This window comes from Nitratidesulfovibrio sp. 1201_IL3209, assembly GCF_036763125.1.
In the GTDB taxonomy this organism is placed as follows: Bacteria; Desulfobacterota; Desulfovibrionia; order Desulfovibrionales; family Desulfovibrionaceae; genus Cupidesulfovibrio.
This window is the reverse complement of the sequence record NZ_JBAIYT010000010.1, coordinates 1-57,454: the sequence shown is the minus strand read 5'-3', so window position 1 is coordinate 57,454 and position 57,454 is coordinate 1. Positions and strand designations below refer to the sequence as shown.

The window sequence follows — 57,454 nt, the reverse complement described above, 5'->3', positions numbered from 1 at the left end:
GCGCGGGAGCGGAAAGGGGGACAACGGGAACCGTTCCGCCGGGCAGGCCGGGGCGGTACGCACCTTGTGCATGCGTATACCACCTTCGGCGGACGGGGAGCAATGGTTGACGACGCGCGGTCGCATACGATTGCGTGGCGGATGGTGCGGCAGGGGCGTGGCCGGGTTGGGCGGAACATGCGCCCCGCAACGCAACGTGCCCCCGGTGAAGGGGGCGCGCACGCAGGGGCTGGTCCGCCATCACGGCGGCGGACGGCACGGCCGCTAGACGTTTCGCGGGCCGCGCCGTCCGAAAGCTGGCTATCTGCCCGCGCTCATGCCGGGCATGGCGTCGGAGGTCATGCCGGGCGCGCGGGACTGTCCGGTGGCGGGTCCCGACGTCGGGCCCGGCATCTGGCCGGACATCATGTGTCCGCCGCCGTGCTGCGTCATGTGCTGGCCGTTCTGCATCATCTGGCCCATGGCGCCGGTCATGCCCGCGTGGCGGCCCTGCATGGCGGTGTAGCCGGGGCAGGACTGCATGCCCATGGCGGTGGTGGAAACGTTCTGCGCGGCCAGTGCGGCACCGGCGGTGATGGCCACCAGGGCCAGGGCTGCGGGAAGGATGCGGGTGATCTTCATGATGAACTCCTGTGGGTGATTTCCGTTGCCGGATGATGCCTTCCCTAAGGCAATGGCCGTGCCATTCCTGCAATGCCCCAGAATGAAAGGGCTTGTTCTGTGGACGTGTGCGCGCGGGGCGGCACGGGCGCATGATTATTGGACAGATCGCCCGTGTCCGCCTGTCCAACCTTGGGGCAGGTGTATGGATTCTGGACAGGTTCTGTGGAAGGGCGGTGGTCCGGTCCGGGCACAGGCTGCCGGGCATGGCGGCGTACATGTGGCGGGTACGCAACGCAACGCGCCCCCGGTGAAGGGGGCGCGCACGCCGCGAGGCGGAACCGTGGGACCGGCGAGGAGGAGGTGCAGGTCCCACGGGGGAATCCTTGTGTCTGCCGTGGAAGCGGGGCGGCCCCGATGCGGAAATGCGGGGGGCCATCTTGCGTGGCGCTAGCTGTGGCGGACCGGCGCCTTGCCGTCATTGCCCGGCATCATGTGGCCCGCGCCGCCGGGCTTGGCGTCCATGTTGCCCATGGAGCCGTGGCCGTCCTTCATCATCTGGCAGCAGCCGCAGCCCTGCATGGGGGTGGGCTGGGCGTCGCCGGGGGCCTTGTCCGCCGGGGCGGAGGTAGCCGGGGCGGAGGCAGCCGGGGGCGTGGCGTGGGCATCGTGGCCGCCGGTGCTGCCCGCCGCCATGGCCGAGCCGATGGTGATGGCGAAAATGGCCAGGGTGGCCGGGAGAATGCGGGTGATCTTCATGAACTGCTCCTGCGTGTGGTTTCCGTTTCCGGGTGTGTGCAGGACATAAGGCAAAGGGCGTGCCACGGCGCGCGGGGGCGGGCGCGCGGTGCGAACATGGCGTGGCCAAAGGATTTGCCGGAAACCGGGCGTCCCGTGCCGCACCCGGAGCGTGTATGATTATTGGACAGTTCGATGTGCAGGATGTGCAAAGCGGAGCGAAACTGTCCGATTTTTGGACAGTGGGCCGGTAGCGCTGGTCTTCCGTTTCTCCGGCCCGGCCTCCCCGGTTTCCGCCCCACCGGTTCCGCCCATGCAGGATCCAGCCCGAACCGAGCGCTGCGGGGCGGTTGGACTTCCGGTCCCGAATGCAGTATGAAAACCGATTCGAATGGTACGGCGACGCGCGCCGGGTCATTGACCACCCCCCGGCCACCCCATGGCCGGTCCGCGCGCGGCATCATCGGCGTCCGTACCCATCCCATGCCGCACATTTTTCAGGAGGCGCGCCGCCGCACGGCGGCACCCACGTTATGCCCAGACAGGAACACATCCGCAATTTCAGCATCATCGCGCACATCGACCACGGCAAATCCACCCTGGCCGACCGCATCCTCGAGGTCACCGGGCTGGTCAGCGAGCGCGAAAAGCGCGACCAGTACCTGGACCGCATGGAGCTTGAGCGCGAGCGCGGCATCACCATCAAGGCCCAGTCGGTGCGCATTCCGTACACGGCCAGGGATGGCCGCAAGTACGTGCTGAACCTCATCGACACGCCCGGCCACGTGGACTTCAACTACGAGGTCTCGCGGTCCCTTGCCGCGTGCGAAGGGGCCCTGCTGGTGGTGGACGCCTCGCAGGGCGTGGAGGCCCAGACCCTGGCCAACGTGTACCTGGCGCTGGACCACAACCTCGAGGTCATCCCCGTCCTGAACAAGATCGACCTGCCCAGCGCCGACGCCGACCGCGTGAAGCACGAGATCGAGGAAAGCATCGGCCTCGACTGTTCCGACGCCGTGGCCGTCAGCGCCAAGACCGGCCTGAACGTGGACAAGGTGCTGGAAGCCATCGTCGGACGCCTGCCCGCGCCCGAAGGCAACCCCAACGCCCCGCTGAAAGCCCTGATCTTCGATTCGTGGTACGATTCGTACCAGGGCGTGGTGGTGCTGTTCCGCATCGTGGACGGCGTGCTGCGCAAGGGCGACCGCATCAAGCTGTTCGCCACAGAGCGCAGCTACGAGGTGATCCGCCTTGGCGTGTTCTCGCCCGAAATCATGGACATGACCGAACTGGCCGCGGGTGAGGTGGGCTTTCTCTGCGCCAACATCAAGGAACTGGGCGACGCCAAGGTGGGCGACACCATCACCCATGTGGACCGCCCGGCCGAAGAGCCCGTGGAAGGCTTCAAGGAAGTGCAGCCCATGGTCTTCTGCGGGCTGTACCCCACCGATTCCGCCGACTACGAACAGTTGAAGTACGCGCTGGAAAAGCTGCAACTCAACGACGCCGCCTTCTCGTACGAGCCGGAAACCTCGCAGGCCCTTGGCTTCGGTTTCCGCTGCGGGTTCCTGGGTCTGCTGCACATGGAGATCATCCAGGAACGGCTGGAGCGCGAATTCCAGGTGGAACTCATCGCCACCGCCCCCTCGGTGATCTACAAGATCGACACCGTGGACGGAAAGAACAGCGACATCGACAACCCCTCCAAGCTGCCCGACCCCACCAAGATCGCCGCGCTGTACGAACCCTACGTGCGCATGGACATCCACGTGCCCAACGACTACGTGGGCAACGTGCTGAAACTGTGCGAGGAAAAGCGCGGCATCCAGAAGAACATGGGGTACATCGCGGCCAACCGCGTGGTGATCACCTACGAGCTTCCCTTCGCGGAAATCGTGTTCGACTTCTTCGACCGGCTGAAGTCGGGCACCAAGGGCTACGCATCGATGGACTACGAGTTCATCGACTACCGGCAGTCGTCCCTGGTGAAGCTGGACATCCTGATCAACGGCGACCCCGTGGACGCGCTGGCCGTCATCGTGCACCGCGACAAGGCCTACCACTACGGCCGCGCGCTGGCGTTGAAGCTGAAGCGCACCATCCCGCGCCAGATGTTCGAGGTGGCCATCCAGGCGGCCATCGGGCAGAAGATCATCGCCCGCGAATCCATTTCCGCGCTGCGCAAGAACGTGACCGCCAAGTGCTACGGCGGCGACATCACCCGCAAGCGCAAGTTGTTGGAAAAGCAGAAGGAAGGCAAGAAGCGCATGAAGCGCATGGGCAACGTGGAGTTGCCGCAGGAGGCGTTTCTGGCCGCCCTTCAGGTCGGCGACGAGTAGCGGTGCGCAGGGTCGGCAATGACGGCGTCAAACGTCGTTGCCGCTCGGGTCACGTACCGAAGACGTACGCTCCCCTCGCGGGCGCCAACGTTTTCCTTGTCCTTGCCGACCCTGCGTACCGCTACGAGCGCGTGCGCGTAAGTGAAGAAGCGAGTGAAGCCCGTGCCGCCCCTGCCGCGAAATTGCGGTGGTGCGGGCCGGGGTGATTTGAAAAGAGAATGACGTGAACAATGCCGGGCCGCAGGTGCAGGACGCACCGCAGCCCGGCGGTTTCAGCGCGCCGTCCCCCGCACCCCCCACCGTGGCGGGCGGCGGCGCAGGGCATGCCCCTGCCGCACCCGCACCAGCGGGGGCGCGCACCGGCCCCGCCTTGGGCGACAGCCCCTGGCGGGTTTTCGATGAACCGCAAATCCCCGTCCCCGCGCGGCCGCGCGACAGGACGCGGAGGCACCCGCATGCAACAGAAAAGCCTGCTGCTGGAATACGTGGAGGCGCTTGTCGTCGCCTTTGCGCTGGCCATGCTCATTCGCACCTTCGTGGTGCAGGCGTACAAGATTCCCTCCGGTTCCATGCTCGAAACCCTGCAGATCGGCGACCACCTGCTGGTCAACAAGTTCAGCTACGGCGTGAAGCTGCCCTTCACCCACAAGGTGGTGCTGCCCGTGGGCGACCCGCAGCGCGGCGACATCATCGTGTTCGAGTACCCCGGCGACCCGTCCATCGACTACATCAAGCGCATTGTGGGCGTGCCCGGCGACGTGATCGAGGTGCGCAACAAGCAGTTGTACCGCAACGGCGAAGCCGTGCAGGAAGCGTACATCCGCCATTCGCAGCCCGGCATCGTCATGCCCGTGCGCGACAGCTTCGGCCCGGTCACCGTGCCCGAGGGCCACTATTTCGCCATGGGCGACAACCGCGACGACTCGCAGGACTCCCGCTTCTGGGGCTTCGTCCCGCGCGGGGCCATCCGGGGCAAGGCGTGGGTCATCTACTGGTCCTGGGAAGGACTCGGCAACGTGCGCTGGGATCGTATAGGCAACGTCATCGACTAGCGGGCGGGCCGCGTAGCCCGCTGGCGAGGGATTGAAATCCCGCAGCCGACGGCGCAGGCCCCGCATTCTCGACACATCCGTCCCGTCCCGCGCGTCGTTGCGGGACGGGACGTTTTGCTTTAGTGGTTGTGCGGTATCACGGGAGGCATGTCGTGCCCTTGCGGTGTGCCCCGGCAGTGCGTCGCCCGTGCGCGTCCGCCGGAATCCGTTTGCGCCTGTTCGTGCCAATTCGCATCAGTTCGCATCAGGCCGCATGCGGCCCGCGCCTTGTTCGCACCCGTTCTCGCCCGTTCGCGCCTGTCGTCACCTGTTCGCCTCGACCGCTTTCGCTCCTCACTCTTTCGCGCAGGGGGCTTGATGATCGTTCGCGTGGCCTGCGCCGCCCTGCACGGGGTGGACGCCTTCCGGGTGGACCTTGAGGTGGACCTTGCCCGCCAGGGCATGCCCGCCTTCGTCATGGTGGGCCTGGCCGAAGGCGCCCTGCGCGAATCGCGCGAACGCGTCTTTGCCGCCATGCGGGCCTGCAACCTGCGCCTGCCGCCCGCGCGCATCACCGTCAACCTCGCCCCGGCCGACCGCCGCAAGAGCGGCAGCGGCTTCGACCTTCCCCTCGCCATCGGCCTGCTGGCCGCCGCCGAAATCCTGCCCCAGGGCTGCACGGACGGATGGTTTCTGCTCGGTGAACTGTCCCTGACCGGCGAGCTGAAGCCCGTGCCGGGCGTGCTGCCCGTGGCCGTGCGCGCCCGCGCCGAAGGGGCGCGCGGCATGCTGGTGGCGGCGGACAACGCCGCCGAGGCCGCCGTGGTGGAAGGGCTGCCGGTGTATCCGGTGCGGTCGTTGGGCGAGGCGGCGGCCTTCCTGGCCGGGCAGGCGGACATCGCCCCGGTGCCCTCGGGCGGGCGCGCCGCGTGGGAGCGCGGCCAGGAATGGCCCGTGGACTTCGCGGAGGTGAAGGGCCAGGAGCACGCCAAGCGGGCCATCGAGATCGCGGCGGCGGGCGCGCACAACCTGCTGTTCATCGGGCCGCCCGGCAGCGGCAAGACCATGCTGGCCCAGCGCATTCCCACGGTGCTGCCCCCGCTTTCCTTCGACGAGGCGCTGGAGGTGACCACCATCTACAGCGTGGCGGGCCTGCTGGACGGGCAGGGGCTGATCACCCGCCGCCCCTTCCGCGCGCCGCATCACACCGTGTCCGACTATGGCCTGGTGGGCGGCGGGGGCAATCCGCGCCCCGGCGAGATTTCGCTGGCCCATCGCGGGGTGCTGTTCCTGGACGAACTGCCCGAATTCCGCAAGACCGCGCTGGAAGTGATGCGCCAGCCGCTGGAGGACGGCGTGGTGACCATCGCCCGCGCCGCCGTCTCGCTGACCTATCCGGCGGACAGCATGCTGGTGGCGGCCATGAACCCCTGTCCTTGCGGCTACAGGACCGACGACAGGCACACCTGCACCTGCCTCGGCCCGGCGGTGCAGCGTTACCGGGCACGCCTTTCCGGCCCTCTGCTGGACCGCATAGACCTGCACGTGGAGGTGCCCGCCGTGCCCTATGAGGACTTGCGCGGCGGCCTCACCGGGAGTACGTCGGCCGAGATGCGCGGCCGCATCGCGGCGGCCCGCGAGGTGCAGGCGGCACGGTACGCGGGCACCCCGTACCGCACCAACGCGGACCTGACCGGTCGGCTGCTGGAGGCGCACTGTGCCCTGGGGCCGGACGAGCACGCCTTTCTGGAGGGCGCGGTGCGCGCCCTGGCCCTGTCGGCGCGGGCGTACACGCGCATTCTGCGCATCGCGCGGACCATCGCGGATCTGGAATGGGCGGGACAGGTGGAGCGGGCGGAACAGGTGGAACGGGCGGAGCGGGCGCTGGCCGCCGCTGGCCCCATCCGGGTCGCCCACCTGGCGGAGGCCATCAACTGCCGCGCGCTGGACCGCGAACGATTGTAGGCCATGAAGTGCCGCGCGACGGCGCGGCGGGACGGACACACACATACCACGGAACCGGTCCGTATCCTGGGGGGATACATGGACGAGAAACGGTATTGCGTGCATGCCGCGCTGGGAACGCGCGGCCAACAGTTGCGCCTGGTGCGGATACGGCCCGAGCATTGCCAGTGCGCCGGGCAGGACACGGTGGAGCAGCCGGGGGATGGCGCCGCCCCGGCGGTCGGCCTCCCTGCGGAAATTTCCCCGCCTGACGACCCGCGCCTGCTGCCGCTGCCCGGCGCGCGCCCGGTGGTGCTGGCCGAAGGGCTGACCGCCCGGCAAGCCGACAGGCTGGCCGCCCTGCTGTCCGGCCTGGTGGACGCGGATGCGTCGCAGCCTGGCGACGCGGCCGTGAACGCCCCAGGGAACGGCAGCGACGACGGCCACGCGCAGTGCATCGTGCCCGCGCAGGACGGGGCCGGTGGCATCGCCGTACCCGAAGGCGCGCAGTGCAAGGCGCAGGCCGGACTGGGCCTGCTGCGCGAAGCGTTGCTTGCGGTCATGGCCTGCAACCCCGGGGGGCTCACCGGCCCGGAACTGCTCCTGGCGCTGGGCCTGCCTGGGGTGACGGGGGTGCCGGGGATAGAGGACAAGCACCCGCACGGTGCGGACCTGCTGGTGCGCGGGTTGCTGGAACTGCTGCGCGGAGAGGGCGCGGTGCGCCACGGCGAGGGACGCTGAACCGCGCGAGACCACGACGCACGGGACAGGAATGCCGACGGGCCTTGCCGGTGTTCTGGAAAGGCCCGTTTCGCTTTCGCGCGCGTGGTGGAGCGTGCCCGGCTACTTCTTCCCGTTCTCCAGCCCCAGTTCGGACAGGGCGGCGGCCAGGTCCGCGCGCAGCAGCGGCTTGGCCAGCATCGCGCTGACCCCGGCCGCCATGGCCGCGTCGCGTCCCAGCCCTTCGCTGAACCCGGAACACAGCACCACCGGCAGGTCGGGCCGCAGGGCGCGCACCTGGCGCGTCAGTTCGGTGCCGGTCATGCCGGGCATGGTCTGGTCGGTGACCACCAGCCGCCAGCTTGCCGGGTCCGCCCGGAACCGCTCCAGCGCGTCGAGGGGATTCGAGGTCATCACGGCCCGGTAGCCCAGCTTTTCCAGCATGGCGCCCATGATGGCCGCCAGGGGGGCCTCGTCGTCCACCACCAGCGCCGCGCCGCTGCCGCTGTGGGCGGAACCGGGCCCCGGCGCGGGCTCTTCGCCCGCCTGCGGGGCCAGCGGCAGCAACACCTCGAACTCCGTGCCCACCCCCACGGTGGACTGCACCGAAACGCAGCCGCCGTGCGCGGTGACGATGCCGTGCACCAGCGCAAGGCCCATGCCCGTGCCCTCGTCCGGTTTCTTGGTGGTGAAGAACGGGTCGAAGATGTTCTCCAGGATGTCCGCCGGAATGCCGTGCCCCGTGTCGCGCACGCGCAGCCGGGCGTAGCCGCCGGGCGCGGGCAGCGAGCGGGCGGCGGCCTCGTCCTCGTCCAGTTCCACCGCGTCCAGCGCCAGTTGCAGCACCCCGCCCTGTTCCTTCATGGCGTGGGCCGCGTTGCCACACAGGTTCATGATCACCTGCTGCAACTGGCTGAGGTTGGCCAGGACCGGGCCGGTGTCGGACAGGTCCAGTCGGATGTCCACGTTGGCGGGCAGGGTGGCGCGCAGCAGGCGCACCGTCTCCTTGATGGGCGCCAGCAGGGGCAGCGGCAGGCGGGACGGCTCCTCCTGCCGGCTGAAGGTCAGGATCTGGCGGATCAGGTCGCGGGCGCGGCGGCCCGCGGCCAGCACTTCGGACAGGCGGCGGTGCTGGGCGTCGCCGTCTTCGGCCTGGTCCAGGCTCATTTCCGTGTAGCCCATCATCACGCCAAGGATGTTGTTGAAATCGTGGGCGATGCCCCCGGCCAGGGTGCCGATGGCCTCCATCTTCTGGGCCTGGCGCAGCCGGGCTTCCAACTGCTTGCGGCTGCTGATGTCGTGGGCCACCAGCACCGTGCCCGGCGCGGCCCCATCGCGGCCGGTCTCGCCGTAGGGCTGGCCGTCGTACTGGCTGTCGGCGAGGTAGGGCGACAGGGTGACCAGAAAGTGCCCGCCAAGGCTGGGCAGGTACAGTTCCTGGGTGCGGCTCTCGCCCCAGGGCATGGCCCGGACGGCCGCGGACACGTCGTCGGGCATGACGGCCGCGCACACGTCGTCGGACATGACGGCCGCGCCCAACACCTCGTTGCAGTGGCGGCCCACCACGTCCCTGGGGTGCAGGCCCAGCAGCCGGCCCAGCGCCATGTTGCTGCGCCGCACCCGCTGGCCCGCGTCCATGATCATGATCACGTCGGGCACGCTGTCGAAGGTCTTCTCCCACTCCTGCTTGGCGCGGATGATCATGTTCTCCACGGCCTTGCGGCGGTCGATGTCCTCCACCGTGCCTTCGATGCCGGAAATTTCGCCGGTGGCGCCGCGCTGCACGCGGGCGTTCACCGAAATCCAGAAGGTGGACCCGTCGGCCCGGCGGGCCGTGGTCTCGAAGTCGCGCACCTCGCCTTCGTCGCGCAGGGTGTTCAGCATGCGGTCCAGGGTGGCCCGGTCCAGAAAGCCGCCCGGCAGCCAGCCGTCGGGCAGGGCGCCATCGGGCAGAGCGTCGTCGGGGGCGACACCGGCGGCGCCGCCGGACCGGATGGCCGCGAACAGCGCATCGGGGGAGGGGTAGCCGAACATGTCGGCAAAGGCGGGGTTGGCGCTCGTCAGCTCGCCCCAGGGGCGGCAGCGGAAGATGCCCAGCACCGTGCCTTCCACCATGCCGCGCCACTGGCGGGCGTCGCGGTTGATCTCGCGCCAGTGCACCGAAAGGGTGCGCCGCCGTTCCGCCTCGCGCACCAGACGCATGAAGGCGGAGCCCAGGTGCCAGTCGTCGGCGCAGAGCACCTCGTCGGCTCCCTCGCGCACGGCTTCCACGGCCGTTTCCTCGTCGGGGGCGGGGGTCACCAGCACGAAGGGCACGTCCTCGCGCACCCCGCGCACCAGCATCAGCACTTCCTGCCAGGTCATGCCGGGGGCCTCGGATTCGGCCACCACCATGTCCCACGGCTCTTCGGTGATCAGGCGCGAAAGATCGGGCGGGGTCTCGGCCAGCATGTACGAGGGCTCCAGCCCGCAGGCCGCGAGGCGCGCCACCAGCCCACGCGCGAACTCCTCGAACTCCGAGACGATGAGCAGGCTGAGCCGCGCCGTGCCGCGCGCGGCACTATCCTGACCGGACGCGGGGCCGGGCGTGGTGCCCGGTGTGGGGCCGGGTGCATGGGAGGACGCGGGTGGCGGGGATGCGGACATGGCTTCCCTGGGGGTAGCGGGCCAGTGGGTGGCGGAGTGGATGCCAAGGGCGGCTTGCGCAAGGTGCGCGAGGGCGGCGGACCGCCGGGCCGGACCCCGGTGCGCGGGCGCCGGGCCGGTATCGTCCGCGCTGCCCGTGCGGTCTGACGGACAGTCCGGGGTCGCCGTGCGCCCCATGATAGCAGAACGGGCCACGCCCGCAAACCGGGGTGGCCCGCCATGCGCCGGGGTGAACGCTTCCGGCGCGGGAGGCGCGGCGGGCCGTGCCCCCGTCTCCGGCAGGCCGGGCAGCCCGGAACCGGACCCCCCCGACCAGCCGGAGACGGCGACGACGTCGTGCGCCTCGGGCGCGCAGTGCAGCGAAAGCCCCAGATGGCGGATCATTTGCAGATGGCCCAGGGTTCGTTGACCATGCGCTCGCGCCCGGTGACGGTCAGTTGGGCCGGCAGCAGCGAGCCCACCAGCGGCGTCAGCGGCGCGTAGCTGTAGTCCACCTGCACCTCCACGGTCTGGCAGGGGTCGCCGCCGTTGTCTTCCTTGGCGGCGGCCGAGGTGCCGTTGGGGTAGCTGCGCACCAGGATGGTCACGCCCGTGCCGGTGGAGCCGGACAGCGCCTGGGTCAGGGGCCGGGCCGCGTCCTTGATCAGGGTCACCCGGTTGCTCGTGTCGTAGCCTTCGCCGGTGACGGCGAAGCGCACCCCCACCTGCGCGGCCTTTTCCACGGTGGAACGGGCGAAGAGGTTGTAGCCGAATTCCGCGAGGCCGAAGAGCATGGTCAGCAGCACGGGCAGAACGAACGCCACCTCCAGCGAACTGACCCCGGCTTCACCGCGCCACAGACGGAACGGCAGCATGCGGCATGCGCGCATCATGGTATCCTCCCCGCCGCGCTAGCGCAGCAGCCGCCAACCCAGTTGCCGACCGATCTTCTTGAAGATGTCTTCAAGATCGTAGGCCGAGGGCGCGTTGTAGTAGTGGTCGGTGGTGCCCGCCTTGCTGGAGGCGATGGTCTTCATCAGGCTGATGTCCGTGGAGTCGGAATCTCCGTAGCGGATGGCGAAGATCTCGATGCCCTTGTCCTTGGCGATCTGCGCCTCGCTCAGCATGGCCGCGTTCAGCTTGCCGCCGTTCTCGCAGTGGGTGGTCATGTCGAACATGCCGTAGTAGGCGTTGGTCCAGTAGGCGTTGGGCGTGTAGCTGAGCGCGTAGTTGCCGCCGCAGGTGCCGTCTTCCGTATCGCCGTCGGTGAGCACGATCATCACCTTGCGCATGTCCTTGTTGGACGAGCCCTGGGTGAACGGGGCCTCGGGGGTGAGCACGTGGCGTCCCCACTTGATGCCTTCCGAGATGACGGTGCCCGAGGCGTCGCCCAGGGCGTCCTGCCTGGCGATGGCGTTGACGATGGTGGCGCGGTCGCTGGTCAGGGCCTGCACGCGCGGAATGCTGCCGCAGGTGTTCTGCGGCACGTTGAGCGACGAATTCTTGGGCGAGCGGTACTTGGACTGCTTGTACTCCTCCAGTATCCACGTGGGCGCCAGGGTGCCGTCGGCGTTGCGGCAGCCGTCGGCCAGGCCGTCCACGCCCGCGGGCAGGTGCACCTTGCCCCGGAACGGCACCAGCCCCACCTTGACCGAGGTTTCCATGCCTTCGGGCATGATCAGTTCGGCAAGCTGGGTGGCGGCCGCGTTGGCCTGCTGGATGGCCGTGCCCTTCATGGAACCGGTGTTGTCGATGACGAAGACCACTTCCAGGTTGTTGTACCCGGCGGTGGCCTGGGCGCGCACCGTGGTGGAGCCGATGCCCAGGGCGCCCATGAAGATGGTGGCCACGTTGGCCTCGGCCTTCACGGTGACGCTGCGTTCCTCGGTGCCGGGGGTGACGCCCTTCAGTTGGGCCTCGGGGTAGTTGGCGGCCATGTATTCGTTCACGGCCCCCCTCACCAGCCCCTTGTCCAGTTGCGGGTCGTAGGGAAGTTGCAGGCTGCCCGCCAGGGCCGCCGCGTCCACGGCGCCCTGCAAGCGGTTGTGCGCGAGGTAGAGCATGCCCGAATCGATGCCGAGGCCCGCAAGGCCCAGCACCACGGGCAGCAGCACGGCCATCAGCATGGCCATGGAACCCCGCGTGCCACGCCACAGGCCGCGCACGCGGGCGCGAAAACCGGCAGGCCGGGCCGCGTTACGGCGTGGGCATGCTGGTGCTTGCGGAAAACGTGTAGAGCGCGTCATGGGGGTCTCCGTTGTAGGGATTGCTCGTGAATACCGACTTGTAGGCATACTGCACGGTCACCGTGACCATCTGCTTGCCCGCGTCCTTGACGGCGGTGGCCGTCAGGGCGTTGGGATCCAGCGTGGTGGCCAGCGAGCGGACGAAGGTCTGCACGCCCGCCACGTCGTCGTTCATGACCACGTGGCGCGCGCCCGTGCGGCTGGCTTCGGTCAGGGCGGAGTAGGCGCGGATGGTGTTGCCTCCCTCCACCAGCACGTAGAGCAGCGCGGCGATGACCGGCAGCATCAGGGCCACTTCCAGCGCGGCAAGGCCGCGCTGGGCAAGCGCCCGCGACGGCGGAAGGCGGCGCAGTCCCCTGCGCGTTCCGCCGGGCGGTGCCGGTGGCGAGATGGTGCGTGTTTCGGACATGGTGTTCACTCCTTGATGATGGGCCGCCCCCCGGCGAATTCCATCAGCGGTGCCCCCAACGGACAATGGACGGGCGCGGCGCGTGGCGCGCCCGAAATTTCTCGCGGCGTCTACTTCCCGTCGCGCAGTTCGCCCTCGCGCACGGCGGCCGGGGTGGCGCGGGCCTTCAGCGGCGTGGACGAAGGCGGCAGCGTCACCGGGGTGGCGACTCCGGGCGCGCCCTGCACGGCTCCCGCTCCGGTGGTCCCGGTGGCCCCGCTGAACCCGGTCGTGGGGTCCATTCCGGGACCGGCCATGGGCAGCGGCGCGGCGGTGGCCGAGGCCGGTCCCTGGCCCTGGGCGATGCGCGCGGCCAGGCGCGCGCGCTTCAGGTTTTCGGCGGCGCGGGCGTAGTAGCGCGGCTCCACTTCCAGGGCGCGTTGCAGGTGGTACAGGGCCAGGGCGTGCTCGCCCTGCTGCGAAAGGTACACGCCCAGGTTGTTGTGCGCGGCGGCCTCGCCCCCGGCGTTGCGGAAGGCCTCGAACGCCTCGTCGTAACGGCCCAGGCGGCACAGCGACAGGCCCATGTTGTTCCACACCCGGTTGCCGGGCGCGCCGTAGGTGATGGCCGCGCGGAAATGGTCCACGGCGGCGGCGTCGTTGCCCAGCATGGCCTGCGCGATGCCCGCGTTGTTGTGCAGTTCGCCCGAGCGGGGCAGCTGTTCCAGCGCGCGCAGGTACAGGGCCAGCGCCTTGTCCGGGTGCCCCTGGTAGTTGTGGATGGCCCCCAGGTGGCTGGCCGCGCCCGCAAGGCGCGGCTCCAGCGCCAGCGCCCGCTCGAAGCGGCTTCCGGCCTCGGCGAGGTTGCCCTCGGCAAAGCTGAGCATGCCCGCCGTCTCCCAGGCCCGCGCGTTGTCCGGGGCCAAGGCGAGGGCGGCGTCGATGTCGGGCCGCGCCTCGGCGGCGGCTCCGCGCGCCACCAGCAGCGCGCCGCGCTGGTAGCGGGCCTCGGCCAGCTTGGGATCCAGTTGGCAGGCCCGGCTGAACTGTTCGAAGGCCAGTTCCGGCCGGTTCTGGGCAAGGTAGGCCATGCCGCGTTGCAGGTGTTCCTGGGCGTTCATGGCGTCGCCCTGCGGGGTGGGCTTCTCCCCTTCGCCGTCGTGCAGCAGGTCCTTGCCGCTGTGGTAGCGTTCCATCAGCGAAAGGTTGGAGCCACGGGTGGTCTGCTGCGCGCCGCAGCCGGCAAGCAGCAGGGCGCAGAGCGCCAGCAGGGCGAGGGCGGAACGGGCGGCGGTGCGGGCGGTCATGGCGTTTTCCTTCGGTGTCCGCAGCCGGGCGGCGTCACTGCTTGCCCCGGCTGGGGATTTCGTTCGCTGGCAAGGAGAGCGGGCCAGCCATGAGGGAGCATACTTTTTCGTATTCGACCGATATGGCTGGCGACGCTCGACGCCGCCAGCGGGCGAAAGCCTCGCCGGGGCTACTGGCCCATCTGCTCGAAAACACGCATCAACGTGATAAACGCGGGCCCCATGATGGTCACGAACAGGGCCGGAAGAATGCAGAACACCAGCGGGAACAGCAGCTTCACCGGCATCTTGGCGGCGATTTCCTCGGCCCGCTGGAAGCGCGTGGTGCGCATGGTGTCGGAATAGACGCGCAGCGTGCTGGAAATGCTGGTGCCGAAGGCGTCGGCCTGCACGATGAGCGTGACCAGGCTGTTCATGTCTTCCAGGGCCACGCGCGCGGCCAGGTTCTTCAAGGCCTCGGCGCGCGACTTGCCCGCGCGCAGTTCCAGGATCACCAGGTTCAATTCCTCGGCCAGCACCGGGTTGGTGCCCATCATCTCGCGGGCCACGCGGGCGAAGGCCTGGTCCAGGCCCATGCCCGCCTCCACGCAGACCACCAGCAGGTCCAGCGCGTCGGGCAGCGAGTTGGTGATGTCCAGCCTGCGGGCCTTGATGCGCTGCGAAAGCCACACGTTGGGCGCGTACAGGCCCACCACCGCCGGGCAGATGAACAGCAGCGCCACCATGCCCAGGGGGATGTCGCCGCCCGACAGCAGGCGGATCACCAGCCCCAGCAGCAGGCCGCAGAGGGTCAGCCCGGCCTTGACGCCCCAGAACACCAGCGGCGCGCGGCGATTGCGGTAGCCCGCGCGCACCAGCGCCATGCCCGCCTCGTTCAGTTCGTCGTCGTCGTCCTTGACCACCTTGCGGCCCACCCGCTCGGCCACCGCGTTCAGGGCGCCCTTCAGGGAGGCCAGGGGCGAATCGGGCAGGGCCGGGGCGGCCACGGCGCGCGCGCCAGCCGCATGCCGGGCGAGGCGGCCGTGCATGCGCCGCACCCGCTGGCGGCTGCCGAACACGTCGCGCAGGGCCTGGGCGGCCAGCAGCACCGCGCCGGAGGCCAGCACCGCGGCCAGCAGGGGGAGCATGGTGTCGTCGAACGGCATGGCGTTTCCCGTAGGGGCTGTTTCCAGCTTAGGTTTTTCGTTCGTTGGCAAGGAAAACGAGCTTGCCATGAGGGAGTATACTCTTATCGTATTTGACCGAAATGGCAGGCGAAGTTTGACGCCGCCAACGGGCGAAAGGACAAGTTGGAAACAGCCCCTAGACTCGGATGGTGGTCAGGCGCTTGAGCGCAATGCCGCCGATGGCCATCTGGAACAGCGACGCGGTGAGCAGCATGTTGCCCTCGGGCGTGGCGTACAGCGCGCTCATGAATTCGGGGTTCAGCAGGTTGATGATGAACCCGATGCCGAAGGGCAGCACGAACAGGATCCACGCGGTCAGGCGGCCTTCGGCCGAAAGCACGCGCACCCGGCCCGCCAGCTTGAACCGCTCGCGAATCAGCCGGGCGATGTTGGTGACGATTTCCGCCAGGTTGCCGCCGGTTTCGCGCTGGATGTTCACCGACACCACGAAGAACTTCAGGTCCGGGCAGTCCACGCGGCGGGTCAGGTTGTGCAGGGCCGCGTCCGCCGGGATGCCGAAGTTGATCTCGTCCAGGGTCTTCTGGAATTCCGGGCCGATGGGGTCTTCGAATTCGTCGGCCACCATGCGCATGCCCTGGTTGAAGGCGTGCCCCGCCTTCAGCGCGCGGGCGATGAGGTCCAGCGCGTCGGGCAACTGGCGCTGGAAGCGGCCCATGCGGGCGTTGCGCTTGCGCTGCACCCACAGGAAGGGCGTGTAGCCAAGGGCCAGCGGCGGCGCCACCAGCAGGAACAGGTTGTCCACCAGCAGGTGCATGACTAGGAAGCACGAGGCCGCGCCCAGCACGGAAGCCAGCAGCAGCACGCCCAGGGTGGCCCGCACCTGCGCCTGTTCCAGCGCGAGGTCCATCTTCTTCGTCCACGACTGGGCGGCCAGCGCTCGGTGCAGCCAGTCCACGTCGGACAGGGCGCGGCGGCGTTCCAGGTCCACCCGGTCCTGCTCGTTTTTCGCCCGCAGCAGGTTTTCCATGCGCCGTCCCACGCGCTGCGCCGTGGCGCGGCGGCGGCCGTAGGCCAGGTCCAGCACGCCCATGACGAACACGAACATGGCGATGACCGAGAGTACGGCGATGACGAGCATCATGGCGAAATCCCTTTCCGTTCAGGCTGCCGCGCCTACTGCGACAGGCTGGGGTCGAACAGCGCGCCGCCGAGTTCGATGCCCATGGCGGCCAGGCGCGGGGCGAAGCGCGGCCGGATGCCGCCGGAGCGGAACCGCCCCTGCACCTTGCCGTCCCCGTCCACGCCGGTCTGTTCGAAGGTGAAGATGTCCTGCATGGTGATGGCCTCGCCCTCCATGCCGGTGAGTTCCGAAAGGCTGGTCATCTTGCGCGAGCCGTCGGCCAGGCGCGAGACCTGGATGATCACGTCCACGGCGGACGAGATGTACCGCTTCAGCGACAGGGTGCCGATGTTCAGCCCGGCCATGGCCACCATGGTTTCCAGGCGCATCAGGCAGTCGCGCGGGGAGTTGGCGTGGATGGTGGTCAGCGAGCCGTCGTGGCCGGTGTTCATGGCCTGGAGCATGTCCAGTACTTCGCCGCTGCGCACTTCGCCCACGATGATGCGGTCGGGCCGCATGCGCAGGCAGTTCTTGACCAGGTCGCGCGCGGTGACCTCGCCGTGGCCCTCGATGTTGGCGGGCCGGGTTTCCAGCCGCACCACGTGGTCCTGCTTGAGTTGCAGTTCCGCCGCGTCCTCGATGGTCACGATGCGTTCGTCGTGCGGCACGAAGCGCGACAGGCAGTTGAGCATGGTGGTCTTGCCCGAGCCGGTGCCGCCGGAAACGATGATGTTCAGCCGCGCCTTGACGATGCCGCGCAGCACTTCGCCCATTTCCGGGGTCAGCGCGCCGAAGCGGATCAGGTCTTCCAGTTCCAGCGGGTCCTTGGAAAAGCGGCGGATGGACAGGCTGGGGCCGTCCAGGGCCAGCGGCGGGATGATGGCGTTGACGCGCGAACCGTCGGCCAGGCGGGCGTCCACCATGGGCGAGGCCTCGTCCACGCGGCGGCCGATGCGGGCCACGATGCGGTCGATGATCTTGCGCAGGTGGTCGTCGTCCAGGAAGCGGGTGTTGACCTTCAGCAGCTTGCCGCGCCGCTCCACGTAGACCATGCGGTGGTTGTTGACGAGGATGTCGTTGACCGTGGGGTCGCGCAGCAGGGGTTCCAGCGGGCCGAGGCCCATGACCTCGTCGCGGATGTCCTCGACGATCCGGCGCTGTTCCTGGGCGTTGAGGGGGGCCTGGCGGAACTCCTCGCGCAGCAGCTTTTCCACCAGCCGGGCGATTTCGGCGGCCAGGCGGTCGGGCGGCAGCGATTCGGCGGCGGCCAGGTCCATCATGTCCAGCAGGCGGTCCTGCAACCGGGCGCGGATTTCGTAGTAGTGGTCGCCGTGCAGGGTCAGGGTGGTCACGTCGCAGACCTGCTCGGCGTGGGCGGGCCGGGCGGAGGGCCGGGCCATGGGCCGGGCCTTGCCGGGCTGGGCGGCCTGAACGGACTGGGTTTCGGCCGCCTGCTGGGCGCCCTGTGCTTCGGAGGCGTCGGCGCGGGGTTCCCCCCGGGGCGCGGGGGCCGCTGCGGGTTCGGACACCGGCGCGGCTTCGGGGCGCGGGGCGCGGAACAGGGTGGCGGCGTTGACCGGCACGCGCGGGATGGGAGCCTCGCCGGTTTCGTCCAGCCCGTCTGTCCCGCTCAGGGGGGCGGACAGATCGGACCCTGCGGAACTATCCGTCAGATTTGGCAGGCCGGGCGCGGCAGCGGCCCCGTTGGGGAAAAGATGGCTGCGGGCGTTGAGGCCCGAGGCGCCCAGGCGCGGCGCCTGCGGTTCGCGCGCGGGGGCGGCGTCGCGGTCCAGGCCATCCAGTTCGCGCTGGAGGCGGCCGTAGGCGTCGGCGTCCGCGTGAGTGCCCTCCGCATGGGTGGCGTCCGCATGGGCGGCGGCCGGCGCCACGGGGTCCAGCGTCAGGGCGGGGACGGGGGCGGGCTGCCGCCGCGTGGTGCGCATCAGTCGTTCGGCCAGTCTCATGGCTACCCCCTTGCGCCTTGCAGCAGGGCGCCGTGCGGCAGCAGGCCGTCGCGTTCGCGGCCCGGCTCCCGTCCCGATTCACGCCGATTGGGCTCGTGCGTGTCGTGGCCCTTGCGGTGCAGCAGCCGGGCGAACAGGCCGCCCGCCTTCATGCCGGGGGCGGCGCCGCCATTACCGGAGGCGGGAGCGGCGGGGGCCAGGCGTTCAGCCAGTTTTGCCAGCGAACGGGCCGCCACCGAGCGGGGCGCGGCCTCGCACAGGGGCACGCCCTGGTTGATGGCGGCCACGGCCGCGCCGTAGTCGTCGCCCACGGTGGCGAACACCTTGCGTTCCAGCAGCCGTTCGGCCTCGGTCAGGTCCACCCCGGCCTGGGCCGACATGCGGTTGACCACCAGTTGGATGCGCGCGGCCACGGACGGCGCGACGGCGGCCACGTCGTCCAGCAGGCGGCGGGCGCCCGCCAGGGCGGGCAGGGCCAGGTCGGTGACCAGCAGGATGGTTTCCGCCTCCTGCATGGAGACCAGGGCCAGTTCGTCGGCGTAGGGGCCGCCGTCCACCACGGTGACGGCGTACAGGGCGCGGGCCAGGTCCAGCACGGCCTTCACGGCGCGCGGGCTGATGGCGTCCAGATCGTCGCCCGCGTCGGGCGAGGCGAATACCTCCAAGCCGCTGGCGTGCCGTTCGGCCAGGCTGCGCAGGAAGGTGGCGTCCAGCCTGCCCAGGTTGCGCGCGCCGTCGGCCCAGGTGCGGGAATATTCCATGTCCAGGAACAGGGGCACGTCGCCCTGGGGCAGGCGCATGTCCATGAGCGCCGCCAGCGGCAGCGCGGCGGGCGCGAAGGCTGCCGGGCCGCCGCTGGCCAGGGCCATGCCGCCCATGTCCTGCATGTCGCGCGCGGCGGCGCCGTTGCGTCCGCCCAGTCCGTTCAGTCCGTGAAGTCCCTTGCCGGATTTCGCCGCGTCGTCGCCGGGCATCTTGCCGGACAGGGAACGCGCGGCCAGCACGGCCAGGTTCACGGCCACGGTGGTGGCGCCCACGCCGCCCTTGGCGCCCATGACGTGGATGATCCGGCCACCCGCCGCCGGGGCGGCCGCAGGGCTTGCGGCGCGGGCGGTGCGGCGGCGGCGCGTGTAGCCTTCCAGTGCGGCCAGCACTTCGTCCGAGCGGAACGGCTGGGACAGGAATTCGCTGACCCCGGCGCGCATGGCGCGGATGATCAGGTCGGGATCCTTCTGGCGCGAGGCCACGAACACCTCGCCCACGCGCGGGTCGGACACCAGCGAGGCGATGGATTCGAAATCGTCCTCCATGTCTTCTCCCAGTTCCAGGATGACCAGGCCGAGGTCGTCGGCTTCACCGGGGGAGACAAGGCGGAAACCATCCTGCCGGGCGAGGACGCGGGTGAGTTCCTCGCGCGTGGCGAGGCGCTTGGTGACGAGGCAGACGGGATGGGCGATGTTCATGGCGGCCTCTTGCTACTTGCCGATCTTGAAGCGGACGGTGTTGCTTCCGTCGGCCTTCTTCTCGCCGTCGCGCATATTCTTCATGGCGCGTTCGGTCACGCGGCCGTCCAGGCCGACCACGGGGTCGTCGCCCGCCGGGCCGGGGTTCAGGGTCTGGGCGTCGCGCTGGGCGCGAAAGGCCTCGCCCTGGGTGAAGGTCCATTCGGACATGGGCGATTCCCTGGACGGCCCGGCGCAGCCCGCCAGGGACGTCACGATCGTCAGGGCCAGCAGCGGGGCCAGCAGCGGGGCCAGCGGCATGATCCGGTTGCGGATGATCATTGCCTGCCTCCTTGGGCGTGGCCGGGCAGCACGTGCCCGAATTCGCCCTCCATGCCGGACGGGGCGTTGCCCGAGCCGGTGGCCGGGGCGTAGGCGGCGGGGGCGGTGATGGCCGGGGCCTCGCCCTCCATCTTGCCCTGCAGGAAGAATTCGAATTCCGTGGGCTCGCGGAAGCCGTCGGTGGGCAGCTTGGCCGTGGCGCCGTCCAGCGGCTTGGCCAGGCGCGGGGTGACGATGATGACCAGTTCGGTCTCGCTCTTCTGCCAGTTGCTGGAACGGAACAGGGTTCCCAGAAGAGGCACGTCGCCCAGCACCGGGTATTTCTTGATGTTCTCGCGCACTTCGTCGCGCAACAGGCCCGCCACGGCAAAGCTCTGGCCGTCGGCCAGTTCCACGGTGGTGGCGGCGCGCCGGGTGGAGATGGCCGGAATGGTGAACCCGTTGATTTCGATGACGTTGGAGTAGTCCAGTTCCGACACTTCCGGGTTCACCCGCATGCTGATCAGTTTGTCCGAGACCACCGTGGGGGTGAAGGCCAGGGTCACGCCGTACTTCTTGTACTCGATGGCCACGGTGCCCAGGCCCTGCGGCACGGGGATGGGGATCTCGCCCCCGGCCAGGAAGTCGGCGTTCTCGCCGCTGCGGCAGATCAGCGTGGGTTCGGCCAGCACCTTGACCAGGCCGTTCTGCTTCAGCACGTCCAGGAAGCCCATCAGGTTCACCTGGCCCGAGGTGATGCGGAACATGCCGTTCACGTTGCTGCTGGGCACGGCCGCGCTGGGGCCCACGTCCACCACGCCCTTCTGGTTGTCCAGGGTGAACAACTGGTTGAGCATGGTGAAGGCGAAATCGTTGTTCCAGGCGTAGGTCAGGTCGATGCCCAGGCGTTGCAGCACCGACTTGCGCATCTCGGCCACCTTCACTTCCAGCATCACCTGGTGCACGCCGCCCACCTGCATGAGGTTGGTCACCTTGTCCGGGGCGTACATCTTGGCCATGTCCAGGGCGGTGGCCATGCCCGCGCTGCTGCGCACGGTGCCCGCCAGGGTGATGGACTCGCCCACGGCCATGACCATGATGTCCTTTTCGTCGGGCAGGACGCGGTGCAGCATTTCCTTCAACTGGGCAAGGTCCGGGGTGACCTGGATGTCGTAGACCTGGGTGATGGCCCCGGCCGCGTTCCACAGGGTGAGGGTGGTGCCGCCCGGCTTCTTGCCGGTGACGTAGACCTGCTGGGGCGACAGCACCACCACGCCCGCGATGGCTTCGTCCGCCACGGAAACGCGGGCCGCGGGCTGCGCGGTGCGCACCACCATGGACTTGCCCACGGCCAGCGGCACGGCTTGGGGCGCTGCGTCGGCCAGGGCCTGGGTGGCGGCGGCCAGAACCAGCACGGCGGCCAGCAGGGCGCGGAAGACGAGGGGGCGGCAGGCGGAGGCGGCCGCCGCGCGGGGAAGGGGGGCGGGGCGGCTCATTGCGGGAACCTCAGCGTTGAACGTTCGGTGCCGGAGATCATCTCCACCTTGGTCTCGCGCACCTTGGGAACCGGCTTGCCTTCGGGGGTGCTGGTCAGCAGGGCCAGGGTGCCGGGCACGTCGGTGCCGGGGGTCAGCACCTGGCCGTCGTCGGCGGGGTTGCGCAGGGCGAAGTGCAACTCGCCGCGCGAGGCGGCCAGGGATAGCGGTTCGGCCTGCTGGGGGGAGATTTCCAGGGTGTACACGTCCACCGACGAGGTGGAGGTGTCGTCGCCTTCCTGCTTCAGTTCGGTGCCGGTGGCCAGCACGCGCACGTTTTCCAGCACCAGCTTGGTGCGCGACTTGGCCTTCTCGCGGCTTTCGTCGTCCAGGGTCACCAGCACGTCCACGCGGTTGCCGGGGCGGATGAACCCGGCCAGGCCCAGCACCTTGTTGCCCTTCACGGCCACGGCGCGCATGCCGGGGGCGATCAGCGTGCTGACGCCTCCGTGCGCCTCGCCGTCCTGCACCAGGCGGGCTTCGGTGATGGGTTCACCGGCGGCCACGGCGGCGGAAAGCACCCGGCCCACGGGCATGGCGTCCTTGGAAAAGGCGCCGGAGGGGGCGCTGGACTTCAGGAAGGGGGCCGTCTTGAACTGTTCGGCCTTCAGCTTGGCGCCGCGCGGCACGTCGGCGGCGGCCACCACCAGTTCGACCTGCTCGGGGGTGGCCACCTGGGGGGCGACGGCGCGGTTCACCTGCATGAACCGGAACACCAGCACCCCGGCCACCAGGGCCAGCACCAGCGCGAGGGAAATCTGGATCAGGGAGGAGGCGCGCATGACGGCACCCCCCTACAGAATGGCGGCCCAGGCGGGCAGCAGCGCGGACATGGCCGAAGGAAAGACGGCCTGGCTCATGGCGAGGCCGGTGCCCAGCGCGATGGCCACGCCGTAGCACAACCGGGGCAGGCGGGCGTTGGCGGTGGCGGGCACGTAGTCGAAGCGGCCGGTGACGGCCAGCAATTCCACCGAGACGCGCAGCGAGCGCAGCACCGCGCGCAACTGCGGCAGGTGGAAGGCCAGCACGCCGATGGCGTATATGCCGCCCGCCAGGCTGGTCCAGATGAAAGCCCGGAACACGGTTTCTGCCCCAAGGAATGCCCCGGCGGCGGCCAGCAGCTTCACGTCGCCCGCGCCCATGACCCGCAGCAGGAAGGGGATCAGCATCAGGCCGAGGCCAAGGCCGAAGCCGGACAGGGAGAAGAGCAGGCCGTCCCATGCCCCGGCAAGGCCGCCCGCATGCGCGCCCAGCGCCGCGTTGCACGCGACGCCCGCCAGCATGGCGGGAAAGGTCAGCCAGTTGGGAATGCGCATGGCGCGCAGGTCGGTGACTACGGCCACCAGCAGCACGGCGGCGAGGGGGGCTGCAAGGATGGGGTGCATGGGGCTCTCCTCTGGTGACCGGGTGGGACCGGTGACTGCCGGGGAAACGGGGTGTCGCCGTTTCCGGGCGGACTGCCCTGGCGGGGGGCGTGTCGGTTCGGGTCGATTCTTCGCCGTCAGGCGCGGAACCTTGATGACGAAGGGGCCGGGGATGTTTCCCCGGCCCCTTCGGGTGTGGCGCAGGCGGGAGATCCCTTTCGCCGTTCGTCGCCCTTTACTGGACGTTGGGCATCTTGCCTTCGATGAACGAGAACGTGGAACTGACCTTGGTGCCGAGGGCGGTGACGGCGCCGACGATAACGGCGGCGATGAGGGCGGCGATGAGGCCGTATTCGAGAGCGGTGGCGCCTTCTTCGTCGCGTATCAGGGTGGCGATGGTCTTGAACATGATTGATCTCCTTGGGTGTGAAGAAAATGTTTGGAGGCCGGGGGGCCGTTGTTGACTCCCATTCAGCAACCCGCGTGCCAAGCAGCGTCATGCAGAACGTAATACGGCACAACATTCTGAAACAATGCGAAATTTTTTTTCACACGGCTCGAAACGGACTGTTAGAACGGGTGATACCGGGGCGGAGCGGGCGGGATATGGGGGCGGGATGGTGGAGAGGAATCCACGAATCGTAGAGTGGGAATGGCGGAAGGGTGCGCGCGGCGGTGGCGGGCGCGGGGACCGGGAGGAGAAACCCGGTGGCCCAAGCGGGTTGCACGCCAATCTAGGATTCTTGGAGTGAACCGGCGCAGGCCGCAAGGGCGTGGAGGTGGCCCGCGCAAGTGCGGACATGGGGCGACGGGGGCGCGGGGGGGCGACGGGGGGAAGCCGCGAAACGTGGCGGGGGATGGAATGTGCAGGGGGCCGCGCGGATGCGGGGCGCGGCGGAGGAAAATCTAGGATTCCTGGATCAGGGGCAATCCGTTGCGCGGCTTGATGCCGTACTTTTGCAGCTTGGCCCACAGGTTCTTGGGGGTCAGGCCCAGCAGCACGGCGGCCTCGGTCTGGCGGCCTTCGGAGCGGCGCAGGGCGTCCAGCAGCAGGTTGCGTTCGACCATGCGCATGGTTTCGCGCAGGTCGATGGGGCCGGTGAGGGCCGCGCCCGCAAAGGCGTGGGGGGCGGATGCCCCGGCGGGCGGCACGGCTGGCGAGTCGCAGGCGTTCTCCCCGACATGGGGCGCGGCATCGGCCGGGTCCATGTCACCCGATGCGGGGACGGAGCAGCACGCGGTCCCGTCGGCGTGGTCGCCCGGCGCGCGGCCCAGGGCGCGGTCCACGTCGGGGGCGTCGATGGGACCTTCGGCGGCGATGGCCGCGCGTTCGATGACGTTGGCCAGTTGGCGCACGTTGCCCGGCCAGTCGTAGTCGCACAGGGCGGCCACGGCCGCCGGGGTCAGCCCGTGCACGGGCAGGCCCAGGGTGCCCTGCAGCCGCCGCACCACGTGCTGGGCCAGCAGGGGGATATCCTCCCTGCGGCTGCGCAGCGGGGGCAGGTGCACCACGGCCACGCCCAGGCGGTAGTACAGGTCTTCGCGGAAGGCCCTTTCGCGCACCCGGTCGGCCAGGTTCTGGTTGGTGGCGGCGATGAGCCGCACGTCCAGCGAGACGGGCCTGCGCCCGCCCAGGCGTTCCACCTGCTTCTGCTCCACCACCCGCAGCAGCTTGGGCTGGATGGCCAGGGGCATGTCGCCGATTTCGTCCAGCAGCAGGGTGCCGCCCTGGGCCAGTTCGAACTTGCCGGGCTGGGACGTTGCCGCGCCGGTGAACGCGCCCTTCTCGTGGCCGAAGAGTTCGTTCTCGAAAAGATGCTCGGGGATGGCCGCGCAGTTCACCTTCACGAAGGGGGCGGCCGCGCGGGGCGACAGCGCCCGGATGGTGTCCGAGGCCAGTTCCTTGCCGGTGCCCGATTCGCCCATGATCAGCACGGTGGTGTCCAGCGGGGCCACCTTTTCGATGAGCGCCTTGACCTCCATGATGGCCCGGCTTTCCCCGATGATGCGGCTGGCCGGGCCGTCGCGGCGCAGCGAGTCGCGCAGGGCGGCGATTTCCGCCTGCAACCTGCGCTTTTCCATGGCCCGGCGGATGACGATGTCCATTTCCTTCAGGCTGAAGGGCTTGGAGAACACGTCGTAGGCGCCCAGCTTCACCGCCTCCAGCGCCAGTTCGCGCGTGGAGTAGGCGGTCATGACGATGATGTCGGTGCCCGGCGCGGCTGAGAGCAGGTGGGGGATGGCCTCCACCCCGGACATGCCGGGCAGCATCACGTCGGACAGCACAAGATCGAAGCCGCCGCCGCGCAGCAGGGCGATGCCGTCCTCGGCGCGCCCGGCCACGGTGACGCGGTGGCCGCGTTCTTCCAGCGCCTCGCGCAGCATGGACTGGAAGGCGGTGTCGTCTTCGATCAGCAGGATGTGGCCGCTCATGCGTTGCCGCCCGTCCGGATGCCGGTGGATGGGCCGGACGGACGCCATGGCGCGATGCCACGGCGCGATGTCCGGGGGTATGTCGTCGGGTTTGTGCTGTCCGGGGGCGCGGTGGCGAGGCCGCATGCCGCGCGGACCGCGCAAGGGTACAACGGTCCGCCGGGGAGGGCAAATGCTTAGATTTGCACGTCTGTCCGTCCATCCTGACTTCGGTGCGGGGATATGTCCTTGTGCGTGCGGGTGTTGTGCGCGCCGTGGGCGCGCGGCGCGGACGGGGCGGCCGTCCGGGCACAGTCCGGATATCGCCTTGGGGAAGGGGATGGCGGCGGTGTGCCGGGCCGCCCGGCGCTGTCCCCCGGCTAGCTTCCGGCCTGCTTCACGCGCGGGGGCAGGGGCGACTTCACCAGCCGCTGGTTGAGCGCCTTGCGCTGGTCGGGCGAAAGCTGGCGCAGCAGGGGCGGCAGGTCCTTCATGGCGCGCGGTTCGCCCAGCACGTCGGCGCAGGTCAGCCAGTAGGCGGCCTGGGGCCAGTCCTTGCGGGTGCCCCGGCCTTCGCGCAGCATCAGGCCAAGGTTGTAGGCGGCGAGGGCGTTGCCCTTTTCGGCGGCCTTGCGGAACAGGCGCGCCGCCTCGCCGAGGTCGGCGGTGCCTGCCCGGCCGCTGTCGATGAGCACGGCCAACTGGTTCATGGCGTCGGGGTGCCCCTTGGAGACGGCCTGCCGGTACAGGGTTTCGGCGCGGCGCAGGTCCTTCGGCACGCCGCGTCCTTCCTCGTGCAGCAGGCCCAGTTGCAGTTGGGCGCGCGGGTCGCCCGATTCCGCCTGGGCGGTGAGCCTTGCCAGCTGTTCGCCAGCCGGGGAAAGCGAAGGGGCGGCCTGGCCCGCCCCGGCGGACGGCATTGCGTTTTCCTGGTTGGCCGTGGTCGCGGCCATGCAGGAGAAGGCGGGCGGAATCAGCGGCAGGGCAGCCGCGAGCACGACGGCCGACAGGGCGCGGCGGAACGGAGAAGAGAGGACAGACCGGCGGAGCGCGGCGAGCGGGCGGGGAGCGTGCATGAGGGCCTCCGGAGTAATTTCACGGGACATGGCATATCGGGCCGCCGCGGCGCAAGGGGTTGCCGCATCTCGGGACGGTGGGGTAGGTGTGTGTCCGGTCCGTCCTGCCGCGTGCCGGCCGGAGCGGTCGTCCGTTCTTGCCCGGCCCCGTCCGGCTCCGTCGGGCCTTCATCCGGTTCCGCGTGTCCGCCCGGTGCGCGGCAGCGGCGTAACCGCTTTCCACAGGAGTTTCGCATGCAGCTTGGCCGCATGGCGCGCAGCGCCCTTCGCCCCATGATCGTCGGCGCCGACATCGAGGCCTTTCGCCGACACTGCGGCGGCAGCCTTGGCGGGCTGTTCCACTGCATGCGCTATCTGGGGCCGCGCCTGCTGTGGGACGGCGGCACGCGGGAATTCGTGGACGAGGCGGGCGCGGTCGTGGAGGGTCTGGACGCCCTGGCCGGGGAACTGGCCGTGCTGCGCGATGCCGTGGACGCCGCGCTGGCGGGGGGCGCATCCGCCGCCGTTCCCGTCTCCATGGACGGCACCCTGCTGCGGGGGCAGGACGGTGCCGCCCATTATCGCATTTACGACCTGATCCATCCCGATCTACCTGTGTGGCGGCAGGTGAACCTGCTGGCCGACCTGTTCTGCCGACTGGAACACCGGGTGCCCCACGTGCGCCCGGTGCCCCACGAGCATACCCCGGCCATGAAGACGGACACCCGCGTGGCCCGCTGGCTGGCCACCTGGAAGCGCCCCGGCTGCGGCGGCGTGCTGCTGAAGCGCCCCGAACTGGTCTACGCCCCCGGCCGGGAGACGCCAGACGCCTGCTGCGTCGTCATGCGTTGATCGCCTGCTGTGCCGTCATGAGGTGATCGCGTGTAGCGGTCTCATCCGGTATCGCCTGCGGCGTTATGGGGCAGGAATTGGCATGACGCACAGTTATCGTGTCAGAGGGATTGCTTTTCTTCGGCTTTTTCCGCAAAATGTCGTTAGCGGCCCGCATCAGACGCGGCCTGCCCATTCGTGTTGACAATAACGTTGACAATAATGTCCATCCACCGGGACGGTACCACGGCGGGCCTGCCGCCCGTCGTGTCGCACCATGCGAAGAGGCGAGGAAAAGGTATCGGGGAAACAGTCTAGCGAGGGATCCGCGGGTTCCCGGGAGGTTTCGACATGAAACACGTTGTAAAGGCGCTGACGCTCGCACTTGCCGCTTCGCTGCTCATGGCCGCCACGGCCTTTGCGGCGCCGGTGAAGATCGGCCTGATGTGCCCCCTGACCGGCAAGTGGGCCAGCGAAGGGCAGGACATGCGCAACATCGTCACCCTGCTCGCCGATGAACTGAACAAGGCTGGCGGCGTCAACGGCAACAAGGTCGAACTGATCGTCGAAGACGACGGCGGCGACCCGCGCACCGCGGCCCTGGCCGCCCAGAAGCTGACCACCTCGGGCGTCGTCGCCGCCATCGGCACCTACGGCTCGGCGGTCACCGAAGCCTCCCAGAGCATCTACGACGAAGCGGGCGTGGTGCAGATCGCCACCGGCTCCACCGCCGTGCGCCTGACCGAAAAGGGCCTGAAGCGCTTCCTGCGCACCGCCCCGCGCGACGACGAGCAGGGCATGGTGGCCGCCAAGGTCATCAAGGCCAAGGGCTACAAGGCCGTGGCGCTGCTGCACGACAACTCGTCCTACGCCAAGGGCCTGGCCGACGAGACCAAGGCGCTGCTGGACAAGGAAGGCACCAAGATCGTGTTCTACGACGCCCTCACCCCCGGCGAGCGCGACTACACCACCATCCTCACCAAGCTGAAGGCCGCGGGCCCCGACATCATCTTCTGCACCGGCTACTACCCCGAAGTGGGCATGCTGCTGCGCCAGAAGATGGAAATGAAGTGGAACGTGCCCATGATGGGCGGCGACGCCGCCAACCACGCCGACCTGGTGAAGATCTCCGGCAAGGAAGCGGCCAAGGGCTACTTCTTCCTCAGCCCTCCCGGCCCGCAGGACCTGGACGCCCCGGCCGCCAAGGCCATGCTGGCCGCCTACAAGGCCAAGTACAACGGCGTGCCCGGCTCCGTGTGGTCCGTGCTGGCCGGTGACGCGTTCAACGTCATCGTCGAGGCCGTGAAGTCCACCGGCAAGGCCGATTCGGCCGCCATCGCCGACTACCTGAAGACCAAGCTGAAGAACTACCCCGGCTTCACCGGCCAGATCTCGTTCAACGAGAAGGGCGACCGCGTGGGCGACCTGTACCGGGTGTACGAAGTGAACGCCAACGGCGAATTCATCTTGCAGCCCTAGCAGCCGCACGCAGCCGACATGGCATGCACGACGGGGCGGGCGCTGCCGCCCGCCCCGTTTCACCGCCGCCCCATTGCCCCGCGCAGGGGCGGGCACGGGCGGCGGGACGACGAAATCGCCGGTCGCAAGGCCGTACCGGGGCGCACGCCGCCCCATCCGCAGGCGGACCCTTACCGGGGTCCGCGTTTCGCGCCGCACCGCCCGTATCATCCGCCCTATCATTCGCCGTATCAGGCGGCAGGGCAGGCGGCGCGGGGAGAAGAAGCACAGGAACGCGTATGGAAGAATTCTTTCAGCAGTTGACCAACGGCCTTGCGGTGGGGGGCATCTACGCGCTCATCGCGCTGGGCTACACCATGGTCTATGGTGTGCTCAAACTCATAAATTTCGCGCATGGCGACCTGTTCACCATCGGGGCCTATTTCGGCTTCACGCTGTTCACCGCCTTCGGCCTGTCGGGCGCGGTGTCCGGGCCCGGGGCGGTGCTGCTGGTGCTGGTCATGGTCATGGGGTTCGTGGCGCTGATCGGCTACCTGCTCGAACGGGTGGCCTACCGCCCCCTGCGCGGCTCCAGCCGCCTGTCCGCCGTGGTCTCGGCGCTGGGCTCCTCCATCTTCTTCCAGAACGCGGTCATGCTCATCTACGGGGCCAAGATCCAGGTCTACCCCGGCGGCATCCGGCCCAGCTACGTGCTGTCCATCATGGGCATCGACGTGCCGCTGGTGCGCATCATGATGATCGCCGCCTCGGTGGGGCTGATGCTGGCCTTGTACTGGTTCACCCAGCGCACCCGCATCGGCACGGCCATCCGGGCCACGGCCATCGACCAGGGCGCGGCCAAGCTCATGGGCATCGACGTGAACCGGGTCATCTCGCTGGTGTTCATGATCGGCCCGGCGCTGGGCGGCGTGGCCGGGGTGATGGTGGGCCTGTACTACGGCCAGGTGGACTTCACCATGGGCTGGGTCTACGGCCTCAAAGCCTTCACCGCCGCCATCCTGGGCGGCATCGGCAACATACCCGGCGCCATGGTGGGCGGCCTTCTGCTGGGCGTCATCGAGGCCCTGGGCTCGGCTTACATCTCCATCGCATGGAAGGACGCCATCGCCTTCCTGGTGCTCATTCTCATCCTGATCATCCGGCCCACGGGCCTGCTCGGCGAAAGGGTGGCCGACAAGATATGACGGTGTCGCGCACCACGAGCTACGCGGGCATCGCGGTGGTGGTGGCGGTGCTGCCCCTGCTGCTGAACCCCTACTGGACCGACGTGTTCGTCAGCATCGGCCTGTATTCCGTGCTGGCCCTTTCGCTGAACATCATCCTGGGCCAGGCCGGGCTGTTCCACATGGGCCACGCGGCGTTCTACGCCGTGGGCGCCTACGTGACGGCCATCGCCAACACCATGTGGGGCGTGCCGGTGCTGTGGGCCATGCCCTTCGCCGGGCTGGCCGCCGCGCTGTTCGCCATGCTGGTGGCGCGGCCCATCATCCACCTGCGCGGCGACTACCTGCTCATCGTGACCATCGGCATCGTCGAGATCGTGCGCATCGCGCTGATCAACAACGTGTTCGGGCTCACCGGCGGGGCCAACGGCATCTTCGGCATCTCGCGGCCGACGGTGTTCGGGTTCAGGATCGCCAAGCCCATCCACTTCTACTACCTGGTCTGGGCGTACGTGGCGTGTTCCATCCTGCTGTTCCGCAGGCTGGAGAATTCGCGCTTCGGCCGCGCCCTCAACTATATCAAGGAAGACGACACCGCCGCCGAGGGCAGCGGGGTGAACACCGCCTCGTACAAGCTGTGGGCCTTCGTGCTGGGCGCCTTCTGGGCGGGCATGACCGGCACCATCTACGCGGCCAAGATGACCATCATCTCTCCGGAATCGTTCTCGTTCTGGGAATCGGTGGTGCTTTTCGCCATCGTCATCCTGGGCGGCGGCTCCAACCGGGGCGTGCTGCTGGGGGCGTTCCTGCTCATCGGGCTGCCGGAATTCTTCCGCGAATTCGCCAGCGCCCGCATGCTGGCCTTCGGCCTGGCCATGGTGGTGATGATGATCTTCCGGCCGCAGGGCATGCTGCCGCCCCTGCCGCGTTTCTACAAACTGCCCGAACGCATCCGCTGCATCACCGGCAAGGGCGGCGACGCGGCCGCCGCACAGGCGGGGGGTGGGGCATGAGCCTGCTCGCGCTGCGCAACCTGACCAAGACCTTCGGCGGGCTGGTAGCCGTGAACAACGTGACGTTCGACGTGGCCGAAGGGTCCATCGTCGGGCTCATCGGCCCCAACGGGGCGGGCAAGACCACGGTGTTCAACCTGATCACCGGCAACTACAAGCCCGATTCCGGCGACATCTTCTTCGACGGCCGCACCATCAAGGGGCTGCCCACCCACCGCATCGTGCAGCAGGGCATCGCGCGCACGTTCCAGACCATCCGGCTGTTCCAGAACATGTCGGTCATCGAGAACGCGCTGGCGGGCTGCCACTGTCGCATGCAGTCGGGGATGCTGGCGGCCATGCTGCGCACCCCGGCCCAGCGCGCCGAGGAAAGCCGCGCCCTGCTGCGCGCCACGCGCGAACTGGAATTCGTGGGGCTGGCCGACGAGCACGCCAACCTGGCCAAGAACCTGTCCTACGGCAACCAGCGGCTGCTGGAGATCGCCCGCGCCCTGGCCACCGACCCGCGCTTCATCATTCTGGACGAGCCCGCCGGGGGCATGAACGACCAGGAGACGGCGGCGCTCATCGACACCATCCGCGCCATCCGCGACCGGGGCATCACCGTGTTGCTCATCGAGCACGACATGAGCCTGGTCATGAAGGTGTGCGAAAAACTGGTGGTGCTGGAATACGGGGCGCTGCTGGCCGAGGGGGTGCCCGCGGCCATCAAGGACGATCCGCGCGTGATCGAGGCGTATCTTGGCGCGGATACGGACGATTAGAATCGGCCCCCGAAAGGTCCTTTTGCCCTCTGGCTGCGTCAGGCTCGTCCCGTGCGAAGGTCGAATATGAAAGAATATGCTCCCTCCGCCCGGGACTCGCCTTCCTTGCCAGAGAACAAAAATCCTCTTTCGGGAGCCGATTCCATGTCGCGCAAGCGACACGGTCACCAGCCCGGAAATGGCGGTTGCAGCCACCCGGACAGATGAACGACAACTGAATTGCCGGAACATGCCACCCCTGCGAGCCTCGGCTTTAACGGGTACCGGGAGAGACGATGTTTCTGGAATTGCGCGACCTGCATGTGAAATACGGCAACGTCGAAGCCCTGCACGGCATCAACGTGCACGTGGACGAAGGCGAGATCGTGACCATCCTTGGCGCCAACGGCGCGGGCAAGACCACCACGCTGATGTCCATCAGCGGGCTGGTGCGGCCCAGCCAGGGCGGCGTCTACTTCAAGGGCAAGGCCCTGCACGAGATGCCCAGCCACGCCGTGGTGCGCGAGGGCATCACCCAGTCGCCCGAGGGGCGGCGGGTGTTCGGCACCCTGACCGTGCTCGAAAACCTGAACCTGGGCGCCTTCACCAGCAACGACAAGGCCCGCATCCGCAAGACGCGGGACTGGATCTTCGAGCTGTTCCCCCGCCTGCTGGAACGCAAGGACCAGCTTGCGGGCACCCTGTCCGGCGGCGAGCAGCAGATGCTGGCCATCGGCCGCGCGCTCATGGGCGACCCCAAGGTGCTGCTGCTGGACGAGCCCTCACTGGGGCTGGCCCCCATCTTGGTCAAGTCCATCTTCGAGACCGTGCGCGCCATCAACAAGACCGGCATGACCGTGGTGCTGGTGGAGCAGAACGCCCGCGCCGCGCTGAAACTGGCCACGCGCGGCTACGTGCTGGAGGTGGGCCGGGTGGTCATGGAGGATGCGGCGGCGAGCCTGCTGGCCAATACGGATGTGCAGGATGCCTACCTTGGCGGCTCCGGCCATTAGGTGATGCCGCCACAAGGGTCTTTTTGTCCTCTGCCTTCGTCAGAACGCCTTTTCGTTCCGGTCGAGTACGATAAGAGTACACTCCCTCCACGAAAAGGCGTTCTTCCTCGGCAGAGAACAAAAATTCTCCTTGTGCCGACATCACCTCTAGGGTGCCGCAGCGTGCCGCCTGGAACCGCGTGGCGATGAAGCGAACAAAAAGGCACACCGGAGTCGGTGTGCCTTTTTGTTCGCTTGAAGGATTCGCGCTCTCACCCCGCCAGATGGGCGGCGATGGTGGCCATGAGGTCCTGGCGGGTGATGGGTTTGGTGAGCAGGCCGTTGCAGCCCGCGTCGGCGCAGCGGCGCATGTCCTCGTGGCCGTCGTGGGCGGTCAGGGCCACGATGGGCACCGGGCGGCGGCCCAGCAGGCGTTCTTCCTCGCGCATGGCGCGCACGGTGTCCGTGCCGTCCATGTCGGGCATCACCACGTCCATCAGCACCAGGTCCACGGGGTGTTCGCGAAAGATGCGCAGCGCCGCGCTGCCGGAATCGGCCTCCATGCAGCGCAACGGCGTGTCGCGCAGCAGAAGCAGCAGCAGGGCGCGGTTGGGGGCGGCGTCATCGACGATGAGCACCGTGGCGGGCGGCAGCGGGCGGTCGGGGGCGGTGGTCATCCAGAACTCCGGGAAGCGGGCCGGTTCCCGGCGCGCCGAATAGGGGTGCCGGACGCATGCGGCGGTCTGGTGTTGCAGTGGCGGCGGTTCACCCACCACGTTTCATGCATAGCGCAAGGATGCCCGTAGCCGCAAGGTGGGGTGAAGTGGCGCCGCATGTACCGGCAGGAGTGGGTGCATCATTCCGGTGGCGGCGCGGCGCATCGCGGTGCGTGCGGATGGAGCCCGGAGCGGTAGTGACTGTACCCTTCGCTCCCTTGCGCTGGAATTGCGGGCATGGCACATCCGTGCGGTCGGCACGGCCTTCCCCCTCATCATCAGCATGCCCACGCGGCGCAGGAGCAGCACATGGTCACCATCGGCACCCCCAACACCCCCTCCGCAACCCGCATCCTGCTGCTCGGCTCCGGCGAACTGGGCCGCGAAGTGGCCATCGAGGCCATGCGCCTCGGCGTGGAGGTGGTGGCCGTGGACCGCTATCCCGATGCGCCCGCCATGCAGGTGGCCCACCGCAGCCACGTGGTGTCCATGCTGGACGGCGCGGCCCTGCGCCGGATCATCGAGGCGGAACGCCCCCACTGCATCGTGCCCGAGATCGAGGCCATCGCCACCGAAACCCTGCTGGAACTGGAAAAGGAAGGCTTTCGCGTGGTGCCCACGGCCCGCGCCGCCCGCCTGACCATGGACCGCGAGGGCATCCGCCGTCTGGCGGCGGAAGAACTGGGCCTGCCCACCTCGCCCTACCGCTTTGCCGCCACCGAGGCGGAATACCGCGAGGCCGTGGCCGCCGTGGGCCTGCCCTGCGTGGTCAAGCCGGTGATGAGTTCGTCCGGCAAGGGGCAGAGCACCGTGCGCGCCGAGGCCGAGGTCATGAAGGCCTGGGAGTATGCCCAGACCGGCGGCCGCGCGGGCGGCGGCAAGGTCATCGTGGAAGGCTTCGTGGACTTCGACTACGAGATCACCCAGCTTACCGTGCGCCACGCGGGCGGCACCACCTTCTGCGACCCCATCGGGCATTTGCAGAAGGAAGGCGACTACCGCGAATCGTGGCAGCCCCAGCCCATGAGCCAGGCCGCCCTGGCCGAGGCCCGGCGCATGGCCGAGGCCGTCACCGGCGCCCTTGGCGGGTGGGGCATCTTCGGGGTGGAACTGTTCATCAAGGGCGACATGGTCTGCTTCAGCGAGGTTTCGCCCCGCCCCCACGACACCGGGCTGGTGACGCTGATTTCGCAGAACCTCAGCGAATTCGCCCTGCATGCCCGCGCCATTCTGGGGCTGCCCGTGCCCGCTCTGCGCCAGAACGGACCGGCCGCCTCGTGCGTGGTGCTGGCCGAGGGCGACAGCACGTCGCCCAGCTATCATGGCATCGAGGCCGCCCTGGCCGAGCCGGACACCGGGCTGTGCCTGTTCGGCAAACCCGAGGTGCACGGCAAGCGCCGCATGGGCGTGGCCCTGGCCCTTGGCGGAACCATCGAGGAAGCCCGTGACAAGGCCCGCCGCGCTGCCGCCGCCGTGCGGGTGGAACTGTAGCCGCATTCCCGACGCGCCCAGCGCCCGCTCCGGAATGCCGGGGCGGGCGTTTTGCGTGGCGGGCGGGAGCGCAGGCCGTGCGTTCCCCCCCTTTTCAAACGCGCATCCCGCCGCTATGGTGCGCGCCATGCCGAACCAGACCGAAATTTCCACCGCCATGGCCCCTGCCGAAACCCCCGGCGCCTTCCGCATCCACGCCACCGACGGCGCGGCCCGCACCGGCGTGCTGCACACCGCCCACGGCCCGGTGCGCACGCCCATCTTCATGCCCGTGGGCACCGTGGGCAGCGTGAAGGCCGTGGCCCCCGACGACCTGGACGCCATCGGGGCCGAGATCATCCTCGGCAACACCTACCACCTGTACCTGCGCCCCGGCGACGAACTGGTGGCCCGGCGCGGCGGCCTGCACGGCTTCAATGCCTGGAAGAAGCCCATCCTGACGGACAGCGGCGGCTTTCAGGTGTTCAGCCTGTCGGCCCTGCGCAAGATCACCGAGGAGGGGGTGGAGTTCCGCTCGCACCTCGACGGGTCGAAGCACCTGTTCACCCCCGAGAAGGTAGTGTCCATCCAGCGCAACCTGAATTCCGACATCATGATGGTGCTGGACGAGTGCGTGCCCTACGGCGCGGACAGGCCGTACACCGAGAAGTCGCTGGCCCTCACCACCCGCTGGGCGCAACGCTGCCGCGACGCCTACCCCAAGGGCGCGGCGGGCAACCTGCTGTTCGGCATCACCCAGGGCGGGTTCTTCAAGGACCTGCGCGAGCGCTCCATCGGCGAACTGACCGGAATCGACTTCGACGGCTTCGCGCTGGGCGGGCTTTCGGTGGGCGAATCCAAGCCGGAGATGATGGACATTCTCTACCATTGCGCGCCCATGCTGCCCGCGGACAAGCCGCGCTACCTGATGGGCGTGGGCACACCGCTGGACATCGTCAACGGCATTGCCGCCGGGGTGGACATGTTCGACTGCGTGCTGCCCACCCGCAACGCGCGCAACGGCACGCTGTACACCTCGCTGGGCAAGATCAACATCAAGCGCAGGGAATTCGCGGAGGACGACGGCCCGCTGGACCCGGCGTGCAACTGCTACGCCTGCCGCACCTTCTCGCGCGCCTACCTGCGCCACCTGTACGTGGCCAAGGAACTGCTGGCCTTCCGCCTGAACTCGGTGCACAACCTGACCTATTTCCTGGACGTGGTGCGCGGCGCGCGCGCGGCCATCGCCGAGGGGCGCTTTGCCGCGTACAAGGCGGGATTCGAGGCGATCTACCCCGAGGAAGTGGTGGCGTAACTTCCGGCAGGAAGACGTGGCGGCATCGCCGCCGCGCAGGCCCACCCGCATCCCGGAACGACATCCCGGAACCATACGGGGCCGTCACGACATGGTGGCGGCCCCTTTCTGTTGGTACATGCGGCTGGCGGTTTCGCGCGGCTAGGCAGTTCCCGTCCCGTCCCCGGACGCGCCGTCCCTGCCCGTCCCATCCCTGTCAGTACCGTCCGGGCAGGTGGGCGTGGCCTGCGGGGCGCACACCCGGTTGCGGCCGCCCTCCTTGGCGCGCATCAGCATCTGGTCGGCGCGGCGAATCAGGTCGTCCAGCGTATCGTTGGCGCCCCGGTATTCCGCCGCGCCCACGCTGACGGTGCAGCCCACCCAGGCATCGCGCACGGCCACCGGGGCGTCCTCCACGGCGGCGCGGATGCGTTCCGCCGTGCGCAGGGCGCGGTCCAGCGCCGTTTCCGGCAGCAGCACGCCGAATTCCTCGCCTCCCAGGCGGCCGATAAGGTCGTTCTCGCGCAGGGACAGCCCCATCACGTCGGTGATGTGGCGCAGCACCATGTCGCCCGCCTCGTGCCCCCAGGTGTCGTTGACGGCCTTGAAGTGGTCGGCGTCCAGCAGCAGCACCGAGAGCGGGCGGCCGTAGCGCTGCGAGCGCGTGGCCTCGTCCTCCAGCCGGGCCATGAAGTGGCGGCGGTTGGACACGCCGGTCAGTTCGTCGGTGGTGGCCAGCTGTTCCAGGCGCATGGTGTCTTCCACCTGGCCGGTCACGTCCAGGAAGAAGCCTTCCACCTCGGGAGTCCCGGTCGTGCCGGTGCGCCGGGCGTACAGCGATATCCAGATGGCCTCGCCCCCCCGCCGGTACCAGCGCAACCGCTGGCCGGTCACCACCTCTCCGGCGGCCAGGTCGTCCAGCATGGCCTGGCGGTCCATGGGCTCGACGTGCAGGGGGATGACGGAATCGTCCAGCAGGGCGCGGGCGTGGGCCACGTCGCGGAAGCCCAGCAGCGCGGCCCCGTGCTGGTTCAGCACCAGGATGGCGCCGTCCCAGGTGGTGCGGAAGATGCCGATGGGCGCGTTTTCCACCAGTTCGCGGTGCTGGCGCTCCGCGTCGCGCAGGGCGGCCTCCGCGTCGCGGCGGGCCATGACCAGTTCGTTCAGGTGGCGGTTCAGCGCGCCGAATTCATCGCGGCCGGAAAACAGGTTGCGCACGGTGAAGTCGCCGTGCGCCACGCTGCGCATGTACTCGGCAAGCTGGCCCACCCGGCCGGACGCCCCCACGGTGGCCGTGGCGAACAGCACGGCGAACAGGGTGAGCATGCCGCCGATGGCGAGGACGGTGCCGTGGCGGATGGGGTCCACGGCGCGCAGCAGTTCCTCCTGCGGCACCAGCAGCACCAGCCGCCAGCCGGGGCCGGGCACGGCGCGCACGGCGGCCAGCACCCGCTCGCCGTCCACGTCCAGGTAGGTGGCGCCGTTGCCCGCGTTGTCGCCGATGGTGCCGCCCATGGCGTGACCGTTTCCGGGGGGCGCGTGGGCGGTGTAGGTGCCGCGCGCCAGGTTGCGCAGGGGGGTGGCGTCCACTCGGTCGGCCAGCGCGGCCCCCAGCCCGGTGGCGGTGACCGGTTGGCCGTCGGCGGTGAGCACCAGCAGGCCGCTGCCCGAGGGCAGGGCCACGCCGGAAAGGATGTTCCGCAGCCCGTCGGCGGTAATGTCCAGGCCAAGCACGCCCAGGGGCTTGCCGCCTACCGGGGCGTCCACGGTGGCCACGGTGCTGACCACGGTCTTGCCGGTGATGAATTCGGTGTACGGGGCGGACCAGCCCACCACGCCGGGGTGTTCCATGGCCCTGCGGAACCATGGGCGCGTGCGTGCGTCGAAGTCGGGCGGCAGTTCGCGCAGGGGCTGGATGGCATGGACGCGTCCCGACAGGTCCGCGAAATAGACGAAGAACGCCTCGGATCGCAGCCGCAGGAAGCTGGACCAGCTGGCCAGCAGCCCTTCCCGGTCGTAGGGGCGCCCGGCAAGGCAGGCCACCACGCGCGGGTCCTGGCGCAAGCCGGCCACGGCGCGGGCGTATTCCCCGGCGTACTGGCTGACGATGACGTTGGCCAGGGTGTCGGCCTGGAGGGCCATGGCCGATTCGGCCCCGTGCAGCATGATGTTCTTGGCGCGCACGTAGGCGAACGTCCCCAGCGCGACCAGCGTCAGGGACGAGAGGATGGCGAGGAGGAGCAACAGGCGTTGCCGCAGGGGGAAGACCCGCATGGCGGTCCTCGCGCCCGGAGGGAGGGCGGGCGCACGGTCAGAGCATGGCCGAAGGTTGCGGAAACTTACAGGATGGAGCGCCGTGCCGCAAGCGCCGCACGAACGGCGGCGGACAAGGGTATCCGGGGGGCATCCGGGGATATCCGGGGGCATCCGGGGATATCCGGGGGCATCGGGGGCGTCCGGGGCATCGGGGGCATCGGAGGCACACGTGGCCGGGGGCGGAAAGTGGCGGACACCGGATGCCCGGCCCGGCGGTGGCGCCGTTCCGGCCGCCCCTGTCTCCACGATTCCGCCTTGCCCCCTTGACGAGGCCCGTCGCGGGCCTTTTCTTTTTGTACAGCCACGTTGCCCGCATGGCGCGAGTCTGATAGGGCATGCATAAGGTCGGGTACATGCAGTGGCCTGCTGCCGCGGGCCATGGAAAACCCGGCCGGTGTGCGCCTTCGGGAGGGGAGCGGGGCGCCCGCGCGGCGGGCGGCCCGGTGCCGGGGCCGTGCACCGTCACGGCCGTTCACCGCCCGCGACACCCCAATGGGGCAAGGGGTATGCCATGTCCGACCTCTCCGGAAAGTCCGACACGCCCGGCGTCTCCGCCCGTTCGGCCGCCTCCGGTCCCGGAACCGACGCCGGTTCCGGTCAGTTCCGGGCCAACCGCCTGTCCGAATCCAAGAGCCCGTACCTGCTCCAGCACGCGGACAACCCCGTGCACTGGCACCCGTGGGGCGACGAGGCCCTGCAACGCGCCCGCGCCGAGGACCGGCCGCTGTTCGTCAGCATCGGGTACTCCACCTGCCACTGGTGTCACGTCATGGCGCACGAGTCGTTCGAGGACGACGAGGTGGCCCGCCTGCTCAACGACGCCTTCGTGTGCGTCAAGGTGGACCGCGAGGAGCGCCCCGACATCGACGCCGCCTACATGGCCGCCTGCCAGATGCTGACCGGCACCGGCGGCTGGCCGCTGACCATCATCGCCCTGCCCGACGGGCGGCCCTTCTTCGCCGCCACCTACCTGCCCAAGCATTCGCGGCCCGGCCGCATCGGGCTGATGGACCTGGTGCCGCGCGTGCTGTCCGTGTGGCGCGACAAGCGCGGCGAAGTGCTGGATTCCGCCGACAGCATCGTGGAGCACGTGCGCCGCCATGCGGAGGCCATGCTGCGCCCGCCCGCCGACGGCCGCCTGCCCGGCGCGGGCACCCTGCACGCCGCCTGCGAGGCCATGGCCTCGGAATTCGACGAGGCCAACGGCGGCTTCGGCGCGGCGCCCAAGTTTCCTTCGCCGCACAACCTGCTGTTCCTGCTGCGCTGGGCGCGCCGCAACGGCTACGCCGCCGGGCAGACGGGGCTGTCCCAGGCCGTCCCCTCTCAGGCGGCGGCCGAGCCCGCGGGGGCCAAGGCCCTGCGCATGGCCGCGCAGACCCTGCGGGCCATCCGGCGCGGCGGCATCCACGACCACGTGGGCTACGGTTTTCACCGCTACTCCACCGACGCCCGCTGGCTGCTGCCCCACTTCGAGAAGATGCTCTACGACCAGGCCATGCTGATGCTGGCCTACGCCGAGGCGTGGCTGGCCACCGGCGACGGCGAGTTCCGCCGCACGGCGGAAGAGACCGCCGCCTACGTCCTGCGCGACCTGACCTCGCCCGAGGGGGCCTTCTACAGCGCCGAGGACGCCGACAGCGAATTGGACGGCGCGCGTGGCGAAGGGCTGTTCTACACCTTCACCCTGGCGGACATCGAGGAAGCCTGCGCCCCGCTCGATGTGGGGAATGTCGTGGGGAATGTCGTGGGGGACGATCCCGCCTCCGACGCGGACCCGGCCCACATTTCCGACGCGGACCTGGCGGCCCGGGCCTTCGGCTGCACGGCCTACGGCAACTACGAGGACGAGGCCACCCGCAGCCGCACCGGCCGCAACATCCTGCACCTGCCCCGCACCCCCGGCGACCTCGCGCGCGACCTGGGCCTGCCCCAGCGCGAGGTGGAAGAACGCCTGGAGGCGGCCCGCGCCGCGCTGTTCGACCTGCGCGCGCGGCGGCCGCGCCCCCACCTGGACGACAAGGTGCTGGCCGACTGGAACGGCCTGGCCATCGCCGCCATGTCGCGCTGCGCCCAGGCCTTCGACGCGCCGCACCTGGCGGAGGCCGCCGCCACCGCCGCGGACTTCGTGCTGTCGCGCATGTCCACCCCGGAAGGGCGTCTGCTGCACCGCTGGCGCGACGGCGAGGCCGCCGTGCCCGGCCTGCTGGACGACTACGCCTTCATGGTCTGGGGGCTCGTCGAACTGTACGGCGCCACCGGCGAGGTGCGCTGGCTGCGCCGCGCCCTGCGCCTGCAGGAGGTGCAGGACACCTTCTTCCACGATCCCGAGGGCGGCGGCTACTGGATGACCCCGGCCGACGGCGACGCCCTGCTGGTGCGCCGCAAGGAAGGGCACGACGGCGCGCTGCCCTCGGGCAACGCCGCCTCGCTGTTCAACCTGCTGCGCCTGGCGCTGCTGCTGGGGCGGCCGGAATACGGCGAACGGGCGCGGGGCGTGCTGCGCGCCTTCGCCACGCAGGTGCGCCACCATCCCATCGGGTCCACCATGTTCCTGTGCGGGGTGGACTTCGCGCTCAGTGGCGGGCGGTCGGTGATCGTGGCGGGCGAGCCGGACCAGCCGGACACCGAGGCCATGCTGGCCGCCGTGCGCGGCACCTACGCCCCCACCACGGTGCTGCACCTGCGGACGAGCGACAACGCGCGCGACCTGGCCGCGCTGGTGCCGTTCACCGCGCATCTCGCCCCGGTGGAGGACCGCGCCACGGCCTGGCTGTGCGAGAACTACGCCTGCTCGGCCCCCATCACCGATCCGGGGGAACTGAAGGAACGGCTGCTGGCCGTGCGGCCGCTGGCGCAGGGGTAGCGCGGGCAGGCATGCAGGTTTGCGCCATGCCCGCGCGGAACGGGCGGCGATTGTTTGTATAAACGGTATGTTTTGCGGGGAATGCCAGTGTGTTACGAGAGTGCTTGCGTTTCCCCCGGCAACCGGATACACCCCCATTCACGCTTGGTTTCGGATGACGACAGCAGGAGAGACCTCAGCCGGCGGCAAACGGCATGGGGCGCCGACGAAGTGAATCTTTCAGGCGAAAGGACTGCTGCCCGACGAGCCTCTGGAGAGCCTCCATCAGTGGAGCACCGAAGGAGCAAACCGCCCATGTCCTCGCAGGGAACCGGGGTGGCGAAACTCTCAGGTAAAAGGACAGAGTGCCACGCGTGACTCCGGTCGGCATGCGACCGCCAGCGCCCGGCGCGCAGGCGGCTCCCGCCCGCGACCCGGCCCGCCAGGCCGATCCCTTGCGATCGGGCCCGGCGCCGGGGGCCGCCGGACACCCACCGTGCCCCCAAGGCAACCCCCGCCCCGCGCGGGCTGCCGTCCTCCGCTTCCACACCGGCTTTCCCGGCAGGCGAATCCGCCATGCTTTCCGACGCCCTGGTGCCCGTACACCCGTGTCGGGAACGTCGCGCATTCGCTTCGCCGCATGGGTTCGTCACGAATGCGTGCCGGAATCCTGCGTGGCGGAACGTGCGCGCGGCGGCCCTGCTGCCGCCGCGCGGCACGTCCGTTAAGTCGCCGCCGCGCGGCACGTCCGTCAGGTCGCCGTCGCGCGGCATGTCCGCAACGCGAAGTTGGCAACGCCCTGTCTCCTGGGCGAGTCATGTGGTCGCAGGCCGGAGGGGCGGTCCCTTCGGCCTGTCGCCGTGTTAGGGGAGTGAAAGGCGCGCCGGCGCGTCACTGCGCCGGGGGCAGGTGGTGCAGCACGAACTGGGGCAGGGGCGTCCACACCGGGGTGCGGGCCCCGGTGGTGGCCAGCGCCTCGGCCGCCCAGGTGTTGCACGTGCGCACCGGGCTGAAGCGGCCGGTGGCTTCAAAGAACAGGCTGCCCGGCCCGTAGCCCGCCCCGTAGCCCACACAGTTGCCTTGCTGCGTGTCGGCGATGGGCACGGGCCGCCCCGCCGCGTCGCGGGACAGGCTGGCGGCCACGAAGGCCACGAGGTTCCGGTAACCCTGCCGCGAAAGGTGCAGGGTCCGGGTGTCCGCGTCGGGCAGGGGCGGTCCCGGCATCACGTCCACGTGCAGGGCGGCTGGCGCCCAGGCCAGCGCTCGCAGGGCCACGCCGGGACGCACCTGGTCCCAGGCGGGCGTGGTCAGGTAGAATTCCCGCGCGCCCCAGCCGACGGCCAGATGGGCATGGGGGGACAGGGCGGGCGCGCCGTCCGTGTCGCCGTCCAGTCCCAGCGCTTCCGCCAGCCCCGGTTCCCCCTGTACCCGCGCGGGCAGCACGATGTCCGCATGCACTCCGTTGCTGATCACATGGATGGTCACGAGGGGCGCTTCCTGCGCGGTGTCTTCCGCCGCGTTCCCCCCGGCTCCACCGAGCCTGTCCGGTCCATCCGGCGCGTCCGATGCATCCGGTGCATTCGGGCCGTCCCGTTCCGCCTCGACCACGCGGGCAGCGCTGGTGGCCAGGCAGCACGCAGGCAGCGAAAGCCTGTCCGTGGGCCGGGGCACCGCGCCCAGCACGGCCACGGCCAGCACGTATCCCAGCACCAGCAGGGCCAGGCCGCGCGCCGTCCACGCCAGCGCCCTACGCACGGGGTGGCGGGGCGATCCGGACGGCTGGCGACGGTGCGAAGGGCGCGTGAAGGGCATGGTGCTTCCTGGCAACGGTTGGGGATGCTGCCCGCCAACGGGGCAATGATGGCATGGTAGTCCGTAACCCGGTGGATTGCCAAGGCATCAGTGGCGAGGGCGTGATATCGATGATAATCCGTGGCGGTTTTTCGGAAAATCATTTCACACGGGCGTGCTTTTTGGTGTACGCTGGTGGCAGAATTCTCTCCTCCCGTTTGCGTTCCGCATCATGCCGGGGCGCGGCGGGCTTGCGGTCACCCCCTCCACCCTCAAACCGCAGGAGTGGCGCCATGCAGGAAATCAGACTGCACCGTAACGGACGCGAAGACCTCGTCTTCACCGGCGAACACCTGGCCACGGTGGACGACCGTGAATGGATGGGCATAGCCCCCAACTGGTGGGAACTGGCCCTGTACCGTTCCGAAGCGGGGGGATTCGTGCTTTCCTCCGTGTTCTACCTGAACTTTCCCCGGCACCGGGTGCTGCGCGGGGCCGTGGTGTTCCAGAACATCGCCGACGTGCGCGACTACGTGGTCAACGCGTGCAACGGCCCCTCCATGATCGCCGACGGACTGCTGGGCCGGGCGCGCAGGCGCCTCCGCCAGTTGGACGACCCCATTCCGCCGCTGCCGAGGTTCGCGCCGGTGGCCGATTACGAATCGTTCGGAGAACGCGAGATTCCCTATGCGTGACGCAGGATGCACGATGAAAATCCCCCTGCCGTTCGTGGCGAGGGGGATGCCATGAAACGGCGGCTCTGGCCGCCGTTTTTCGTTTGCAGGATGGCCGGGAAGGGTGCGGGAAACCCCGTCGGCCCTAGGCGGGTTGCCGGACGACCTGCCGGGGTATGTACGGATGGAACTTGATGTCGTCGTCCAGCATGTGCCGCATGACCACTTCGCGCGTAATGATGCCGAGCACATCGCCAAGGGGCAGCTCGGACGTTTCGTATCGCGCCATCAGGTCGCGGGCGGCGCCGAGGAGCGCGGCATGCGTCAGGGCGTGCTCCTCGGCGTCGGGGTAGCCTATCCTGCGCTGCAACAGCTCTTCGTCCTTGAAATGGATGGTCAGGTCGGTGACCAGGTCGTGGAGCAGGTCCAGGCATTCGGCGTGCGGTGCGTCGCGCAGGAAGGCGGCCAGCAACTGGTTTCCCAGTTCGAGCAGATGGCGGTGCTGGGCGTCGATATGCCCGTCGCCGCATTCGTAGGTCGGGCTCCACACGAAGCGCACCAGTTCTCCAGGCGGCGCGCTCTCGCGTGCGGGCAGCGGGGGCGCGGCGACCGCCTTGTTCCGGCCTTCCGACTTGGCCTGGTACAGGGCGCGGTCGGCCATGTCGATGAACTGGTGCGGCGTCACGTCCCTCCCGCCCCGCACGGTGGCCACGCCCACGCTGACGGTGACGTGCCCCAGGGGGGAACTGGAGTGGTCGATGCCCAGGTCGGCCACGGCCCGGCGGATGCTTTCGGCCACCTTGAACGCGCCCTGCTCCGGGGTGCCCAGCAGCACGCAGGCGAATTCCTCGCCGCCGTAGCGGGCCACCATGTCCGTGGCGCGGTGCGCCACGGTGTCCAGGGCGCGGGCCACGGCCTGGAGGCAGGCGTCGCCCGTGAGATGCCCGTAGGTGTCGTTGTAGGCCTTGAAGTGGTCCACGTCGACCATGAGCAGCGACAATACGTCCTCGGTCCGCTGGGCGCACCGCAGTTCCGCCTCCAGCACGCAGTCGAGCCGGCTTCTGTTGAAGATTCCGGTCAGGGGGTCGCACATGGCCTTCTGCTGCCACATCAGGCTGCAACTGTCGGCCTCCAGCAACTGGCGGTTGTGCAGGGCCACCCCCAGCGTCACCAGCGTGGTGCTGCACATGAACGCCGAGAGCAGGAAGGTGGCTTCGCCCGTGGTGGGCATCTGGAACGGGCCGAATCCCCGGGTGGCCAGGTAGGCCACCGCCATCATGGAGGGCGCGAGCACCAGCATCAGCCCGTTCAGGCGCACATGGTAGGCCAGCAGCACCAGCAGCGGCAGGATGAAATAGACGAGCCCGCCGAACCCGTCGAACGCCGGAAACAGGCACAGCAGGACGCCGCACAGTCCCCCCGCGATCCAGCGGCATTCCTGGCGGGTGGGGAGTGGTTGCGTGGTCAGGCTTCGGTACAGGGGGTAGACCAGCAGCGGGCCGAGGCTGATTCCCATGACCAGCGTGGCGAACAGGTTCGTGGCTTCGGGCCGGGAAATGTGGCCGCCAAGAAGTTGCTGCGACGTGATGATGCCGGCCCCCACGAGGGCTGCGGGCGCGCAGACGTAGCCCATGGCCCGGAACAGGTCGGGCACGCCGTTGGGCGGCGTGGTGAAGACGCGCCGCATGAGCCATGCGGCCATGCCCCCGGACAGCGCGTCGGCCAGGGCCGAAGACAGGGAGAAGGCGAAGGGCTGGGCAGGCACGGCCAGCAGCGATATGGCCAGCGACAGGAGCATGACGAGGGGCGCGGCCAGCCAGCCGACGCGCAGGCAGGTCACCATGGCGACGCCCGCGCCGAGGCTCAGCGGGGTCTGCTTGCTGGGCACGAAGGGAAAGGCGACGATGTCCAGCCACACGGCGCAGCAATAGACGGCGAGCGCCGCGGAAAGCCATGCTGCCCCGGGCAGGCCGGGGGCGGGGAAGGCTTCATTGGATACACTACGGTTCATAGCGCATGGCTATACGCGATTCCCAGAGTGAGGCAAGGTGGTGCAATGCCCCACCATGACCATGTTCCGTGCCGCGCCCGACGCGGAATGCGGTGGGATGCGCCGGGGAAGGAAGGCGCATTCGCGCCGCACCGCGCGGAAATGGCCTGCAATGATGGCGGGTTGGACGAGCATTCAGGGCTATGGGGGAAAACACCCATGCGGGGCGCTTTCCACCCCCATGCCCCATCAGGGAACGCCGGACTCCCCCAGATGCACCGACGCCACATCGGGAATGGTCCGCACCATCTGCACCAGGCCGTGCCAGTCCAGGTCTTCGTCGGTGGCGATGCGCACCACCAGGCGGCAGCGGTCGGTGGCGGCGTCGCATTCGTAGACCGAAACCTGCACGTCCTCGCAGCCGTAGCCGTGCAGGGCGGCCACCACCGCGTCGAAGGGCGCGGAACCGCCGGGCGCGGACACCGTGAGCATATAGTAGCGCTGCGCATGGGCCGCCACGCGGTGCATCTGCGGCGACAGGTAGACGATGGCCGTGACCACCAGCGCCGTGCACAGGGCGGGCACGTACATGCCCATGCCCACGGAAAGCCCCACCCCGGTCACCACCCACAGCATGGTGGCCGTGGTCAGCCCGCGCACCCGGCTCTTGCCCTTGAGAATGGCCCCGCCGCCGATGAACCCGATGCCCGACACGGCGTACGAGGCCACGCGGGCGGCATCGGCATGGGCGATGGTGGAGATGTACAGCGAAAGCTGGCCCAGCAGGCAGGCGGCCACGGCCACCAGCATGTTGGTGCGGAAACCGGCGGCCTGCCCCTTGCGTTCCCGCTCGTAGCCCACCAGCCCGCCGAAGGCGGCGGAGGCGGCAAGGCGGGCGATGTCGGGCAGCAGGTCGTGAAGTTGGGTGACGAATTCGTTCATGGAGTGTGGTCCTGAGGTGCGCCCCCTACCCGTGCAGTTGCAGGAACACCAGTTGGTCCAGCACGTCCAGCAGTTCCGCGTACAGGCCGCCGCTGGCCATGGGCGGTCCGAACAGGGCGGCGCGCTGTTCCTTCAGGCTGTGGCGCGAGACGGTTTCCGGAAAGGTCTTGGACAGGGTCATGGCCAGCCGTTCGGCCAGCAGGTAACCGGTGACGCCCTTGTGGAACAGGGCCAGCCGGTGAAGGAAATCCTCCTTGCGCTGGTTCCAGTACGCCTCGGCGGCGGGGGTGGGTGGGGTGGACACGGCGGTGCACACCGCCGCGTGCAGGTTGTTCAGGTTGGCGCCGGGGATGCCCGCGCGCCAGCCGATGAGCCACGAATTGCGCCGGAAGAACAGGCAGTGGTTGATGCCGATGGTCACGATGTCGTCGAACAGTGCGCGGGCGCGCAGCAGGCCGTCGTCGTGCCAGCGGGCGGGCAGGGCGTCCAGTTCCCACGCGGGCACCAGGGGCGTGGCGGCGCGCAGGCCGCCGGTCAGCCGTTCCACCAGGTGCGCCAGCCACAGGTTGGCCTGGGGCGATTCCGGCGTTTCCAGGTGGGTGTAGCTGAGGGTGTAGCTGCCCTTGCCGCAGGCCCCGTGCAGGATGCACGGCTGCCCGGCCAGAAAGGTGGGCCGCAGGCGGATGCCGTACAGGTCTTCCCACTCGGCGAAGGTGCCGGGGGGCAGGGTGTCCAGGGGCAGGTCGGCCACCCAGAAGTCGCCGCCCGGCTCGGTGTACCGGGCCAGGATTTCCACGTCGTGGCCGTCCTCCGGCGCGAAGCGGCCGGGCCACCACACCGGCAGGGCCGGTTCCGCCGCGAGTCCGGCGGGGGTCAGGGGGTGCCCGGCGCTGACCGTGGCGTGCACGTGGCCGGACACGAAGTGCTGCATGCGGTCGGTGAACGCCGCGCGCGACCACGGGCACAGCCCGAGGCCGTGTTCGCCGGTCAGGCCCAGCCCCGCGCCGCCGCAGAAGCCCAGGTAGCGGCCGCCCCCGGCCACGTAGCCGCGCACGGCCCGCATGCCCGCGTCGCCCAGGGCGTCGGCCTTGAGGCGCGCGGTGCCGCCCGGCACCAGCAGCAGGGCGGGGGGATTGCGGGAAAGCAGGCCGTCGGCTATCTCTTGCGCCCGCACCAGCCGGTACGGCAGGCCCATGCTCTCGGCCGCGCGCCAGGCCAGCAGCCCCCAGATGTGGGATTCGTCCCAAAGTATGTGAAGGGTTGACATCTCTCTGCCGCTCATTAGGGTGGGGAAGCCGTTTTGCCGGGGGGCATCGCCGGGCTTTGCCGTCATGACGATCCGTCCGCACGGCATGCCCGGCGCGGCGTTTCGCCAGTGTCCGGGTGATGCTGGGGGTGGCCGTCGCGGGCCGCCGCCGCGCGCATCGCCCGCCATCGCTCGCCGGTGCGGCACACTACATCATCTTTTCCGGAGATTACAACATGTCGGACAACGCGCTGCCCAAGGGCTACGAGCCTCGGGACGTCGAATCCCGCTGGCGTGCCCACTGGGAGGGGAACAAGACCTTCACCCCCGACCTGGACGCCCCCGGCGAACCCTTCTCCATCGTCATACCGCCGCCCAACGTCACCGGGGCCCTGCACATGGGTCACGCCCTCAACCTGACCATCCAGGACATCCTGTGCCGCCATGCCCGCCAGAAGGGCAGGAAGGTGCTGTGGGTGCCGGGCACCGACCATGCGGGCATCGCCACCCAGAACGTGGTGGAGCGCGGGCTGGCCAAGGAGGGCAAGGGCCGCCACGACCTGGGCCGCGAGAAGTTCATCGAGCGGGTCTGGGAATGGCGCGAGGAGTACGGCACCCGCATCCTGAACCAGATCCGCGCCATGGGCGCATCCGTGGACTGGACGCGCGAGCGCTTCACCATGGACGAGGGCCTTTCGCGCGCGGTGCGCCAGGTGTTCGTGAAGCTGTACGACGACGGCCTGATCTACAAGGGTGACTACATCATCAACTGGTGCAACCGCTGCCACACCGCCCTGGCCGACGACGAGGTGGACCACCTGCCGCGCAAGGACCATCTGTGGCAGGTGCGCTACCCGCTGGCCGACGGCAGCGGCGAACTGGTCATCGCCACCACCCGGCCGGAGACCATGTTCGGCGACACCGCCGTGTGCGTGCACCCAGAGGACGAGCGCTATACCGCCTTCATCGGCAAGACGGTCAGGCTGCCCCTGACCGACCGCGAGATTCCGGTCATCGCCGACAGCTACGTGGACCGCGAATTCGGCACCGGGGCGCTGAAGGTCACCCCCTCGCACGACCACAACGACTGGGAACTGGGGCACCGCCACAAGCTGGAATTCCTCCAGGTCATCGACGAGGACGGCGTGATGAACGAGCACGCCGGCATCTACGCGGGCCTGGGCAAGGAGGAATGCCGCAGGCGCGTGGTGGCCGATCTTCAGGCGCAGGGCTTTCTGGTGAAGGAAGAGGAGCTGGACCACAGCGTGGGCCACTGCTACCGCTGCAAGTCGGTCATCGAGCCGCATGTTTCCACGCAATGGTTCGTGGCGGCCAGCAAGATGGCCCCGCGCGCCCGCGCCGCCGTGCCCGCCGCCACGCAGATATTCCCCGACAACTGGGAAAAGACCTACTACAACTGGCTGGACAACATCCGCGACTGGTGCATCAGCCGCCAGATATGGTGGGGCCATCGCATTCCCGCCTGGACCTGCGAGGACTGCGGCAAGCTCATCGTGGCCGTGGACGCGCCGGAACGCTGCGCCTGCGGTTCCACCCGTCTCACCCAGGACGAGGACGTGCTGGACACGTGGTTCTCGTCCGCGCTGTGGCCGTTCTCGACCATGGGCTGGCCGGACGACACGCGCGAACTGAAGACCTTCTATCCCACCTCGGTGCTGGTCACCGGCTTCGACATCCTGTTCTTCTGGGTGGCCCGCATGATGATGATGGGGCTGCACTTCATGGACGAGGTGCCGTTCCGTCACGTGTACATCCACGCCCTGGTGCGCGACGCCGAAGGCCGCAAGATGTCCAAGTCCACGGGCAACGTCATCGACCCGCTGGAGATGATCGACAAGTACGGCACCGACTCGCTGCGTTTCACCCTGGCGGCCTTCGCGGCCATGGGGCGCGACATCAAGCTGAGCGAGGAACGCATCGAGGGGTACCGCCACTTCGTCAACAAGCTGTGGAACGCCGCGCGGTTCGCGCTGATGAACCTGCCCGACGACGAAGCGCCCGCCCCGGTGGACCTGGATGCCGTGCAGGGGCTGCACCACCGCTGGATTCTGCACCGGCTGGAAGAGATGAAGGAGTCCACCGACGCGGCCGTCGTCGGCTACCGCTTCAACGATGCGGCGCAGGGGTTGTACCGGTTCATCTGGAACGAGTTCTGCGACTGGTACCTGGAACTCATCAAGCCTGACATGCAGGCCGGGGGCGAACGCAAGGCCGCGGCGCAGCACGTGCTGCTCACCGTGCTGCGCGAAACGCTGACCCTGCTGCACCCCATCATGCCCTTCGTCACCTCCGAGATATGGGCGGCCCTGCCCGGCAACGCGGGCACCGACCTCGCCGTGCAGCCCTTCCCGGCGGCGCGCCCCGGCTGCGTCAGGGCCGAGGACGCCGCGCGCATGGAACTGGTGCAGGGCGTCATCGGCGCGGTGCGCACCATCCGGGCGGAACTGAACATCGCCCCCTCGCTGCGCCTGACCGCCCTGGTGCGCACGGCCAGCGAGCACGACCGGCAGGTGCTGGAGGAAAACCGCGAAATGGTGCTGGTGCTGGCCCGGCTGGAAAAGGCCGAGTTCGGCCCCGCCATCGAGGCGCCGCGCGCCTCGGCCAGCAACGTGGTGTCCGGCAACGAGGTCATCGTGCCGCTGACCGGCGCGGTGGACTTCGAGGCCGAGCTTGCCCGCCTGGACAAGGAACTGGGCAAGATCGAAAAGGACCTGGTGCAGGTCAACAAGAAGCTGGCCAACGAGAGCTTCGTGGACAAGGCCCCCGCCGAGGTGGTGGCCAAGGAGCGCGCCCGCGCCGGTGAACTGGCCGACGCCAAGGCCAAGCTGGAAGCGTTGCAGCAGAGGTTCCGCGAAGCCATCGGCTAGGGGTCGTTTCCAAAAGGTCTTTCGCCCGTTGGGATGCACTGACAACGCCGCGCCGAACAACCGGCGCGGCGTTTTGCGTGTCCTGCAAAGGCGGCGGCGCGCCTTGCCACCCCGGCGTGAATCCGCCATACCGGGCATGCCGCGTTTCGCGCTGGCGCGGTCATTCCCGTCGTTGCAATTCCCGCGCAGTCCCCATGCGCCTCTTCTGTGCCACCCCTGCGAGGAACCCCCATGACCGAACGTGCCCCCCTGCATCTCGTGGCCCCGTGCGGGCTGGACTGTTCGCGCTGCGTCAACTGCAGCGAAGGCCAGGTGGCCGCCCATGCCCGGGCCATCCGCGACATCCTCGGCCCCGATTTCGCCCCCTTCGCGGAGCGGCTTGCGGCCATGAACCCGGCACTGGCCGAGTATCCGGCCTTTGCCCGCGTGCTGGGTGCATTGGCGGAAGGCACGTGTCCCGGCTGCAAGACCGACCGCCGCACCTGCCTGCCCACCTGCAAGGTGGCCGGGTGCGCCGCCGCGCGCGGGCTGGACTTCTGCGCCGACTGCGCGGACTATCCCTGCGCGGACACCGGACTGCCGCCCCGGCTTGAGCAAAAGTGGCGCGCCTGCAACGACCACATCCGCTCGGCGGGGCGCGACGCCTTCCTGCGCGCCCTTGCCGAAACGCCCCGCTACCTGTAGGCTGCGGCGCTCGAGAGTTTGTGTTTTTTTAGCTGGAATAGCGCAAAGATTTCTTTCGCGCCCACGCGCGGCGCGACACATACCGGAGGAAGGATGAAGGTCTATCTCATCGGCGCGGGGCCCGGCGACCCCGGCCTGCTCACGCTCAAGGGCAAGCGCATCCTCGAATCGGCGGACGTCATCGTCTACGACTACCTCGCCAACGACGCGTTCCTGTCCTATGCCAAGCCCGGCGCGGAAATCATCTACGTGGGCAAGAAGGGCGGCGATCATACCCTGTCGCAGGACGGCATCAACCGCCTGATCGTGGACAAGGCCAGGGAAGGCAAGACCGTGGCCCGCCTGAAAGGCGGCGACCCCTACATGTTCGGGCGCGGCGGCGAAGAGGCCGAGGAACTTCTGGACGCCGGGGTCCCCTTCGAGGAAGTACCCGGCGTCACCAGCGCCGTGGCCGGTCCCGCCTACGCGGGCATTCCGCTGACGCACCGTTCCTACTCCTCGTCCGTGTCGTTCATCACCGGGCACGAAGACCCCACCAAGCCCGGCTCGGTGCACAACTGGAAGGCCCTGGCCGACAGCGCCAGCACCCTGGTCTTCTTCATGGGCATGAAGAACCTGCCCGAAATCTCGCGCAAGCTCATCGAGGCGGGCATGCCCCCGGAAACCCCGGCGGCCCTGGTGCACTGGGGCACCACCGCCCGCCACCGCAGCCTGGTGGCTACCATCGCCACCCTGCCGGAAGAAGGGCCGAAGCACGGCTTCACCAACCCCTCGCTCATCGTGGTGGGCGGTGTGGTCAACCTGCACGACCGCCTGAACTGGTTCGAGCAGAAGCCCCTGCTGGGCAAGGGCGTGGTGGTCACCCGCGCCCGCGAGCAGGCCAGCGGCCTGGCCGAAGCCCTGCGCGAACTGGGCGCCGACGTGGTGCAGTTCCCCACCATCGAAATCATTCCCCTTGCCGACTACGCCCCGGTGGACGCGGCCATCCGCGAACTGCCCGGCTATGACTGGGTGGTGTTCACCTCGGTCAACGGCGTGAAGCACTTCTGGAACCGCCTTGCCGCGTGCGGGCAGGATTCGCGCGCACTGGCCGGGCGCAAGGTGGCCGCCATCGGCCCCGCCACGGCCGACGTGCTGCGGACAAAGGGCATCGAGCCGGACTTCATCCCCGAAAAGTACGTGGCCGAAGGCGTGGTGGAAGGCATGCTGGCGCGCGGCATGGGCGGCAAGCGCGTGCTGCTGCCCCGCGCCCGCGAGGCGCGCGAGGTGTTGCCCGACGAACTGCGCAAGGCCGGCGCCGTGGTGGACGTGCTGCCGGTGTACGAAACCGTGCCCAGCACCGCCCGCAAGGACGACGTGCTGGCCCGCATGCAGGAAGGGCGCATCCACTGCGTGACCTTCGGCTCCTCGTCCACGGTGGACAACTTCTTTGCGCTGGTGCCCGTGGACACGGTGAAAGCCCACCCCGAGGTGAAGCTGGCCTGCATCGGCCCTGTCACCCGCACAACGCTGGAAGGCTACGGCTTGGCCTGCCACATCCAGCCGGAGGACTTCACCATTCCCGCGCTGGTGGATGAGTTGGTCAGGCGTCTGCCCGAGCTCTAGCCGGGTCTTTCCGGATGTCGTCCGGTGCCGGATTTTACCAGATTGTGTCCGGTGCCGGACCGTGCGCCAGTGCGACGCCATTTGACAGGTGAAACGTCCCGTGTTGTGAGGAACGCGTGACCGGAGCGTTCCGGTCCGCAATCCCGCCCGGCCCCGCGCCGGGCGCGGCATCCTTACGGACACACAAGGGAGAGACACCGCATGGGCATCGTACGTGCCGTCTGTATCAGCGAGCGGAAAGGCGAACGCAAGCGGGTGGTGGACGCCATCACCCTGCGCGAGGACTACGGCGTGGAAGAGGACGCCCACGGCGGCAGCGGCAGGCAGGTCAGCCTGCTGGCCGTGGAGAGCGTGGACGTGATGCGCCCGCGCATGCCGGAACTGGCGGCGGGCGACTTCGCGGAGAACATTCTGGTGGAAGGGCTGCCCCTGACCCGCTGCACGGTGGGCGACCGGCTCGCCGCCGGGCCGGACATCCTTCTGGAAATCACCCAGATCGGCAAGACCTGTCATTCCAAGTGCAACATCCACAAGACCGTGGGCTTCTGCATCATGCCCACCGAAGGGGTGTTCGCCAGGGTGCTGCGCGGCGGCGTGCTGCGGGCCGGGGATGCCATCGACGTGACGGCGGGGTAGCCCCGCGCGGGGCCTGGCCCCGGCCGTCCGGCAATGAATCCGTTTTTCAGGGAGCCACATGACGCTGCAACTGGCCGTGCTCGCCTCCGGCAACGGGTCGAACCTTCAGGCCATTCTCGACCGCATCGCCGGCGGCGCGCTGGATGCCAGGGTGTGCCTTGTGCTGTGCAACAAGCCCGAGGCCCGCGCCCTCGCGCGCGCCCGAGCGGCGGGCGTGGCGCATCTGGCCCTGGCCCCGGCGGACCATCCGGACCGGGAATCCTTCGACGCGGCCATGGTGGCGGCCATCCGCGCCCATGGGGCGGACACCGTGGCCCTGGCCGGGTACATGCGGCTGCTCACGCCGGGGTTTCTGGCGGCGTTTCCGGGCCGGGTGGTGAACATCCACCCGGCGCTGCTGCCCAGCTTTCCGGGGTTGCGCGGCGCGGCCGACGCCCAGGCGTATGGCGTGACCCTGGCCGGGTGCACCGTGCATTTCGTGGACGAGCAGATGGACCATGGCTCGGTCATCGTGCAGGCGGCCGTGCCGGTAAACCCCGGCGAACCGCTGGACGACCTCAAGGCGCGGATCCACGCCATGGAGCACCGCATCTACCCGCAGGCGTTGCAGTGGCTGGCCGAGGGGCGCTTGCGCGTGGAGGGCCGGGCCGTGCGGGTGCTGCCGCGCGGGGACGGCACGACCGTGCCGGGCGTGCCCGATGGCCCGTGGCTGGTGTGGCCGCCGCTGGAGCCGGGTTTCTAGTCGTCCACACTCCGTCTTTTCGCCCTCCGGCAGCGTCAGATTTCGCCTTTTACTCCGGTCACGTACGACCAGAGTATGCTCCCTCCGTAAAAGGCTCATCTTCCTTGCCGGAGAACGAAAATCCTGTCGTGTGAGGGCATTGCCGCGCGGGCATCGTTTTTTTCCAGCCGCCAAAAGCATACGACAAATCATCAACCCGCCTCTTCCCGTCATGCTCTACAATCTCTTCGCCCTGTTCGGCCTGTGCATGGTGGGCCGCATGAGTCCCGGCCCGGACATGATGCTGCTGGTGCGCCACGGCGCGGGCGGTCCCACGCGCGCGGCGTATGCCTGCGTGCTGGGCATCTGCCTGGGGCTCACCGTTCACGTGACCTGGGCGGTGCTGGGCACCGGCCTGTTGCAGGGCAGCCCCCGCGCGTTCCAGGCGGTGCAACTGGCCGGGGCCGGGTATCTGGCGTGGGTGGGGTGGAAGGCCCTGCGCGCGCGGGCCGACGAAGGGGGCGAGGGCACCGCGCCGCCCACCCTGCGCGAGGGGTTCCGCGACGGGCTGTTCTGCAACCTGCTGAACCCCAAGGTGACGCTGTTCATCCTCTCGGTGTTCACGCAATTCGTGGCCCCCGGCACGCCCACGGGCGAACGGGTGGCCTACGGCGCGGTCATCGTGCTGGAAGCGCTGGTGGGCTGGACCATCTTCGTGCGCTTTCTGGACACCGCGCCCATGCGCCGCTTCTACGAGCGCCACGGCCTGCATCTGGTGCGGCTGACCGGCGCGCTGCTGCTGCTCCTGGCGGGGTGGAGCGTGGTGTCCTTCCTGCGCGGGTAGCGGCAGGAGGCGGATGCCGCCCGCTACTAGTCGGCCGGGCACCCGGCCGGCGGGTGCGTGCGGTGGGGGCAGAGCGTGCCCCGCCCGGAAACGTCCCCAACCGTCCCCAAATGTCCCCTGATGCGGGCCGTTACACCGGGCAGCCGGGATACTCGCGCGGCGCTTCGGGGGCGCGGTCGCTGCCGGGCAGCGGCAGGCGCAGGGTGAAGGTGGAGCCCCGGCCCGGCTCGGAGGCCACGTCGAAGGTGCCCGCGTGGTTGCGGGTGACGATGAAGTAGGACACCGACAGGCCGAGCCCCGTGCCCACGCCCACCTCCTTGGTGGTGAAGAACGGCTCGAACACCCGCCGCCGCACCTCTTCCGGCATGCCGGTGCCGTTGTCCCGCACTTCGATGTGCACCCACTTCTCTTCGTTGCGCGTGCGCAGCACGATGCATGGCTCGTCCTGCGGCGCTCTCTCGGGCATGTCGGCCCGCTGGGCATCCGGGCGCGCCGCGATGGCCTGGGCCGCGTTGCGCAACAGGTTCAGCAGCACCTGGGAGATTTCCTGTTCGGAGCAGACCACGGGCGGCAGGTCGGGCGCGTAGTCGCGCACGATGGCGATGTTCCGGAAGTCGTAGCGCTTCTTCAGGTCGTAGTCGCTGGCGGCGATGTCCACCGTGCGGTCCAGCAGGGCGTGCAGGTTCACCGTGGTGCGGCGCGCCCCGCTGCTGCGGCTGAATTCCAGCATGTTGGTGATGATGTTGGCGGCACGGCAGCCCGCCTCGCGGATGCTGTCCAGGAATTCCAGCACCCGGCGCTCCTCCAGATAGGCGCGGATCACCGGCAGCGAACAGCCCAGGCGTTCGGCGGCCTGTTCGTTGGCGGGCAGGCCGTCGGCCAGCCGCCGCCGGATGTTCTGCGCCCCCTGCAGGATGGCCCCCAGGGGGTTGTTGATCTCGTGGGCCATGCCCGCCGCCAGCCCGCCCACGGACAGCATCTTCTCCGACTGCACCAGCACTTCTTCCATGCGCACCCGGTCGGTCACGTCGTCGATGTGCAGCACGCCCCCGTCATCCTCGCCGGTGCTGCCCATGGGGTACAGCGATACGTCCTCGTAGCGGTACTGCCCCCCGTGCAGGGTGACCACGCGTTCGCGGTCCACGGGGATGCGGCGCGCCATGGCGGCCGCCAGCCGCACGGCGGTCTCCTCGTGGCCGGGCAGCAGTTCGGCCAGGGGCATGCCCGCCGGGGTCACGGCGTGGCCGGTGCGGCGCAGCGCGGCGGGGTTCATGCGCACCACCCGGCAATGCCCGTCCAGGGCGATGATGGCCGAGGGCATGGCGTCCATCATCTGCTGCACGTAGGCCCGGGTGCGGCGCAGCGCCCCCTCGCGCTGGCGCACCGTGGCCGCCATGTCGCGGAATTCCCGGTCCACCTCGTTCAGTTCCGCCAGCCGCCCGCCGTCCGGGGGCGGCAGGTCGTAGCTGCCGCCCGACACGAGCCGGATGGACTGGCAGAACTCGGACAGCGGGCGGGCGATGCTCCACTCCAGTTCGGCCAGCAGCGACACGGCGAACACGGTCAGCAGCACCGTGAGCAGCAGCAGGAAGATGGCCATCTCGCTGGCCACCTCGGACAGCACCGCCCCCTGCCGCTTCAGGGTGACGATGGTCCAGTCCGGCCCGGCCACCGCAGCGGTGCAGGCGAACCACGTCTCATCCTCGAACCGCACGCGCTGCACGGTCTGGTCGGCATCGGGCCGGGCGGCGGTCCTGAAGAAGGGCAGGTGGCCGATGTTCTCCTGGCGCTGCACGCGGGTCAGGTCGGGGTGGGCGATGAGGTTGCCGTAGGCGTCGGCCAGCAGCACCGCGCTGTCGCTCCCCGGCAGCAGGTGCAGCACGTGTTCCTGCAATACGTTCAGGCGCAGCGCGCCCACCAGTTGCCCGCCGCCTTCGAGGGATTCGCTGATGTACACCACCACCTCGCCGGTGTCGGGCAGGGGGGCCGGGCTGCCCAGCCGGTAGCCGCGCCCGTCGTGGCGGTGCGCGTCCCTGCCGCGCAGCACGGGAAAATCCACCATCACGGGGCCGTCCGGCAGCGAGAACACCACCCGCTGCGCATGGTCCAGCAGCATGATCCGCGCGAAAGGCTCTAGACCATCAGGCCAAGCCCTGATAGGCTAGAATTATGTTTAAAAACAGCAAATTAAGCCGCTACAAAATCGGAAAAATTGCTGAATGCTTTTGCATCGATATTGATGCCACCAAAACTGCCTTGCTCCTGAAGCTCAACCGGAAGACCGTGAATAGGTACT

The 57,454-nt window shown here is 69.2% G+C and carries 45 protein-coding genes, 1 pseudogene and 2 riboswitches; of the genes and pseudogenes, 21 read left to right on the top strand and 25 right to left on the bottom strand.

Translation table 11 applies throughout. From position 1 onward, the window contains the following. Positions 1-300 precede the first annotated feature (300 nt). Entirely contained in the window at positions 301-621 is a 321-nt protein-coding gene (locus V6B97_RS06980) for a hypothetical protein (RefSeq protein ID WP_333505776.1), read from the bottom strand. 429 nt (positions 622-1,050) lie between these two features. Further along, positions 1,051-1,359: a hypothetical protein gene (locus tag V6B97_RS06975; protein WP_333505775.1), complete on the bottom strand. Its 309-nt coding sequence runs from the start codon at positions 1,357-1,359 to the stop codon at positions 1,051-1,053. Positions 1,360-1,871: 512 nt separating this feature from the next. On the opposite strand from V6B97_RS06975, the gene lepA reads away from it, so the two are divergent. The 4 genes from lepA (at position 1,872) to V6B97_RS06955 (ending at position 7,393) form a co-directional block, all read left to right on the top strand. Then, entirely contained in the window at positions 1,872-3,677 is a 1,806-nt protein-coding gene (gene lepA, locus V6B97_RS06970; protein ID WP_333505774.1) for a translation elongation factor 4, read from the top strand. 455 nt (positions 3,678-4,132) lie between these two features. After that, complete coding sequence (gene lepB / locus V6B97_RS06965; protein WP_333505773.1) at positions 4,133-4,729, top strand: signal peptidase I; 597 nt, start codon at positions 4,133-4,135, stop codon at positions 4,727-4,729. 357 nt (positions 4,730-5,086) lie between these two features. Then, positions 5,087-6,673 (top strand): YifB family Mg chelatase-like AAA ATPase, encoded by a 1,587-nt coding sequence (locus V6B97_RS06960; protein WP_333505772.1) that lies wholly within the window; start codon positions 5,087-5,089, stop codon positions 6,671-6,673. A gap of 78 nt (positions 6,674-6,751) precedes the next feature. Continuing rightward, positions 6,752-7,393 (top strand): hypothetical protein, encoded by a 642-nt coding sequence (locus V6B97_RS06955; protein ID WP_333505771.1) that lies wholly within the window; start codon positions 6,752-6,754, stop codon positions 7,391-7,393. Between the two features lie 102 nt (positions 7,394-7,495). On the opposite strand, the gene V6B97_RS06950 is transcribed toward V6B97_RS06955, so the two are convergent. The 16 genes from V6B97_RS06950 to V6B97_RS06875 all read right to left on the bottom strand — a co-directional run bounded on the left by V6B97_RS06950 (position 7,496) and on the right by V6B97_RS06875 (position 26,299). Next, on the bottom strand, positions 7,496-10,402 hold the full coding sequence (locus tag V6B97_RS06950) for a response regulator (RefSeq protein ID WP_333505770.1): 2,907 nt from the start codon (positions 10,400-10,402) through the stop codon (positions 7,496-7,498). Then, entirely contained in the window at positions 10,399-10,890 is a 492-nt protein-coding gene (locus V6B97_RS06945; RefSeq protein ID WP_333505769.1) for a TadE/TadG family type IV pilus assembly protein, read from the bottom strand. Before V6B97_RS06945 ends, V6B97_RS06950 begins: the two co-directional genes overlap by 4 nt. Before the next feature lie 18 nt (positions 10,891-10,908). Continuing rightward, positions 10,909-12,129: a pilus assembly protein TadG-related protein gene (locus V6B97_RS06940; RefSeq protein ID WP_333505768.1), complete on the bottom strand. Its 1,221-nt coding sequence runs from the start codon at positions 12,127-12,129 to the stop codon at positions 10,909-10,911. Between the two features lie 64 nt (positions 12,130-12,193). Then, the gene (locus V6B97_RS06935; RefSeq protein WP_333505767.1) at positions 12,194-12,652 is read right to left on the bottom strand and encodes a TadE/TadG family type IV pilus assembly protein; all 459 of its coding nucleotides are present in this window, start codon (positions 12,650-12,652) and stop codon (positions 12,194-12,196) included. Between the two features lie 110 nt (positions 12,653-12,762). Next, positions 12,763-13,938 (bottom strand): tetratricopeptide repeat protein, encoded by a 1,176-nt coding sequence (locus tag V6B97_RS06930; protein WP_333505766.1) that lies wholly within the window; start codon positions 13,936-13,938, stop codon positions 12,763-12,765. Positions 13,939-14,108: 170 nt separating this feature from the next. Next, positions 14,109-15,083: a type II secretion system F family protein gene (locus V6B97_RS06925; protein ID WP_333505765.1), complete on the bottom strand. Its 975-nt coding sequence runs from the start codon at positions 15,081-15,083 to the stop codon at positions 14,109-14,111. Positions 15,084-15,240: 157 nt separating this feature from the next. Then, a complete protein-coding gene (locus V6B97_RS06920; RefSeq protein WP_333505764.1) occupies positions 15,241-16,206 on the bottom strand; it encodes a type II secretion system F family protein in 966 nt (321 codons plus the stop codon). 32 nt (positions 16,207-16,238) lie between these two features. Then, positions 16,239-18,149, bottom strand: coding sequence for an ATPase, T2SS/T4P/T4SS family (locus tag V6B97_RS06915; protein ID WP_442935470.1), 1,911 nt, complete (start codon positions 18,147-18,149; stop codon positions 16,239-16,241). Positions 18,150-18,151: 2 nt separating this feature from the next. After that, positions 18,152-19,612, bottom strand: coding sequence for a response regulator (locus V6B97_RS06910; protein WP_333505763.1), 1,461 nt, complete (start codon positions 19,610-19,612; stop codon positions 18,152-18,154). Between the two features lie 12 nt (positions 19,613-19,624). Then, a complete protein-coding gene (locus V6B97_RS06905) occupies positions 19,625-19,933 on the bottom strand; it encodes a hypothetical protein (protein ID WP_333505762.1) in 309 nt (102 codons plus the stop codon). After that, on the bottom strand, positions 19,930-21,408 hold the full coding sequence (locus V6B97_RS06900; protein ID WP_333505761.1) for a type II and III secretion system protein family protein: 1,479 nt from the start codon (positions 21,406-21,408) through the stop codon (positions 19,930-19,932). Before V6B97_RS06900 ends, V6B97_RS06905 begins: the two co-directional genes overlap by 4 nt. After that, entirely contained in the window at positions 21,405-22,229 is an 825-nt protein-coding gene (gene cpaB, locus V6B97_RS06895) for a Flp pilus assembly protein CpaB (protein WP_333505760.1), read from the bottom strand. The genes V6B97_RS06900 and cpaB overlap by 4 nt, the downstream gene beginning before the upstream one ends. A 12-nt stretch (positions 22,230-22,241) precedes the next feature. Then, positions 22,242-22,832 (bottom strand): prepilin peptidase, encoded by a 591-nt coding sequence (locus V6B97_RS06890; protein ID WP_333505759.1) that lies wholly within the window; start codon positions 22,830-22,832, stop codon positions 22,242-22,244. Between the two features lie 214 nt (positions 22,833-23,046). Continuing rightward, positions 23,047-23,220: a Flp family type IVb pilin gene (locus V6B97_RS06885; protein ID WP_333505758.1), complete on the bottom strand. Its 174-nt coding sequence runs from the start codon at positions 23,218-23,220 to the stop codon at positions 23,047-23,049. A gap of 497 nt (positions 23,221-23,717) precedes the next feature. Further along, on the bottom strand, positions 23,718-25,244 hold the full coding sequence (locus V6B97_RS06880) for a sigma-54-dependent transcriptional regulator (protein WP_333505757.1): 1,527 nt from the start codon (positions 25,242-25,244) through the stop codon (positions 23,718-23,720). Between the two features lie 359 nt (positions 25,245-25,603). Further along, complete coding sequence (locus tag V6B97_RS06875) at positions 25,604-26,299, bottom strand: tetratricopeptide repeat protein (protein ID WP_333505756.1); 696 nt, start codon at positions 26,297-26,299, stop codon at positions 25,604-25,606. Positions 26,300-26,533: 234 nt separating this feature from the next. Here V6B97_RS06875 and V6B97_RS06870 point away from each other — a divergent pair, with 234 nt between their 5' ends. The 6 genes from V6B97_RS06870 to V6B97_RS06845 all read left to right on the top strand — a co-directional run bounded on the left by V6B97_RS06870 (position 26,534) and on the right by V6B97_RS06845 (position 32,520). Next, positions 26,534-27,130 carry a hypothetical protein gene (locus V6B97_RS06870; RefSeq protein ID WP_333505755.1) on the top strand — a complete coding sequence of 199 codons (597 nt, stop codon included), beginning with the start codon at positions 26,534-26,536 and terminating at the stop codon, positions 27,128-27,130. Between the two features lie 330 nt (positions 27,131-27,460). Beyond that, entirely contained in the window at positions 27,461-28,588 is a 1,128-nt protein-coding gene (locus tag V6B97_RS06865) for a branched-chain amino acid ABC transporter substrate-binding protein (RefSeq protein ID WP_333505754.1), read from the top strand. A gap of 278 nt (positions 28,589-28,866) precedes the next feature. Beyond that, positions 28,867-29,772, top strand: coding sequence for a branched-chain amino acid ABC transporter permease (locus V6B97_RS06860; RefSeq protein WP_333505753.1), 906 nt, complete (start codon positions 28,867-28,869; stop codon positions 29,770-29,772). Next, positions 29,769-30,764 carry a branched-chain amino acid ABC transporter permease gene (locus V6B97_RS06855; RefSeq protein WP_333505752.1) on the top strand — a complete coding sequence of 332 codons (996 nt, stop codon included), beginning with the start codon at positions 29,769-29,771 and terminating at the stop codon, positions 30,762-30,764. The genes V6B97_RS06860 and V6B97_RS06855 overlap by 4 nt, the downstream gene beginning before the upstream one ends. Then, positions 30,761-31,528 (top strand): ABC transporter ATP-binding protein, encoded by a 768-nt coding sequence (locus tag V6B97_RS06850; RefSeq protein WP_333505751.1) that lies wholly within the window; start codon positions 30,761-30,763, stop codon positions 31,526-31,528. Before V6B97_RS06855 ends, V6B97_RS06850 begins: the two co-directional genes overlap by 4 nt. A 275-nt stretch (positions 31,529-31,803) precedes the next feature. Beyond that, positions 31,804-32,520: an ABC transporter ATP-binding protein gene (locus tag V6B97_RS06845; RefSeq protein WP_333505750.1), complete on the top strand. Its 717-nt coding sequence runs from the start codon at positions 31,804-31,806 to the stop codon at positions 32,518-32,520. Between the two features lie 251 nt (positions 32,521-32,771). Here V6B97_RS06845 and V6B97_RS06840 read toward each other — a convergent pair whose 3' ends face one another. Continuing rightward, positions 32,772-33,176, bottom strand: coding sequence for a response regulator (locus tag V6B97_RS06840; RefSeq protein WP_333505749.1), 405 nt, complete (start codon positions 33,174-33,176; stop codon positions 32,772-32,774). Positions 33,177-33,524: 348 nt separating this feature from the next. Here V6B97_RS06840 and purT point away from each other — a divergent pair, with 348 nt between their 5' ends. Together purT and tgt are read left to right on the top strand one after the other, a co-directional pair. Beyond that, positions 33,525-34,706, top strand: a complete 1,182-nt coding sequence (purT, locus tag V6B97_RS06835; RefSeq protein ID WP_333505748.1) for a formate-dependent phosphoribosylglycinamide formyltransferase — start codon at positions 33,525-33,527, stop codon at positions 34,704-34,706. Positions 34,707-34,863: 157 nt separating this feature from the next. Continuing rightward, positions 34,864-36,000 (top strand): tRNA guanosine(34) transglycosylase Tgt, encoded by a 1,137-nt coding sequence (gene tgt, locus V6B97_RS06830; RefSeq protein ID WP_333505810.1) that lies wholly within the window; start codon positions 34,864-34,866, stop codon positions 35,998-36,000. A 141-nt stretch (positions 36,001-36,141) separates the two neighbouring features. On the opposite strand, the gene V6B97_RS06825 is transcribed toward tgt, so the two are convergent. After that, entirely contained in the window at positions 36,142-38,253 is a 2,112-nt protein-coding gene (locus tag V6B97_RS06825) for a sensor domain-containing diguanylate cyclase (RefSeq protein WP_333505747.1), read from the bottom strand. A gap of 553 nt (positions 38,254-38,806) precedes the next feature. Here V6B97_RS06825 and V6B97_RS06820 point away from each other — a divergent pair. Further along, entirely contained in the window at positions 38,807-41,158 is a 2,352-nt protein-coding gene (locus V6B97_RS06820; RefSeq protein WP_333505746.1) for a thioredoxin domain-containing protein, read from the top strand. A 154-nt stretch (positions 41,159-41,312) separates the two neighbouring features. Then, a riboswitch (glycine riboswitch) is annotated at positions 41,313-41,403 on the top strand. 3 nt (positions 41,404-41,406) lie between these two features. Then, positions 41,407-41,503, top strand: a riboswitch (glycine riboswitch). Positions 41,504-42,028: 525 nt separating this feature from the next. Here the strand turns inward: V6B97_RS06820 and V6B97_RS06815 are convergent. Beyond that, entirely contained in the window at positions 42,029-42,949 is a 921-nt protein-coding gene (locus V6B97_RS06815) for a TIGR02117 family protein (RefSeq protein ID WP_333505745.1), read from the bottom strand. Between the two features lie 272 nt (positions 42,950-43,221). Between V6B97_RS06815 and V6B97_RS06810 the strand changes: the two genes are divergently transcribed. Further along, the gene (locus V6B97_RS06810) at positions 43,222-43,623 is read left to right on the top strand and encodes a hypothetical protein (RefSeq protein WP_333505744.1); all 402 of its coding nucleotides are present in this window, start codon (positions 43,222-43,224) and stop codon (positions 43,621-43,623) included. A 124-nt stretch (positions 43,624-43,747) separates the two neighbouring features. Here the strand turns inward: V6B97_RS06810 and V6B97_RS06805 are convergent, their stop codons facing one another. From V6B97_RS06805 to V6B97_RS06795, 3 genes are all read right to left on the bottom strand, one after another. Continuing rightward, positions 43,748-45,613, bottom strand: coding sequence for a diguanylate cyclase (locus V6B97_RS06805; RefSeq protein ID WP_333505743.1), 1,866 nt, complete (start codon positions 45,611-45,613; stop codon positions 43,748-43,750). A 228-nt stretch (positions 45,614-45,841) separates the two neighbouring features. After that, positions 45,842-46,534, bottom strand: a complete 693-nt coding sequence (locus V6B97_RS06800; protein WP_333505742.1) for an MgtC/SapB family protein — start codon at positions 46,532-46,534, stop codon at positions 45,842-45,844. A gap of 25 nt (positions 46,535-46,559) precedes the next feature. After that, complete coding sequence (locus tag V6B97_RS06795; RefSeq protein ID WP_333505741.1) at positions 46,560-47,801, bottom strand: BPL-N domain-containing protein; 1,242 nt, start codon at positions 47,799-47,801, stop codon at positions 46,560-46,562. A gap of 215 nt (positions 47,802-48,016) precedes the next feature. Here V6B97_RS06795 and V6B97_RS06790 point away from each other — a divergent pair, with 215 nt between their 5' ends. From V6B97_RS06790 to V6B97_RS06765, 6 genes are all read left to right on the top strand, one after another. Continuing rightward, complete coding sequence (locus tag V6B97_RS06790) at positions 48,017-50,668, top strand: valine--tRNA ligase (protein WP_333505740.1); 2,652 nt, start codon at positions 48,017-48,019, stop codon at positions 50,666-50,668. A gap of 231 nt (positions 50,669-50,899) precedes the next feature. Further along, positions 50,900-51,352, top strand: a complete 453-nt coding sequence (locus V6B97_RS06785; RefSeq protein ID WP_333505739.1) for a DUF3795 domain-containing protein — start codon at positions 50,900-50,902, stop codon at positions 51,350-51,352. A gap of 93 nt (positions 51,353-51,445) precedes the next feature. Continuing rightward, a complete protein-coding gene (gene cobA, locus V6B97_RS06780) occupies positions 51,446-52,957 on the top strand; it encodes a uroporphyrinogen-III C-methyltransferase (RefSeq protein WP_333505738.1) in 1,512 nt (503 codons plus the stop codon). Between the two features lie 201 nt (positions 52,958-53,158). Beyond that, on the top strand, positions 53,159-53,593 hold the full coding sequence (locus tag V6B97_RS06775; protein WP_333505737.1) for an MOSC domain-containing protein: 435 nt from the start codon (positions 53,159-53,161) through the stop codon (positions 53,591-53,593). Between the two features lie 58 nt (positions 53,594-53,651). Next, a complete protein-coding gene (purN, locus tag V6B97_RS06770) occupies positions 53,652-54,335 on the top strand; it encodes a phosphoribosylglycinamide formyltransferase (protein WP_333505736.1) in 684 nt (227 codons plus the stop codon). 211 nt (positions 54,336-54,546) lie between these two features. Next, positions 54,547-55,158 carry a LysE family translocator gene (locus tag V6B97_RS06765; protein ID WP_333505735.1) on the top strand — a complete coding sequence of 204 codons (612 nt, stop codon included), beginning with the start codon at positions 54,547-54,549 and terminating at the stop codon, positions 55,156-55,158. A gap of 130 nt (positions 55,159-55,288) precedes the next feature. On the opposite strand, the gene V6B97_RS06760 is transcribed toward V6B97_RS06765, so the two are convergent. Beyond that, complete coding sequence (locus tag V6B97_RS06760; protein ID WP_333505733.1) at positions 55,289-57,274, bottom strand: sensor histidine kinase; 1,986 nt, start codon at positions 57,272-57,274, stop codon at positions 55,289-55,291. 53 nt (positions 57,275-57,327) lie between these two features. Here V6B97_RS06760 and V6B97_RS06755 point away from each other — a divergent pair. Next, a pseudogene (locus V6B97_RS06755) lies at positions 57,328-57,454 on the top strand (IS1595 family transposase); the annotation flags it as partial.

Coding starts and splice junctions, on each gene's coding strand:
- V6B97_RS06980 (WP_333505776.1), bottom strand. CDS start 621: ATGAAGATCACCCGCATCCTTCCCGCAGCCCTGGCCCTGGTGGCCATC.
- V6B97_RS06975 (WP_333505775.1), bottom strand. CDS start 1,359: ATGAAGATCACCCGCATTCTCCCGGCCACCCTGGCCATTTTCGCCATC.
- lepA (WP_333505774.1), top strand. CDS start 1,872: ATGCCCAGACAGGAACACATCCGCAATTTCAGCATCATCGCGCACATC.
- lepB (WP_333505773.1), top strand. CDS start 4,133: ATGCAACAGAAAAGCCTGCTGCTGGAATACGTGGAGGCGCTTGTCGTC.
- V6B97_RS06960 (WP_333505772.1), top strand. CDS start 5,087: ATGATCGTTCGCGTGGCCTGCGCCGCCCTGCACGGGGTGGACGCCTTC.
- V6B97_RS06955 (WP_333505771.1), top strand. CDS start 6,752: ATGGACGAGAAACGGTATTGCGTGCATGCCGCGCTGGGAACGCGCGGC.
- V6B97_RS06950 (WP_333505770.1), bottom strand. CDS start 10,402: ATGATCCGCCATCTGGGGCTTTCGCTGCACTGCGCGCCCGAGGCGCAC.
- V6B97_RS06945 (WP_333505769.1), bottom strand. CDS start 10,890: ATGATGCGCGCATGCCGCATGCTGCCGTTCCGTCTGTGGCGCGGTGAA.
- V6B97_RS06940 (WP_333505768.1), bottom strand. CDS start 12,129: ATGGCCATGCTGATGGCCGTGCTGCTGCCCGTGGTGCTGGGCCTTGCG.
- V6B97_RS06935 (WP_333505767.1), bottom strand. CDS start 12,652: ATGTCCGAAACACGCACCATCTCGCCACCGGCACCGCCCGGCGGAACG.
- V6B97_RS06930 (WP_333505766.1), bottom strand. CDS start 13,938: ATGACCGCCCGCACCGCCGCCCGTTCCGCCCTCGCCCTGCTGGCGCTC.
- V6B97_RS06925 (WP_333505765.1), bottom strand. CDS start 15,083: ATGCCGTTCGACGACACCATGCTCCCCCTGCTGGCCGCGGTGCTGGCC.
- V6B97_RS06920 (WP_333505764.1), bottom strand. CDS start 16,206: ATGATGCTCGTCATCGCCGTACTCTCGGTCATCGCCATGTTCGTGTTC.
- V6B97_RS06915 (WP_442935470.1), bottom strand. CDS start 18,149: ATGAGACTGGCCGAACGACTGATGCGCACCACGCGGCGGCAGCCCGCC.
- V6B97_RS06910 (WP_333505763.1), bottom strand. CDS start 19,612: ATGAACATCGCCCATCCCGTCTGCCTCGTCACCAAGCGCCTCGCCACG.
- V6B97_RS06905 (WP_333505762.1), bottom strand. CDS start 19,933: ATGATCATCCGCAACCGGATCATGCCGCTGGCCCCGCTGCTGGCCCCG.
- V6B97_RS06900 (WP_333505761.1), bottom strand. CDS start 21,408: ATGAGCCGCCCCGCCCCCCTTCCCCGCGCGGCGGCCGCCTCCGCCTGC.
- cpaB (WP_333505760.1), bottom strand. CDS start 22,229: ATGCGCGCCTCCTCCCTGATCCAGATTTCCCTCGCGCTGGTGCTGGCC.
- V6B97_RS06890 (WP_333505759.1), bottom strand. CDS start 22,832: ATGCACCCCATCCTTGCAGCCCCCCTCGCCGCCGTGCTGCTGGTGGCC.
- V6B97_RS06885 (WP_333505758.1), bottom strand. CDS start 23,220: ATGTTCAAGACCATCGCCACCCTGATACGCGACGAAGAAGGCGCCACC.
- V6B97_RS06880 (WP_333505757.1), bottom strand. CDS start 25,244: ATGAGCGGCCACATCCTGCTGATCGAAGACGACACCGCCTTCCAGTCC.
- V6B97_RS06875 (WP_333505756.1), bottom strand. CDS start 26,299: ATGCACGCTCCCCGCCCGCTCGCCGCGCTCCGCCGGTCTGTCCTCTCT.
- V6B97_RS06870 (WP_333505755.1), top strand. CDS start 26,534: ATGCAGCTTGGCCGCATGGCGCGCAGCGCCCTTCGCCCCATGATCGTC.
- V6B97_RS06865 (WP_333505754.1), top strand. CDS start 27,461: ATGAAACACGTTGTAAAGGCGCTGACGCTCGCACTTGCCGCTTCGCTG.
- V6B97_RS06860 (WP_333505753.1), top strand. CDS start 28,867: ATGGAAGAATTCTTTCAGCAGTTGACCAACGGCCTTGCGGTGGGGGGC.
- V6B97_RS06855 (WP_333505752.1), top strand. CDS start 29,769: ATGACGGTGTCGCGCACCACGAGCTACGCGGGCATCGCGGTGGTGGTG.
- V6B97_RS06850 (WP_333505751.1), top strand. CDS start 30,761: ATGAGCCTGCTCGCGCTGCGCAACCTGACCAAGACCTTCGGCGGGCTG.
- V6B97_RS06845 (WP_333505750.1), top strand. CDS start 31,804: ATGTTTCTGGAATTGCGCGACCTGCATGTGAAATACGGCAACGTCGAA.
- V6B97_RS06840 (WP_333505749.1), bottom strand. CDS start 33,176: ATGACCACCGCCCCCGACCGCCCGCTGCCGCCCGCCACGGTGCTCATC.
- purT (WP_333505748.1), top strand. CDS start 33,525: ATGGTCACCATCGGCACCCCCAACACCCCCTCCGCAACCCGCATCCTG.
- tgt (WP_333505810.1), top strand. CDS start 34,864: ATGGCCCCTGCCGAAACCCCCGGCGCCTTCCGCATCCACGCCACCGAC.
- V6B97_RS06825 (WP_333505747.1), bottom strand. CDS start 38,253: ATGCGGGTCTTCCCCCTGCGGCAACGCCTGTTGCTCCTCCTCGCCATC.
- V6B97_RS06820 (WP_333505746.1), top strand. CDS start 38,807: ATGTCCGACCTCTCCGGAAAGTCCGACACGCCCGGCGTCTCCGCCCGT.
- V6B97_RS06815 (WP_333505745.1), bottom strand. CDS start 42,949: ATGCCCTTCACGCGCCCTTCGCACCGTCGCCAGCCGTCCGGATCGCCC.
- V6B97_RS06810 (WP_333505744.1), top strand. CDS start 43,222: ATGCAGGAAATCAGACTGCACCGTAACGGACGCGAAGACCTCGTCTTC.
- V6B97_RS06805 (WP_333505743.1), bottom strand. CDS start 45,613: ATGAACCGTAGTGTATCCAATGAAGCCTTCCCCGCCCCCGGCCTGCCC.
- V6B97_RS06800 (WP_333505742.1), bottom strand. CDS start 46,534: ATGAACGAATTCGTCACCCAACTTCACGACCTGCTGCCCGACATCGCC.
- V6B97_RS06795 (WP_333505741.1), bottom strand. CDS start 47,801: ATGTCAACCCTTCACATACTTTGGGACGAATCCCACATCTGGGGGCTG.
- V6B97_RS06790 (WP_333505740.1), top strand. CDS start 48,017: ATGTCGGACAACGCGCTGCCCAAGGGCTACGAGCCTCGGGACGTCGAA.
- V6B97_RS06785 (WP_333505739.1), top strand. CDS start 50,900: ATGACCGAACGTGCCCCCCTGCATCTCGTGGCCCCGTGCGGGCTGGAC.
- cobA (WP_333505738.1), top strand. CDS start 51,446: ATGAAGGTCTATCTCATCGGCGCGGGGCCCGGCGACCCCGGCCTGCTC.
- V6B97_RS06775 (WP_333505737.1), top strand. CDS start 53,159: ATGGGCATCGTACGTGCCGTCTGTATCAGCGAGCGGAAAGGCGAACGC.
- purN (WP_333505736.1), top strand. CDS start 53,652: ATGACGCTGCAACTGGCCGTGCTCGCCTCCGGCAACGGGTCGAACCTT.
- V6B97_RS06765 (WP_333505735.1), top strand. CDS start 54,547: ATGCTCTACAATCTCTTCGCCCTGTTCGGCCTGTGCATGGTGGGCCGC.
- V6B97_RS06760 (WP_333505733.1), bottom strand. CDS start 57,274: ATGCTGCTGGACCATGCGCAGCGGGTGGTGTTCTCGCTGCCGGACGGC.